We start from the raw sequence: 54,588 nt of genomic DNA, 5'->3' as shown, positions 1-54,588 counted from the left end.
TCCTCGTCGGGATCGACTCGGGATTGACGAACGTCACAGTGACGGCGTTCGACCCGTCGGGCGCTGAACTCGCGAGCGCATCCCGGGACACGCCGGCAGTCGAGACGGTACGCGGACGCGACGAGCAGGACCACGACCGTCTCTGGGACGTCGTCTGCGAGGCGACGGCAGCAGTCGTAGAGTCCGACGCGGTTTCTGCGGACGCCGTCGCGGGCGTCGGCGTCGCCGGGCACGGCCACGGCCTCTACGGTCTCGACGCAGCCGGCGACCCGGTCTGCGGGATCAAGTCGACGGACAGCCGCGCGCTCGACGCGCTCTCGGACGCACAGCACGAGGCGGCCACAGAGCGACTCGGCTGGGAGCCGTTCGGCGCGGACCCGCTCAGCCTCCTCGTTTGGCTCCGCGAGCACGACCCCGAGGCCTACGAGCAACTGGAGACGGTGCTGTTCTCGAAGGACGTATTGACGTATCGGCTCACCGGCGAACGCTCGACCGATCCCTCGGAGGGGAGCGTCTTCTACGGGCCGGACGGTGACTACGACCGAGCGGTGTTCGAGGCGCTCGACATCACCGAGGCGTTCGACGCACTACCGCCGGTCGTCCCGAGCACCGACGCCTGCGGGACGGTAACGGATGCGGCCGCGACGCGGACCGGACTCCCCGCGGGAACGCCGGTCGCGACGGGCCTCCACGACGTCGCCGCGTGCACGCTCGGCGCCGGCATCATCGAGCCCGGCGACGGCCTCGTCATCCTCGGGACATGGGGACAGAGCGTCGCCGTCCTTGACGACCCGACGGACGGGGACGCCGGATTGCCGCGTCGCTACCTCGATGGCTGGCTACGCTACGAGGGCGTGCGCTCCGGTGCGGCCTGCCTCGAGTGGTTCGCCGAGAACTGTGGGAGCGACTGGCGTCGCGAGGCAGAGGAACGCGGCGTCTCGTCGTACGTCGTGTACGAGGAGGTGATCGAGGACGTGCCACCGGCGGCAAACGGGCTCATCTTCCACCCCTACCTCAAGGGAGCGACGGACGCGCCGAACAGCGCGGGCGGGTTCTACGGCCTCCGCCTCGAGCACACGGACGCGCACATGCTCCGCGCCGTCTACGAAGGTATCGCGATGACGCAGGCGCGGGCGCTGGACGCGATCACGACCGATCTCAACGCCATCCGGCTAACCGGCGGCGGCGCGCAGAGCGCGGCGTGGGCGCAGATGGTGGCCGACATCTCAACCCGGCCGGTACGGGTTCCGTCGGAGCGCGAGACGGGCGCGCTCGGCGCGGCGCTCTGCGGCGGACTCGCCGCCGACATTTATTCGACACCGAGCGCGGCGGTCGAGCGCGCGGTCGGCACCGCGGCTCGCCACGAGCCCGACCCGGCGACGGCGTCCCAGTATCGGACGCTCGGCGAGGCGTTCTCGCAGATCGCGGACGCGATGGCGGGGCCGTGGGAAACACTCAAGAGGGTGGGTGAGACGGAATAGCGTGATGAAGTTACTACTTTGTGGTGACCCGCAGCAGCCGAGCGAGTACATGTACGAAGCCCTCGGCCGCCTCGAGTCGCGCGGCGTGAAGTTTGAGCGCATGGACTGGATGGGCGACGCCTCGCCCACGGAGTTCCGGAACGTCACAATGGACATGGAAACCGACGGGCCGGGGAGCTACGACACGGACGCGATCGCCGCGAACCTCGACGACGTCGACGGTCTCGTCGTCCACAAAGCGCCGGTGTCGCGCGAACTCGTCGAGGGTGCGGACCTCTCGATCGTCGCGGCTGCACGCGGCGGCACCGAGAACGTCGATATCGAGGCCTGCCGCGAGAACGACGTGACCGTCCTACACGCGCCGGGGCGGAACCGTGACGCGGTCGCGGACTACGCGGTGTCGATGCTTCTCTCGCGCCTGCGCGAGATCCCGTTCAATCACGCCGACCTCTCCGGCGGCGAGTGGAACCAGGTCTTCGACCCCGACGAACTCCCGCCGGACGTCCGCACAACGACGGTCGGCATCGTCGGCTTCGGCCACATCGGCCGCGGCGTCGCCGACCGCATCGCCAGCTTCGATCCCGACGTGCTCGTTCACGACCCGTACGTCAACGACGACGAGATCCGCGAGCACGGCTCGGAACCCGCCGATCTCGAGCGCCTGCTCGCGGACTCGGACGCCGTCACGCTCCACGTTCGGCTCTCCGAAGAGACCGAGGGAATGCTCGGCCACGACGAGTTTGCGACGATGAACGACGAGGGATTCCTCGTCAACACCGCTCGTGGCGGTCTCGTCGAGACGGACGCGCTCGTCGACGCCGTCCAAGAGGGCGAAATCGACGGCGCCGCCCTCGACGTCTTCGAGGAGGAGCCGATTCCAGACGGCCACCCACTCCTCGATCTCGACGGCGTCGTCCTGACGCCGCACGTCGCCGGCTCGACGCGCGACGCCGTCCTCGGCGGCCCGCGCATCATCGCCTCGCAGCTCGAGGACTATCTCGATGGCGAGACGCCGGCGCACACCGTCGAGTAAAATCTCTCGCGTCCAGCCACCGCATCGTGCCGTAGCGCTCACCGATCGAGGCCGCGACCGTGTCACCCAGATCGACCGGCGAGACAGCGGACACAAGGGAAAGACGAATGCCTCAGCAGTGTCCCCGCACGCGCCGAGGAGCATGCTACCAATCGTCCAGAGGATCGGAAGGTTGCCGATGCCGACACTCGTGTAGGCGGCGCCCGGACAGATCCCAGGAGTGCTGCGCCGGCGACAATACCGAGCGTGAAGACGACACGCCAGTCACGCGACTGGACGTACTTGTAGCGGTTGAGTCGCTCGACGTCGTCACGGCCAATCCTGGTCCCTAATGAAGAAGAAGGATACGCGACCGTCGCCGAGAACGCGATTGAAGAAGCATTCTACACGGACTGCTCGGCAGAGGACGTAACGCTTGCTCGCTCATTACTCAGACCGGAACCGCTTGCATCGTTGGTAACTCCAGTCGACACAAACGAGGAGAAATTCGGTCATGTTCCACGAGTCTACATCGGGTGTCAACAAGACCAAGCAATCTCACCCTGAGACGCAGGAAACGATGCGGGACAGCCTTCCCTGTGAAGACGTTCGGACGCTAAATACGAGCCATTCGATGTTTCTGTCCGCACTTGATGCGCTCGTCACGCACCTCGACGATATCGCATGAGCAGCTTCTAGAAACGCGCATCTCTATCTAACAGCGGTTTCACCTCAATCAGTCTCTAATATATCGAATACCGACAGAACCGATCGGAACCGTGTGTATTGGGACAGCCAGCCTCAACTACGGATTAGGCTGCTCGGGGAGATTGTAGACCGCCTGAACAACCAAGTTCCCTTTAGTCAGCCTCCCGTACAGCGGGTAATGGCAGAGATTCCGGATTCGCTACGCCTACTCTACGAAACAACACTCGAAAAGCAGGGGGACCAGTACACGATTTCCATTCCAGAAGAGCTCGTCGACGGAAGCTCGCTTACGCCAGGAGATATCTACCGAGTGGCGCTGCTTGCCTCAGCAAACGAAGTTCAAGAAAAGACCAGCGGTCAATCTGCATCAAACGGTGATCGTCACCAGAGTCGGAACCAGAATGGGGGCCCCACCAGTAGAAGAAGGCGAGGCCCGGTCGGTGCATCGTGTTTAGTTACGCGAATTCCACCAGACGGCAAAGGCTTGTAGCCACGTTTCGGCGGTCGCTGGATCGACGTGACCAAATATATTGCTAAATGAGGAAGTCCGGCGTTTTATTTCTCTAAAGACACGTTCGACAGTGTTCCGATTTCCATGTCGTTCGGGTCGAAATCGGAGCCCGGCTCGTTGCAATGCAGCCGCTAGATGGTGTGCATGATCGACGAGAAACACGGCGTCTTTGACGTCGTGTTTCTCACGAAGCTCTCGCAGAAACCGTTGCGTCAATGCCGTCGTAGTCGTCGTAAACAGCCGTACATGCAGAAATTCGTTCGTCTTGGGATCGACAGCGGCGTGCAGCCAGAACTGCTGGCCATTGATTCGGATCACCGTCTCGTCGAGCGCGACGTGATCCGGACTTGCGTTGCTAGCGGGCTGTAGATTTGCCTTCTGCACCCAGTCGTGAACAGCTTTCCGCGACCGGTTGACACCGAACTTCTCAAGCTCTGAGATGGTATTCGAAAACGATAATCCGCCAAGATGGAGTCGAATACCGAGCTTCATCAGCCGACGCGGTGTCCGCTCTCGCTCCACAAAGTCTAATTCGATCCAGTCGCTACAACCACTGAGGCGAGCGATTTTCGCCATAGACCAGCTGAAAATCACCTCGCCTCATTCTTCAGCCTTAACTAAACACGACCACCGAATCGTTACAAAGCTTGATGAAGTTGTGGACTCCGAGTGGCGCGATCGGAGTGATTTTCTCGAGCCTTGACCGGCGGCCCGTTTTCTAAACTTCGCATCGGACAGTACCGTCTCGCGTGCATTCGAGACAGTAGTCAGTCGGTTCTCGAAGTCCACCGGATCGAGCATCGTAGCGGTGCCTATACCGCCGATGATTAACGAAGAAATTCGTTGGAATCACCGATCTGTGAATCACGAATCGAGAGTTTTCGCCTCGTCAGCGTAGCTATCCGCCAGTCGAACCGGCTCCGGCAGCTTGTAGCCCGAACTCAGTTCCAGCACGACGTCGGCGGCCATCTCGGGGCCGACGCGGTGGCCGGGACTGACGTACAGCGGATTCACGTACCGACTCGAGGACTCGTACTGCTTGGTCTGGACCGCGTACCCGAGCAGGATGCCGTCGGGGGCGTCGACTCGCGAGTTCGCCTCGATCGGAACTCGCGTTCCGGCCGGCAGGTCCTCGAGGTCGCCCGCGGGGTCGCCACAGAGGAGGCTCTTGGCGACGCCAATTGCGGGCGCGTCGACGAGGACTCCGATGTGGGTCGCGATGCCCGCCTGCCGGAAGTGGATGCGGCCGCTGCCGTCGAACAGGAACAGATCCGGGTCGACCGTGAGCTCCTCGAGCGCGTCCAGAATCGGCGCGCCCTCGCGGAACGCCAGTAGGCCGGGGATGTACGGAATCTCGAGGGGCGTGATGGCGTAAACCCGCTCGATTACCTCGCCGCCACGCATCGCGACGACGGCGCTCAGGGCCCGCTCGGGTTCGTCCTCGAGGAGGAACGCCTGGTCGACGCCGGCGACGATCGGCGGGTCGGCGTCGCTCGCAGTTGCGGCGAGAGGATTCGAGAGAACCGCCGGGTCGAATACGGGTTCGTTTCCAGCGTCGGCCTGATTTGCGGGTGTCGAGCCGATATCGAATTCGTCCTCGAACACCGCACTCTGGGCGATCTCCCGCTGGAGCGACTCCATTTCCTCGGTCGACAGCGAGGCGTCTGGGAGGAGATCCGGCCTCGAGAGTTCTGTCATTGACAACTGGTAGTCGCCGACCGAAAATGAGTGGCAGGGTTCGGGCCGGATCGACCGAAGATTGGGTTAGAACGGTCCGCGTCCGCGGCCCGGCCCGCCGGGACCACCTGGACCACCGGGACCGCCGCCACCGAGCTGTAACTGGTTCGGCGTGCGGATGTTTTTCGTTCGCTTGAGGTACTCGCCGTAGGCGAAGCCGATCACCAGCCCGATGAGGTGTGCCGCGTGGGCGATGCCACCGGCACCAGCCATTCCCCCACCGACTAGCAGGAGACTTATCACGGCGAAACCGCCGGTAAGGACCCACAACGGCATCGGAATGAAGAACATGAAGTACACCTTGAGATCCGGATTTAATATTGTCATCACGCCGAGGATTGCCAGCGCTGCCCCGGATGCCCCGAGGACACCACTCGAACCCGATCCACCCTGAAGAAGTTGGATGAGAACCTGGGCAAGCCCAGCTGCTACCCCGCTACCGATGAACAGCAACCAGAAACTCCGGTCGTTGATGTACCGACTCAGCAACGGCCCGAAGAAGAAAATCACGATGCTGTTGAACACGAGATGCATGATACCGCCGTGGGCGAAGATAGACGTGAACCACGTCCAGACGTATTCGGGGTTCTGGGGCGTGAGTACGAATATCGAATCGTAGATGATCGGGGAAGTGGACGTGGCTACCAGCACGAATTCTGTCGCGATCTGGGCGACGAACGTGAGCCACATCAGTAACAAAACCGTATAGGTCGGGTTTCCGCGGAAGTACCCGAGCACGCCGCTCGAGCCCGTGTTAAACGGCAGCTTCGACGTGATCTTCTCCGTGGTCGAGGCCTCCGCGCTCGAGTTCACGCTGTCGTCGAAGCCGCTGTTGAAGACTCCCTTGGGGTCGTTCCAGTCGTGTAGGCCCGAGCAGTCGTGGTTTTCCGGCAGACGGTGCTCGCCGCAGTGTGTCCCACCGCAGTGGCGACACTCGTACGGCATGTTCTCTTGTTGCCCACACACGTCGCACTTGGCCATTGACCGGGGGTATGGGGGGAACGGCTAAGGGATTTGGGGTTCGGGCTCGATCGCCGTCGTCAATTCGAGGTCGTCCCACCGCGACAGTGACGTACATTTTTGCCGTTCAGGACCCAACGCACGGGTGTGCAAGAGTACGAGCGAAAGCAGCTCCTCGAGCGCGTCGGCCGCGAGGGAGCGACCGTCGGCGCTGATATCCCGGAGACGATCACCGTCCAGGGCGAGGACATCGATCTCCAGACGTTCGTCTTCGAGATCAAGCGCCGCGAGACGATCCCCGCGGGCGAGCGCGATCGGGTCGAGCGAGCCAAGAAGAACCTGCGACGCGAGCGACTCGAGCGCGTCGAACGGATCGAGGAGGACGACATCAGCCGCGAAACCGGCGAGGAACTCGCTCGAAGCATCGTCGGCATCGACAGGGCGCTCAACGCCCTCGAGAACTTGGGACCGACCGACCTCGAGCGAGAACAACAGGCAAAGCAGGCCGCGGATACGAAACGCTGGATGTCGTTCCTGCAGAAGGCACTCGGCCGCGAAGACACCGCGGCGTCGCGGGGAGGCCGGTAGTATGAGCGAACCGAACCAAGAAATCGCGAGCGACGAACGGAGGACCGCACGATGACGACCAACGCCGAACTCGCCGCCCGGTTCGAGGAGTTCGCCGACCTCCTCGAGGCCGACGACGTCGAGTACAAACCCAGGGCGTACCGCCGCGCCGCAGAGAACATTTTGGCCCATCCGTCGCCGATCGCCGACCAACTGGAGGCGGGCAACGAGGCGGCCGTCGAGAACATCGACGGCGTCGGGGACGCCATTTCCTCGAAGATCGTCGAGTACGTCGAGACCGGCGAGATCGAGGAACTCGAGGAACTGCGCGAGGAACTGCCGGTCGACATGGCCGCGCTGACCCGGGTCGAAGGCGTCGGCCCCAAGACGGTCGGCTCGCTCTATCGCGAACTCGAGATTCAAGATCTCGACGACCTCGAGGCCGCCGCCGAGGCGGGAGAGATTCAAGAGGTCAAAGGGTTCGGCCCGAAGACCGAGCAGAACATTCTCGAGAACGTCGAGTTCGCGCGGACGATCGGACAGCGCCAGCTTTTGGGCGAGGCCCGACCGCTGGCCGACGACGTGCTCGAGTACCTCGAGTCGATCGACGCGGTCGAGGAAGCCGAAGTCGCGGGCTCGATTCGCCGGTGGCGAGAGACCATCGGCGATGTCGACGCGCTGGCGGCCGCCGACTCTGGACGGGATGCTATCGACGCGTTCCTCGAGTGGGACTCGATCGACGACGAGATCGAATCGGGGCCGGAGAAAGCGAGCGTCCGGGTCGGCGACGTTCGGGTCGACCTGCGCGTGGTCGTCCCCACAGAGTTCGGCTCGGCGCTGCAGTACTTCACCGGGAGCAAGGACCACAACGTCCGGCTGCGCAACTACGCGATCGAGCGGGACATGAAGCTAAACGAGTACGGCGCGTTCGATATCAGCGATATCGACGACCCTGATGCCGGCCAACGCGTCGGCGAGCGCGTCGCGGGCGAGACCGAAGCGGAGATGTACGAAGCGCTCGACTTGCCCTGGATCCCGCCGGAACTGCGCGAAGACCGCGGCGAAATCGACGCCGCGGCGGCAGGCGAACTTCCGGAGCTCATCACGCGAAGCGACGTCCGCGGCGATCTACACACCCACACGGAGTGGTCCGACGGCAACAACACGATCGAGGAGATGGTCGAGGCCGCCGCCGACCGCGGCTACGACTACTACGCCATCGCCGACCACGCCCTGGGACCCGGCGTCGTCGGCGGCATGGGCCTCTCGGACGCGGAGATCGTAGAGCAGGTCGAGGAGATTCGAGAGGTCGACGCCGCCGCTGACATCGAGGTGCTCGCGGGAATCGAGGCCAACATCGACGCCGACGGAGAAATCGACCTCGGCGACGAGGTAATCGATGCGCTCGACGTTATCGTCGCTTCCCCGCACAGCGCGCTCGATCAGGACTCGGCGGCCGCCGCGAAGCGACTCGAGCGGGCAATCGAAAACCCCGCGATCGACGTGATCGGGCACCCGAGCGGACGACTGCTCAACGAGCGCGAAGGACTGGCCATCGACGCGTCGGCGCTGGGTGCCGCGGCCGCCGCACACGACACCGCACTCGAGGTCAACAGCAATCTGCGACGCCTCGACCTCTGGGGCAGCGCCGTCCAGGCCGCCATAGAGGAGGGCGCGACCATCGCGATCAACACCGACGCACACCAGCCGGCGACCCTCGAGTACGTCCGCTGGGGCGTCCACACCGCCCGACGCGGCTGGGCCGAACCGGACGACGTGATCAACACGTGGGATATAGAGGAGCTTCGAGAGTTCCTGCACTGAGGCTCCTTTCGAGAATACTATAGCAAGCACTTTCGACGGTTCGAGAATCGATCAATAGACGGCGTCGTCTTCGAACCGGCCGTCGTAGGCGATGTGATTTGCGTGAGTCGGCTCTTGGCCGGAGAGAAAGAGCCGATCGATCTTCTCCCAGGTGTTTTCGTACCCGAGGTGGAGGAGTTCTTTCGCCGTCGTCGTCCACCGCTCGAGGCCGGTGGCGTGGACGACGCGCCGTCCGATCCCGTTCTCGAGGGCTTCGAGAACCTCCGCTTCGGTCTCGAACTCGCGGTCGAACGCGGTGTAGGCAGCGCCGACCGTACTCGCGAAGTGCGCGTACGACGACGTAAACGGCGGTATCGAACGCGATTCGGCGATATCCCGCGCACGTCGGTTGTCCCGCGGGAGGTGCTTCGGGTTGTAGACCTCGAGCGCGTCGATGGTCTCCTCGTAGGTCCGAACGTCGTCTTCGCCGAGGCTAACCGTCAGAAATTCGGGATGGGGAATCAACACCGTCGCGTCCTGGCGCTCGAATTCGGCCATCGCCGCCTCGAGGGAGATGAAATCGGGAACGGGATCGGAAAGTCCCAGCGCGAGCACGTGCTTGCGATTGCGCCACGACCCCGTAAACACCTCTCGGGCGGGGATCACGAGCAGATCGTCGCTCGAGAAGACTTCCGCCCGCCGACGGATCTCGGGGAGGCGCGTGAAGTGTGGCGCGTAGACGATGGCGTCGAGACCCGCCGATCTGGCGTTCGCAACGACGTCTCTGTTGAGCACCTTGACGTGGCAATCGACTCGAAACTCGGCTCCGGCAGTCACGTCAGCCAGTTTCGCGACGTTGAAGTTATGAATTCTGATTCGTCAGTCAGAAGGACGTGTCGTGAAGCCGACTGGTCGAAAAGATCTTTAGGTGCCGTTGTCTCACAGTCATCAATGCCCTGGGACTGTGGAATCGATGGCTGCGGGGAAACCTTCGACGACGTCGAACCCGCGATCGTCCATCAGGCGACCGAACACGAGCGCCGCGAGTGCAAAGTCTGTGGAACCATCGTCCCAGACGGCTATCTCTCGATCCGCCACGTCTTCACCGAACACAGCCGCGCCGAGTACGTCAGAGCCTACAGCGCGAGTTCCGAAGACGTCCGCGAACGGGAGGAGCTCCTCGAGGAGATCGAATCCGTCGCGGACATGGAACAGATCGCGACCGAACTCTCGCGGTAGCTACCACCCGAACCACCGCATCCACACCCGGTAACCCGGCGCGAATATCTCGCCACCAGTTCTCGAATCCGTCGTGCTCTTCCCTTTCACGTTGTCGGGTCATACGTCGTCGGGTCACTCGCTTCGCTCAGCGACCACTCCTTGCAAAATATAGTATGAAATGACCTCGGCGCACAGCGCCGAGTGAACCAACCCGCTATCGCTCGTCGGAAACCGCTCACGGCACCTCTTCCGTTCGCGTTGTTCGACGAACTACCGTTCGTCGCTATCAAGCACGCGAATCTGATCGCCCCGTACCGTCACTGGAATCGGAACCGTCGCCTCGTACAGTTCGACGGTCACCTGATCCTTGCCCTCGTCGATGCGTTGCACCTGTGCTTTCTCGCCTTTGAACGGCCCGGCGATGAGTTCGACGATGTCGCCTTCCGCGATCCCCTCGACGTCCGGTTTCGGCGAGAGGAAGTGCTCGACCTCGGAGATGTCCGACTCGCCCGGAACGATGGTTCGGGCGTGCGGAATGTCCTCGAGAACGCGGTTGATTACCGCGCTCCCGTCGGCCTCGACCATCACGTAGGAGGTCAGCGAGTCGGGTGCGAGCGCGGCGTGGATATCCGGCTCTTCGCGGTTGATGATCATGTCTGCGACGGTGCGCTCTTGACTCGCTGTGGTTTTGACTGCGTAGATCGCCATTAGGCGCCACCTGCACTGGTCAGGAACACCATGATCGTACCGATGATGAACCCGACGAGACCGATGAAGATGATTCCAGCGCCGGCGATCTTCGAGACCTGCAGGAACTCGTTCGTCGACGGTGTCTTTGCCATTTTTAACACCCTGACGTACGAGGTGAGATCGTACGGAACGTCCATATATGTGTGTTTAGAGGACGCGCCCTTTTATTTGTCTTTCGTGTCCAATTTCTTTCACCCGGGGTCGATTCGGATCCGTACCCGATCCCAATATGTCTCGCTCAACCGGCACCGACGTTGCAATTGACGGCAGGCTACCCAACCCTCGGGAGACCGAACGACCGCTATGGCAGAAGACGACACCGACCGGCGAGACGAGTACGAAGCGGAACGAGAGGCAGAGATCGAGGACGAACTCGAGCGGATCGACCGCGACCCCGAGGAGGTCGACGATGGGAGCGACGACCTGGGAACGCAGAACGCGCCGCGTTCCGAAAGCGACGAAGATTCGCGCGAGGAGTCCGAAGAGTGAGACACCTCGTCTGAGGGCGACCACCGCCAGTACGCACACCGCGCGAGTTCGATACCACGGCGCGCACTCGTTGTCAGCCACTGGAACTCCGCGACCACTGGAACTCCCCGGCTCACCGAGTTCGAACAATCGGTCGTGCTACGAACCGAGCCACCGCGCGAGTGCTCCTGCGAGAAGCACCAGTCCACCGGCGATAAACGTGCCGGGAACCGGAAGTGCGAACAAAATTGCACCAAACGCGAGGACCGCTGTTGATGGTTTCATCCGGACGTGACTACGAGACCCAGACGGTTACCACTTGGGCCACTCAAACGGGCTGGAGCAGAAAGCTGGGGCCGGAGGATCTGATACTGATCATTCGTCGGACACCCAGATCGACGTGAGAGCTCTTCTACGACACCCTGTCGGAAAGCGATCCACAGACGGATACGCCTCGAGGGAACTCCGCGAACGGGATTCTTTTGCCCCCGGCAGCCGACCGGTGGGGTATGGAGGTCCACGTCGTCGCCGACGACCCGGTTCGAGCCGCTATCGACGCCGCGCTGTCCGATATCGATATCACGACCCGAGACGCCGAGCCGACGGCGCTTTCCGGCGCCCGATTCGCGATCGTCAGCGACGTCGTCGGCTCGGACACGTTCGAGCGGGCGCTTGATGCGACTCGAGCGGGGGAGACCCCCTGGATCGCCGTCGAGATCGGCGGCGTCGGCGGCCACCCGATCGCAGACGTCGACGCGGCCGTGTCGGGGTTCGCGCCGGCGACGGCCTGTTACGACTGTCTCCGCCAGCGCGTCGCCTCGACTCGAGCCAGCGAGGAGTCGCTTGAGCAGCCGAGCGCGGATCGGAGCGCGGCCCGACTCGCCGGGGCGATCGCGGGCCGTGAGTGCGTTCGGACGTTTAGCGGGGACGGGGAATCGATCGTGGGCCGCGTTCGCGAACTCCCTTACGCGAGCCGGCGGTGTCTGCCGGTCCCGACCTGCAAGTGCGGGAGCGACGGACGGGACCGGACGCTCGATCTCGCCGACGAGTCGTCGCTCGAACTCGAGCAGGCGGTCGAGCGAGCCGAACTGGCGATCGACTCCCGGCTGGGGCCGGTCCGCTCGATCGGCGAGGCCGAGTCATTCCCGGCGCCGTACTATCTGGCGACGCTCGCCGATACCGACCCGTTCAGCGACGCGAGCGCCTCGAAGCAATCAGCCGGCGTCGACGACGACTGGAACGCCGCGCTGATGAAGGCAGTCGGCGAAGGTCTCGAGCGCTACTGCGCCGGCGTGTACCGCGACGCCGCGCTCCGATACGCGTCCGTCGACGACCTCGAGAATCCCGTCTCGCCGCTCGAGCTCGTCCGGCCCGAAGACGCGCCGGAATTCGATTCGTCGACGACGTGTCGCTGGGTCGACGGCGTCGACCTCGAGAGCGGCGAGTCCGCACAGCTTCCCGCTGCGGCCGTTCACTTCCCCCAGCCCGGCGATCCCCTCGTCCCGGCGATCACGACCGGACTCGGGCTCGGTTCCTCGACCGCGGACGCCGTTCGATCGGGGCTGACGGAAGTGATAGAGCGCGACGCGACGATGCTCTCGTGGTACTCGACATACGAACCGATCGGTCTCGACGTCGAGGACGAGGCCTACGACCGACTCGAGCGCAGGGCTCGAAGCGAGGGGCTCACCGCGACCGCGCTGTTGGTGACTCAGGACGTGGACGTCCCCGTCGTTGCCGTCGCCGTCTACCGAGAAGATGCTGAACCGGGCGGCGACGATCGCTGGCCCCGGTTCGCAGCCGGCTCTGCGGCGGCGCTCGACGGAACCGCCGCCGCTCGCTCGGCGCTTGCAGAGGCGCTCCAAAACTGGATGGAACTCCGCGGAATCGGGCGGGACGAGGCCGATACCGCGACCGGGCAGATCGGCCACTACGCGTCGTTTCCCGACCCGGTCAGGGAGTTCGTCGACGTCGAACGAACGATCCCCGCAGACCGCGTGGGCCCGGACCCGGCGCCGACCGGATCGGACGCTCTCGAGGAACTCGTCTCCCGGACGAACGCGGCGGGCCTTCGGCCTTACGCGGCGCGAGTGACGACACGAGACGTCGAACGACTCGGGTTCGAGGCGGTTCGGGTCGTGGTTCCCGGCGCACAGCCGCTTTTCACCGACGAGCCGTACTTCGGCGACCGCGCAACCGATGTGCCCGACGAACTCGGTTTCGAACCCGCCCTCGAACGCGAGTTCCACCCCTATCCCTGAGACCTGACACTCTTCTCGAGAGTGGGTCTTCTGTTCAAGATCTGCTCGAAAAATCACACCGCTCGAGTGAAGTCCGATCCGGGATAGCTGCGGTTTCCCGTCTCGTCCGAGTGATTGTCCCGTTCGATCTGCTCATGTACTCACTGGCGAGCCAGTTCGCCAACGCGAACCGACGGCGAATCCGTTCGCTCGTTTTCGGTCAGGAAGACTCGTTACTGTCGGTTTCGTTGCCGTCGGATTCGACGGACTCGTTACCCTCCGTCGACGCGTTGCCGTCGTCCGCGGACGAAGAGATCTGAAGGTCGAGGTCGTCCTCGTAAATCGTGATCGAAACGAGGACCGTCTCGGGGGTAACGGCCCCGACCTCGACCCGATCGTCCCCCTCGTCCTGATCGACGAGGACGGCCTGCAAACTCTGTTCGATCCCCTCGAGCGACGGCGCACTGACGCGTTCACCGGGCGTCACCGAGTAGCTCTGATCGTAGGTTCCTCTGCCGGTACCTCGTTCGCGAGCCTCGAGTTGAATGTACTGGGTCTGATCGGATTCGTTGTAAATCTCTATCGGAATCGGACTTCGTATCTCGCCCTCGAAGTGCTCCCGAATGCCGCCGACGCAGCCAGCTAATCCAACGGTCGCGAATACGCCCGCGGATTGGAGTACAGTACGGCGATTCACACTCGAGACTCGGGACCGGACGGTTGTATGTATTACTTTTTCGAACCCGCCGCCTGACAGTCTCGGCCATCGGGAGGCGGGTCCGATCAGCGCACGATCTAGTTGGTTCCAAAACATAATATACGATGTGTGAGAACCTGTTCGCATGGGAGCTCCCACAACTCGAGGGCAAGCAGAGTACGGAACGGTAGACGACGTCGGAATCGCTCCTGACACGGGATGGAACGCACAGTACATCGACGGCACGTGGCGGTCGCCGGGCGACCGATCGACCATCTCAGTGAACGCGCCGGCGACGCGGGAACCGGTCGGCGAGGTTCCGCAGGGAACGACCGACGATCTCGACGAGGCGTTCCAGATCGCGGAGACGGCACAGTCGGAGTGGGCACAGATGCCACCACAAGAACGCTCCCGAATCGTCTCGACGGCCGCACAGATCCTCGAGGAACACATGGAGGAACTCATCCACCTGATCGCGATAGAGGGTGGCGGCGTCCGCGCGAAGGGCGAGTTCGAAGGCGGAGCGGCCGTCGGCGTCGCATCCCACGCGGCGGGCATGGCGCTTCGGAATCGCGGCGAGCGCTCCGAATCGACGATTCCCGGGAAGGAGAACATCGTCGTCGAGGAACCGGTGGGCGTCGTGGGAGTCATCACGCCGTGGAACTTCCCGACGGTGCTCTCGATGCGCGCGGTCGCGCCGGCGATCGCACTCGGAAACAGCGTCGTCCTGAAGCCCGACGAGCACACGCCCGTCACGGGCGGACTCCTGCTCGCTCGAGTGTTCGAACTGGCCGGACTTCCGGACGGCGTGTTGAACGTCGTCACCGGCTACGGCGAGGATATCGGCGATCACTTCTCGGGCCACGAAGTGCCGGACGTAATCTCGTTTACCGGGTCGACCGAGATCGGCCGCCGCGTGGCGACCAACGCGGTCGAGAACTTCCACTTCCCGGCGCTGGAACTGGGCGGGAACAACGCCCACATCGTCACTGACGACGCCGATCTCGAGGTGGCGATCGAAGCCGGCGCTTTCGGTTCGTTCACCCATCAAGGACAGGTCTGTATCTCGATCAATCGACACCTCGTCCACGAGGACGTCTACGACGACTACGTCGCGGGGTTGGCCGAAGCCGCCGAGCACGTCCCCGTCGGGGACCCGCTCGAGGACGAGTCGATTGTCGGGCCGATCATCAACGAATCGCAGTTCGAGGAGATGACCGACTACCTCGAGAAGACCGTCGACGCGGGCGCGGTCGTCGAAGCCGGCGGCGAGTCCGACTTCCCCTATGTCGAACCGACCGTCCTCTCGAACGTGACGAACGACATGGCGGCGGCCTGTAACGAGCACTTCGGACCGATCGCACCCGTGATTCCGTTCTCGAGCGACGAGGAAGCGATCGAACTGGCCAACGACACGGAGATGGGGCTGTCGGGGTCGGTCCACTGTCGGGATATCACTCGGGCCCGCGCCATTGCAGAGCAAGTCGAGACCGGTATGATCCACATCAACGACCAACCGATCAACGACGATCCGCAGGCGCCGTTCGGCGGCGTCAAATCCTCTGGGATGGGGCGGTACAACGACCGATGGATCGCAGACGAGTTCACCACGACGCGCTGGATCTCCGTCCAGCACGAACCCCGAGAGTACTGAACGCGCTCGAGGCGAGTCACATCTCGATCGGGGGATAGCGACTCGCTCGGAGAGATAGTGACTCGATAAGGGTCGTAGCGACTCGAGCAGGGCGGTATTTTCAAGGCGGAACCGAGCGATATGGAACCAATGGAGAAAGTCGAAATCGACGAGGTCGACAACGAGCCGAATCCGATGGCAGCACAGTCAGTTCGGCGGCCGGTGTCGGACGCCCTCGGAACGACCGATTTCGCCATGAACTACTTCGAACTCGAGCCGGGCGAGTCCTTTTCGGGCGGCTATCACACCCACCATGATCAGGAGGAGGTCTTCTACGTACTCGAGGGGACAGCGACGTTCGAGACGGAAAACGGACCTCTCACCGTCGACGCTGGTGAACTCGTCCGATTCGCCCCCGGCGAGTTTCAGCAGGGGACCAACGAGGGCGACGACCCCCTCGTCGGCTGGGCCCTGGGCGCGCCCGACTCGAGTCACAACTGGGAGGACATCGAATCGGTCGTCTACTGTCGGGCCTGCGACTCCGAAACCAAACATGGCCTCGAAATCACAGACGGGGGCGGCTTCCGGCTCAACTGCTCGAACTGCGACAGTTCGTTTACGATCGCGTAATCGGATCCGCGTCGGCAGCGCCCGCCGTGATCACTCGTCTGCCGGCGAGTAGTTCGGCGCTTCGTCCGTGATCACGACGTCGTGAGCGTGGCTCTCGGCCTGTCCGGCCGCCGAGACGCGGACGAACTCGCTTCGCTCTTTGAACTCGGGGATCGTTTCGCCGCCGACGTAACCCATCCCCGACTGCATCCCGCCGGCGAGCTGGTGGAGTTCGGACTCGAGGGTGCCCTTGTACGGCGTCGCGGCCTCGACGCCTTCGGGGACGTACTCGTCGTCGTCCTGCGGTTCGTCTTTCAGGTACCGGTCGCTGTCGCCGGACTTCATCGCGCCGACCGAACCCATGCCGCGGTACTGCTTGTACTTCTTGCCGTTCATCGTCACGACCCGACCCGGCGCCTCTTCGGTTCCGGCGAAGTACGAACCGAGCATGACCGCGTCAGCGCCCGCTGCGATCGACTTGATGGCGTCTCCGGAGTAGCGGATGCCGCCGTCGGCGATCACCGGCACGTCGTGTCGACTCGCGACGTCCGCGACCTGGGAGACGGCGGTGATCTGGGGCATTCCGGATCCCGAGACGACTCTCGTCGTACAGATCGATCCCGGACCGATGCCGACCTTGATCCCGTCGGCGAAGTCGACGAGATCCTCGGCCGCCTCTCGCGTCCCGACGTTGCCGACGACGACGTCCGCGTCGACGGACTCTTTGATCTCTCGGGCGCCCTCGATGACGTTCAGGTTGTGCGCGTGTGCACAGTCGATAAAGAGAATGTCGACGCCGGCCTCGTCGGCTGCCTCCGCGCGGTCCGTTTCGAACGGGCCGACGGCGACGCCACAGCGGAGTCGACCGTCGTCGTCGCGAACCGCCTCGCCGTACTCGCGGCGCTGGAGGATCCCCTGCATCGTCACCAGGCCGACGAGGAGGTTCTCGTCGTCGACGACCGGGACGCGCTCGATCTTGTGTTCGTACATCAGATCGAAGGCGTCGCGCGCGTCGATGTCTTCCGATGCCGTGATGACCTCGTCGGTCATCGCCTCGGTGACCGCATCGTCCTCGTTGACCTCGAGGTGAGGCCGGATGTCCGTACTCGAGATGATGCCGAGGACTTCCCCGCGCGTGTTGACGACGGGTGCGCCCCCGACGCCTTCCCTGACCATCATCTCGTCGACCTCGCGGACGGTCATCTCCGGATCGGCGGTCACGACCGAGTCGGTCGGGATGATGAGGTCGTCGGCACTTTTGACGCGGTGGATCTCCTCGACCATCTCGTCGACGTTCATGTTCCGGTGGAGGACGCCGAGCCCGCCGTGGCGAGCCATCGCGACCGCCATCTCGCTCTCGGTGACGGTATCCATCGCCGCGGAGATGATCGGAACGGAGACCTCGATAGATTTCGAGACGCGACTCGTCAGATCCGCGTCGTCGGGCTCGACGCGGCTCTCTTTCGGGCGAAGGAGTACGTCGTCGAAAGTCAGGGCTTCCGGTACTCGAAGCTTCGAAGAATACGGCTCGTGTTCGGGAGCGTCGTTCGCCATGTAAACTGTCCGGAATCGGGAGCCAAAAACGTTGCGTGTTGCACTTTCAGCCCGCAGAGCGGCACCGATGATCACGGGAAGAACTGGCGGAGTGATCGACTCGAGGTTCGGTCTCGACCACTCTCGAGCGTTCGTTCGGCACCGACAGAATGTAACGATCGGAAACCGAATGCGGAGTGTCGCCCATTACCGTCGAGAAATGCACACTGTCGACGGACGATCCGCGGAGTATTGGAACCACGTCTCACACAACGTTTATTAATAATGCAGGACTTTCCTACGATATGTTCGCTGTGAGTTCCACCACGGCCCGAACCGGTGATCGGATGCGCGCAGTTTCTATCGCACCGTTTACATTCGGGTTTTCGAACCTCACAGCAGGCCAGAAACGGTCGAACGGCTGGCCCAATGCGTGCCAGTCCGGACGGGACCGTTCGTTACACTCCCATCTGGCCCCGGGTCACGGCCATCGACCCTGATCGATGAGCACGTCACAGCACCCGGTCGCACTCAGCCTCGAGCGATTCGTCAGCGACGACGCCAAACTGCTCGCGCTGGTCATGGCCCTGCCGCTCGTCGACGGCGTGTTCCCGGCGATGATCCTCGCTGGCGCGGTCGACGACCCGATCGGCGCGATTCAGGTCGGGCTCCTGATTTTCGGCGGCAGCGCGACCGTCGCCGTGATCCTCGCGGAGATGGACGGCTCGCCGAGAGAGCAGGCGGCCATCGTCCTAGTCGTCGGCCTGCCGTTGATCGCCCTCGCCGCGGTACAGGCGGCGCTCGCGCCGACGATCGAGAGCGTCGTGAACATCGCCATCTTCGAACGCTTCGCGGCGCTTGTGATCGCGGCCATCGCGGCCCACACCGCGAGTGCCACCGTCGGCGAGTACATCCCGAACCCCGGCATCATCATCGCGCTGGGGCTGCTCGCGAGCCTCGAGCCGAGCGGCGCCGAACTGGCCTTCGAGGCCGACCCCGCGCTGATCGCCAACGGGACCCTCGCGGCCGGCGTCGGCGTCCTGTTCGCCCTCACGGTCGCCGTCGCCGGTCCGTACCTCCGGACCTACATGGACATCGATCGGTTCCGATTCGGCAGCGCCGTCGCGCTCGGACTGCTCCCCCTCTCGCTGCTCGGGATGGCCTTCGGCGAGGCGCCGCTCGCGGCCCTGCTCGTCGCCGCCGTGCTCTCGATCGATCCCCAGTTCGACGGCGAGGCCGCTCGAGAAACCCTCGAGACCGCTCCCCGACCGGACGGCGGCAGCGCCGAAGACCGATCGAACGCGACCGAACCGAAGGTGCCCGACTCGAGCGACTCCGAGGACGACACCTACCCCGGCGACGATTCGACCGACACCGCGGGCCGAGCCCCCTGGCTGTGATCGAATCGTAACGGCTTTAGGGAGGATCGCTCTATGATTGCTCGAGGGGTCGTGGCCAAGCCAGGCATGGCGGCTGACTCCAGAGGCTACGGCGCCCGGGACGACACTCCAGACTGATATACTGATCGGACACCTGATCAGTGTCCGTGTGATGACCCTCTGGAGTTCCGAGGCGCACCGGAGATATCAGTAGATCGGGGGTTCAAATCCCTCCGACCCCATGTGAAATAAAAGAGGGCGTGGATCGATTTACCGCGCCCTCGACACTTCTTATTCAGTAGCGGGTGGTCCGCGTGACGGTCGCATCATGGCCGTCTGTTAGATAATAGACTCGTCAGAACTTTGGAGAGTATGTGACGGATCAGTTCGGGCGAGTCTTCGGCGACGAAAACAACCGAGCCCATCGCTGTGGAAACTGTGATTCCTACCGACGACTGAGCCGGGGGTCCGCCGCCGGTCTCGAGGTTCGGGTTCTTGATCGCGAAAATGGATGTCGATTCGATGAATGCGCGCTCGAGAGCGGCGACTCGCTCGAATGTGGTTTCCCGCCCGCCACGTCTGCGAGAACACGCTATTCGAGGTCTCTGGGCGTGAGGGAGATATCTGTCCGTTCTGTGGTGGCCGGTTACCTCGAGGTGGACAACGGTGAGCGGTAACGCCTCGAGCGGTACTGATCATCCCCGATCCGCGCGGATGCGGTCGAATCCGAACCAGATTCCGATCAGGATGGCTACGAAAAGTACGGCTATTACAGCCATCCCGATGTTATCTGACCATCCGCTAAGTGCTGGAACCACGAATCCGCCGAACCAGCCTACAAGCATTCCTCCGAGTGCGACGGATGCGATTAATAATATCAGAAGACGATCGGTGAGTTCGCTCATACAAAATTTTAGGTCTCTGACAACGATAAGCACGCTGCCTGAATCGGCCCTATTTGGGTCTGGCCGATCACGTCGCCGAGTCGTCGCCGTTCCAGCAGTGGCTCGCCGAGAACGGTGCCGACCTCGAGTTCGACGACAGCGAGAATCCCAAGCGAATGCGGATTGATACGATTCTCTCGCAGTTGAAAGCCGACAGCTTCGAGCACGTCGCGACGATCGCGGCGGAACCCCTCGAGAAGTGGTCGAAGTCGGGCAACGATCCGACGGTTCTCCGTGGCGCGCAGTTGACCTGGAAGACTCCCGGCGGCGGGAGTGAAACCGGATTCGTCGGCGCTGTTGCGGATCGGTGAATCAGCTTCCGTAGTGGCAACGCTGTTTTCGCGGTTGTTTTCTACAAGCCAGATTGAGTAACACGGCTTCCTATACAAATTTGGTTGGGCTCGAGCCCTCGAGGGCGGGCTCGCCACAGCGATCGCACCGGACCGCATGCGGGGTCGTTTCGCGCTGCGCGCGAAAGCCCCCTTGGCGGGTGTCCCCAAGGGGACAGCGCCAAAAAATTACAACGCCCCCACCCCGCTTCCGCACGCAGATCTCGAGTTGATGCAGATGAAACAGGGGTTCGGCACTGTCTAGTTTAACTCCTCAATCGCGATGATGCACGAGGACATGAATTACACATACGCTGTTTCAGGTGCCCACATTGGGCAAATTCTAGAAGATCCTAAAAATAGTCTTATAACGTTCCGATATATTGCTATATCATTTAAATAATATCACTCATAAGGATTTTGGTGGATAGGGTAATAACTTTGGTATATGAGTGTGGATTCGGAAAAGAGTAAGTCAAATTCGAAAACATCGAATTTCACATATGGGTTAGTACTGTATTTGGTGCTCGGTGCCAGTTCACTAGGGATGATTCTATTTACAGAAGCAGAAATTAGTTTGACGTACGTTCTTATTGGGGCCCTTGCAGGGAGCGTATATATTATCATTCACCACTTTCTTAGTTCTCATTCACTTTTTCAGCGGGCGTATGAAATCGTTGTTTTCCTTTCCATTATTGTTCTCGTTACGCAGGACGTCACAGGGAAACTTGCCATGGTGGTAGGAGTTTGTATCGCTACCATTGTAGTCTCATATTGGCTGGATACAGGGACAGATAATATGAAATGAAGGACAGATCTCAGAACGTCAAGGTCCAGAATTATTGGAGATATCAACATCATCTTCTCTTGAGAATCCAATTCACTTCTCCTAACTAACATCAACCACTACGTATCACCTCAGTCTAATGTGTCCGTTTGACACCGTACTGAACACTCAAAACATATTCCATATAGTAGGTGCGTTGGAAATGAATAGAAAGTTAGATTTAGAGATCGTCCGGATCTACCGCTTTAATCCGATACTCGCCATCGTCGACGCGATCGACTGTGATGGTCGCATCTTTAATCTCGCCGTCGGCGTCAACCATCCCATCCCGGCGAAGATCGTCTTTTGGCAGCATAACACCACCTGAACCATCGATATTTCTGAGTTTTCGGATTGCCATATTGGATTCGTAGTAGCCGCCCCCGTGTTAAAGGGAGGTGGTCACGGGGGTTACCACACCCTGTTATACCCCTTTTTCGGGTGATATTATCCCCGGTACCCATGTCTGTCAGCCGCGGGCGCGCGATAAGCGCGTTCGCGTACCCCTACCCGCGTCCGGGAGGGACTGAGAAGGCATGGTTTCAGACGAGGACATATCCGACGACGGCGAGGGAGAGAGGTTCAGAGACTGGTCTAATGTTCGCGACGAGAGGGAGTCATGATCGCGACGGCGATCGCCCTGGTGGGATCCGCGCTCGCGACGGCCGCGATCGTCGACACACGAAGGGCCGACGCATGATCGAACGCGATCCCGACGACCCCACTCTTACCTTAAATTTGCCTTATTCATTCAGTTATTTATCCCCTCTAGAGAAGTCTCTTCCAACAGAAATGAAGGTTACTGCAGCGCTGGAGTGCTGAGAAGCAAGAAAACCGGTGCTGTCTCAAGTCGACAAAAGACGATCCTCCCACAAATCGAATTATCACTCGAACAGTCGCTACCGACGAGGATCAGTAATATCGGCCAATCACTCTTCTGACGGTGCTAAATAGTAGCCGCTGAATGTCTATCGAAGACGTTCTCGAAATTATTCGATCACCACAGACTCGCCACAAACGGGGCAAACGGATCCATTATTTGTATTCTCAATTTCAGACTGTGCGCCCGTCCATCCGCAAGTTGGACACTGGATTGGATCGGATCCAGACACAGGACACTAGAAGCATTTGTCGCCGGATCAAAAAACGTAGTGACTGGATCGGACAGCTGTCAGACTACTATCGGGGGAGTCAGCATACTCATTAGTTCGTTGTCCGATCATATTCTGGGTGAATGCGTAACGTCACAGCGCGAAAAACACAGATAACTAACTTGTTGGAGATATTAGAAGATATCGAGCGACCACAATACGAGACAGTATGCAGGGAGTGCCTCGAGCCCACCGACTCGTCGCAGTTCCTCGCGACCCCGTCCAATCCGAGGTGCCTGACGATCGAGATCCACGAGTCAATCTCGAGCCCGCTGCTGGCCGAAATCACAGGGACATGAGCACGATAGCGAGCAGTGCGAACCCGATACCCGCCACTTTTCGAGCCGTGAGCGATTCCTCGAGGAAGACGATACCGATGACGGAACTCAGGGCGATAAAGAGCCCGTAGATGGGGACGACGACGCTGACGGGGCCGAGCTCGAGCGCGCGATAGTACGCCAGGAGACCGACCGCTAGCGTGATCCCCCACCCGGCGATATAGGGCGTCTTCGGATGGTTCAGGTACGGCCGGACCGGAATTTCCCTGTAGACTAACACGCCGCCGACGAACACGAGCATGACGAAGTTCGAGAGGAAGACGGCCATCGTGCTCGGGATCGACTCCATCGCGATTTTCATCACCGGCGCGACCAGGCTGTACGCGACGAACGCGACGAGCGAGAGAGCGAGATAGCGACGGACCACTACCGCTCACCCGCGCTCAGGTAGATCGCGACGATCGCACAGGCGATGCCAGCACCGCGAGTTACCGAGAGCGTCTCGTCGAGAAAGACGATGCCCAGCACGGAGCTCCCGACGATGAACATGCCGTAAATCGGTACGACGACGCTGACGGGACCGGCCTCGAGCGCTGACGTGTACGCGAGAATGCCGATCGTGAGAAACAGTCCGCCGACGTAAATATACGCGGCGTCCGGTGAGACCGCGTAGGACGGGTCGGCGGCGTCCGTCAGGAACAACACGACCGTCGCGATCACGAGAAACACGATCGTCGCGAGAAAGAGCCCCACCCCTGCCGGCACTTCTCGCGTCGCGATACTCGTGAGCGGGGCGACGGCCGAGTACGCCAGAACGGCGAGGACGACCCACAGCAGATACTCCATATGGTCAGTGGTTTCGGGGCGTGTATATCTGTTATTGCCATCCCGTTCGGCTGCCGGTTCGTCGCGAGACCGCCCTCGGCTGGCGCCGATCTCGTAGCTCGATTGCAACCTGTGTGTCCTCGAGCGCGCCGCGGCGGGTACGTCACTCCAGTGCTCACGCGATGTCAGGTTCGTGAGCGTAAAACCAACGTTTTATCAGTAATTCCCGTCGTTTATACGGTAATGAGCTCGAACGTATTTCTCGTGTCGGACGATTCTGAACCATTTGAGCGGACTGTTCTCTCGGAAGTCGATCTGAACGACTATCCCGACCGACCCGAGGAGCTAGCCGAGGTGGAGTCGGCTCGATTCTGGGGCGTCGAAGCGGGCTCGAGCGCGGAGACGTACTTCGAGAAGATGGACGAAGGCGATCTCCTACTGTTCTATCGCGAGGGCGAATACGTCGGAACCGGACGCATCGGAACGACGTTCGCGGACGACGACGAGTGGGCGAGCGCGACCGTCTGGGACGATAGCCCCCGCACGCTGATCTACACGATCGACGACTTCACGGCGACGTCGGTGCCGAAAGCGGCCGTGAATACGATCTTCGAGTACTCCGACGGCTACAACCCGAACGGTCTGATCCGGGTTGCGGAGAGTCGAGTCGACAACACCCTCGAGGCGATCGAACTCGCCGTCCAGCAGTACGACTAGGGGCGGTCGACTTTGCACCGACCGACGCTCTCGGCGACGCCCCTGGCATCATCGGATTTATTCGACTCCCGTTCGCACGTCGATCAATGACTGTCGTCCTCGCCGGGGTCGGCGCCGATACCACGAACCTCGGCGCGCTCGGAGCGCTTACCGAAGACGGACGCTTCGATTACGTGCCGATTCCCGAAAAAACGCGCCACACGAGCGAATCCGAAACGCTCGGGTCGTGGCCCCTCCGCACTCGAGACGGCGTCGCGGCCGATCTCGCGAGTACGATCTCGCCGCGGCCGATCGCCGACGAGGAGACGCGTCTCTCCGGGGCCGACCTCGCCGAGTGGCCGCTCCACCGCGATCCGAACTTCGACGCGCTGACCTACGGCGAACACCGGAACGGCTACGTCTCCCGTCTGCGCGCCCTCGAACCCGGCGACGTCGTCGGATTTTACGCCGGGCTCCGCCGACCGGACGGCGACCGGGCACACCGGTACCTTCTTGGCTACTTCACGGTCGATGCGGTCGACGTCCTCGAGCCGGACGCGTCCGCCGACCGGCGGCGAGCCGTCCTCGAGGCCCACTCGGAAAACGCCCACGCGAAGCGGGCGCGTGACGGGCTTGCCTACCACCCGGACAAGACGATCGCACTGGTCAACGGCCGCGAACCCGGCGGCTTGTTCGATCGACAGCCGATTCGACTCAGCGAGTACTACGTCAAATCCGGCAACGAGCGGGCACAGTACTACCTCCGCGAGACGGTCGCCGACGCGTTCTCGGTCACGGCCGGCGGCGAGAACATGATGTACAAGCCGGCCTACCGCTGTTCGATCTCCGGCGAGTCGTTCCGCGAGCTCGTTGGAGTCCCGGGTGAACGCTCGAGCGAACACGGCCACATCGCGGATCTCGGGTGAGTCGACGCGTCGCAGCCCTCGCGTCACCCAGTTTCCACCGATCGAAAGCCGGTCCGTGGATCCGGCGACGTGACGATCGATCGGTTTCATGATGAAAGCCGACGAACGGACGAGACAGTGACCGACGATACGGATTCAGACGACGGAACGAATCGGCGACACGACCGCGTCCGTGTCCACGCCACGCCCGGATCGGGGAACTCGCTCTCTCACTGGACGAGCGCTCGGAACCCGCTGCAGGTCGCGATCAATTACCTCGTGATCTGGCTCGTTCGTATCTCACCGAGCCTGCGGCTCAAGCGCTGGCTGATGCGCCGAATCGGCGTGCGCGTCGGCGACGGCGTCTCGTGGGGGCTCGAGGCGACGCCCGACGTCTTCTGGCCCGAGCTAATTACCGTCGAGGATCGGGCTATCGTCGGCTACGACGCGACGATCCTGTGTCACGAGTTCCTCCAGGACAAGTATCGAACCGGCGAGGTCGTGGTGGGCGAGCGGGCGATGATCGGTGCGGGAGCGATCGTCTTGCCCGGCGTCGAAATCGGCGCCGACGCGCGCGTGGCGGCGAACTCGCTCGTCACTCGAGACGTGGCTCCCGGGGAGACGGTCGCGGGCGTTCCCGCCCGGCCGATGGGGGGCGACTCGAGCGACGACGCCGAGTAAGAGCGATCGAAGCGCCTGCTCGAGCGTGTACGGATCGCTGGTCGAGTGAGAAGAGCGTAAACCGGGAAAACTACAGCGACGACCACGACGTCCGGGCGCGGTTCCAGGACGTGATGTCGGCCATCCAGCGGGCGGCGATGAGTTTCTTGAGGTTCTTCGCGGGGAAGCCGCCGAACGTGTCGAACGGCAGCATCTTGACGTCGTGGGCGACCGCCTTGTCGCCGACCGAAATGACGGTTCCTTTGTCGTCGTACTCCCACGTTTTCAGCGGTCGGTTCTCGATCGCTCGAGGGATGTTCTCGCCGACGACCTCCGCGGCTTGCCAGGCGGCCTGGGCCGTCGGTGGCGCGGGCTGGTCGCCCTGGTCGATGATGGCCGAGTCGCCGATCGCGAAGACGCGCTCGTCGGAGGTCTGGAAGTTCGCCTCGGTGGTGACGCGGTTGTGCTCGTTCTCGAGGTCGGCGTCGTCGAGCGCGTCGCGGCCGGTGATGCCACCGGTCCAGACGAAGGTATCGAACTCGAGGGGCTCGCCCTCGTCGAAGTGGATGACGCCGTCTTCGGCTTCGGTGATCGGGTCGTCGGTGTGGATCTCGACGCCCGCGTCCTCGAGGAGGTCGCGCAGGGCCTGCTGGATCTCCGGATCGTTGCCGGGGAAGATCTCCTCGAGCGCCTCGACGAGGTGGATGTCGATCGGGGCGCGATGGATGTCACGGAACTCGGCGATTTCGCCCGCCGTCTGGATTCCCGACAGTCCCGCACCGCCGACGACGATCTGTGCGGGTTCGCCGCGAGTCGCTTCCTCGCTGGCGGTCTTGATCGATTCGTGGATCTCGAGTGCGTCGTCGAGGCTCTTGAGGGTCAGCGAGTGGTCTTCGAGGCCCGGAATACCGTAGTAAGCGGTCTGGCTGCCGAGGCCGACCATCAGGTAGTCGTACTCGACCTCCTCGCCCTCCGCGAGCGAGACGAGTCGGTCGTCGGTGTCGATGCCGGTGACTTCGTCCTGAATGAACTGCGTCGATCGATCGGCGATCTCGCCGACCGGAATCGTGATGTCGGATCGGACGTTCGGGTCGCGAATCACGCGGTGGGCTTCGTGGAGAACGAGATGGTAGTTGACGTCGGCGATCCACGTGAGCGAGGCGTCGGCATCGAGCTCCGACTGGAGTTTCTTGACGGCGCCGGCGCCGGCGTAGCCAGCACCGAGTACGACTACATTGTCTGTCATACCCAGTAATGGTGCGTACACCGATACAAAGGTGTTGAAACACACACTACCGTGTTTAGTGTTAACGTACGAGGCTCCCGAATGACCGTCTGCCCCGGATTTGTGGTCGTAGAATGCTCGCTCGAGCCTCGATAGCGCCAGACACACGCCGACGGAAGATCAGAGTATCCGTTTGCCGAACGCGCTCGCGGTCAGTTCGGCGGCCAGCGTCGCCGTTTCGTTCGCCTCGTCGAGGATCGGATTCACCTCGACGACGTCCATCGACCGGAGGACGCCCGTTTCGGCGTGACGGGTCGAGACGGCCTCGAGCGCCGAGTGCGCTTCGCGGTACGTGACCCCGCCGCGGACGGGCGTGCCGACGCCGGGCGCGGTTTTTGGATCGAGCCAGTCTAAGTCGAGGCTCACGTGGATGCCGTCGGTCCCGGTCGTCGCGACGTCGAGAGCCTCCTCGACGACGGTCGTGATCCCGCGAGAGTCGATGTCGGACATGGTAAACGACGTGATGTCGCTCTCCCGAATGCGTTCGCGCTCCCGGTCGTCGATGCTCCGAAGGCCGACGTACGCGATCGACTCCTCGCGAACGCGGGGCGCGCGGGCCCAGTCCATCTCACCGAAGATGCCGCGCCCGAGCGCCGCGCCGAGTGGCATCCCGTGAACGTTTCCGCTCGGCGACGTTTCGGGGGTGTTGAGGTCCGCGTGGGCGTCGAACCAGACGACGCCCAGATCGGCGTCACGAGCCGAGCCGTTCATCGAGCCGATTGCAATCGAGTGGTCGCCACCGAGGACGAGCGGAAAGACGCCCTCCCGAATCGTCTCGTCGACTTCGCGCGCGAGCCGTCTCGAGACGTCTTCGACCTCCCGCAGGAACTTCGCGTCACCGCGGTTCGGCTGGTTGGCTTCCGGATCCCGTTCCTCCGCGCGGGGCATCTGCAGGTCCCCGGCGTCGGTCACCGCGAGGCCGGCACTCTCGAGTCGCTCGGCGACGCCGGCGTACCTGATCGCCGACGGGCCCATGTCGACGCCGCGACGGTTCGCCCCGTAGTCCATCGGCGCACCGATAATGCGAACTGTCCGGTCCATACTCGAGCGTGTACTGCCAGTCGTTTGGCGGTGTCGATCGACGGAGAACGGCTGTCGACAGGTTTAGGGTTAGACGCCTCTAAACCTGAGACATGATGCTGAGCGACGTGATGGAAGACTACCTCAAAGCCATCTACCAGCTTCAGCGCGATCAGGACGATCGCATCAAAACGTCCGAGATCGCGTCCGAACTCGACGTCACGTCGCCGACGGTGACGAGCATGCTCGAGAAACTCGAGGAGCGCGGCCTCGTCGATCGCGAGAAGTATCGCGGCGTCACCCTGACAGCCGAAGGCCAGACGGTCGCACTCGAGGTCGTTCGCCACCACAGGCTCCTCGAGTCGTACCTGACCGAACACCTCGATTACGACTGGTCTGAGGTCCACGCTGAGGCGGACCGACTCGAACACCACATCAGCGAGGCCTTCGAGCGCCGGGTCGCGGCCGCACTCGACGAACCCGACGTGGATCCCCACGGCTCTCCGATACCGGGTGCCGACCTCGAGCCGCCGGCGGCGCCCGAGGGAGCCGCCGTCTCCGAGTTCGAACGGGGCGACGCAGTCGTCGTCGAGGAAGTCGCGGACCGCGACCCTGACATCCTCTCGTATCTCGCGGATCGCGGCGTCGAACCCGGCGTCGAACTCGAGATCCTCGAAGTCGCTCCCTTCGGAATGGTGACCGCACGCGCCGAGGGTCACGACGAGACGGTGTCGCTTCCGGAAGGCGTCGCTCACCACGTTCGCGTCGCTCCCCTTCCCGGGATCGAGCCGTAGCGTCCGCCGTCGACTCCTCCCAACGAAAGGAAACGCCTTACTACTCACGGAAACCACGACGAAATGGAGACGAACGCCCGGCTCACCCGCCGGGTTTAAGGAAATCAATTACGTAGGATTCCATATGTCATCAATCGAACTCACTCCGAGCCAGAAGAAAATACTTCGTGCCCTGACAAATTTACACAACGAGACCGACGACGCGATCAAGGGGGAAGACATCGCAGAACAGGTCGACCGCAATCCGGGCACGATCCGCAATCAGATGCAGAGTCTCAAAGCGCTCCAGCTCGTCGAGGGCGTACCCGGTCCGAAGGGGGGATACAAGCCGACCGCCGCGGCCTACGAAGCCCTCGAGATCCAGCAGATGGACGATCCGGCGTCGGTTCCGCTCGAGCACGAAGGCGAACCGGTCACCGACATCATCATCGAAGAGATCGACCTCTCGAGCGTTCACCACCCCGAACTCTGCCGTGCGGAGATTCACGTTCAGGGCGCGATCGGCGACATCAACGAGGACGATTCGGTCGTCGTCGGGCCGACGCCGCTCTCGAAACTCCTCATCGAGGGAACCGTCGACGGCAAGGACGATACGAACAACATCCTGATCCTTCGCATCGACGAGATGGTCGCACCGTCAGAAGAAGCAGCCCACTAACAGGACACGGAGCAGACCACGGTTTCGGGACTCGAGTCGCACCATCTGACGCTGTCTCTCCTCGAGTTGCTCTTCGAATCGCGATTCGATTGCAAAAACACCGAGAGCGATCGGTCGTCGTCTATTCTTCTGATTCGTCCGACTCGCTCGCGTCACCCGCGGCGACCGCCGGAATGACGTCGACGCTCGCGACCGCGTCGGCCTCGTCGACGTCCATGATGGTCACGCCCATCGTGTTGCGCCCGACCGTCGAGATCTCGCCCGCGCGAGTCCGCATGATCTGGCCGCGTTCGCTCATCGCGACGAGGTGATCGTCTTCGGTAACCGCCTTGACCGCGGTGACGGGCCCGTTTCGCTCGTCGGTCTTGATGTCGATCAGGCCCTTGCCGTACCGCGATTGTTTGCTGTACTCCGAGAGCAGGGTCCGTTTTCCGTACCCGTTCTGGGTGACGGTCAACAGCGAACGGTCGTCGTCCTGATCCATCGCGACCAGACCGGCCACCGCGTCGCGGTCGTCGCCGTCGCCCTGGAGTTTGATCCCGTTGACACCCCGAGCGTTGCGTCCCATCTCGCGCACCTCGTTCTCGTCGAAGCGAATGGTCATCCCGTGTTCGGTCGCGATCACGAGATCGGTCGTGCCGTCCGTCACCTCGACGTCGACGAGTTCGTCGCCGTCCTCGAGGCTCGCCGCGATGATTCCCGTCGTCAGGATGTTGTCGAAGTCCTCGCCCGCGGTCCGTTTGACGTAGCCGTTTTTCGTGACCATCGTCACGCACTCGTCGTCCGCGAAGGAGTCGGTGTCGACGACCGCCGTGATTTCCTCGCCGTCGTCGAGATCGAGGATGTTGACGGCCGATTTGCCGCGCGCGGTTCGACCCATCTCGGGAATCTCGTAGGTTTTCAGCTGATAGACCTGCCCGTGGTTCGTAAAGCAAAGCAGGTAGTCGTGGGTGTTCGCCTGGAACACCGCCGACACCCTGTCGCCTTCTTTGATATCTGCGCCGATGATCCCCTTTCCGCCTCGGCCCTGGGGATCGAACGTGTCGATCGGCATCCGTTTGACGTAGTCGTCCTCGGTCATGACGACGACGACGTCCTCCTCCGGAATGAGATCCTCGTGGGTGACGGTCCCCTGATCCTCGATGATCGAGGTTCGGCGCTCGTCGTCGTACTCGTCTTTGATCTCCCGAAGTTCGTCCTTGATGACGGTCAACAGCTTCTCCTCGCTCTCGAGGATCGCGGTCAGGCGGTCGATTTCGGCCTGGACCTCCTCGTACTCGTCTTCGATCTCCGCGGCTTCCATCGACGTGAGGCTGCCCAGTTGCATCCGAACGATGTGTTCTGCCTGCGCCTCGGAGAAGTCGAACTCCGTCGCGAGCCCGGATCTGGCCGCCGAGCGGTCCTCGGAGTTGCGGATGAGTTCGACGACGTCCTCGACGTTCTCGAGGGCTTTCAATCGCCCCTCGAGAATGTGGGCACGATCCTCGGCCTCTTCGAGGTCGTACTCGCTGCGCCGACGCACGACTTCCCTGCGATGAGAGACGTACTCCTCTAGGGTCTCTTTGAGCGAGAGGACCCGCGGCTGGCCGTCGACCAGCGCGAGATTGATGACGCCGAACGTTCGCTCGAGGTGATTCTCGAGCAGTTTGTTCTTGACGACGTCGCTGTTCGCGCCGCGTTTGAGGTCGACGACGACGCGGACGCCGTTCCGGTCGGACTCGTCCCGAAGGTCAGAGATCCCCTCGATTTCGCCTTCGTTTACGTCTTCTGCGATCCGCTCGACGATTCGAGCCTTGTTCGCCTGGTAGGGCAGTTCCGTGATGACGATGCGTTCCCGGTCCGATTTCCACTCCTCGACCTCGAACTCGGCCCGAACTCGGATGCGACCGCGGCCGGTCGCGTAGGCCGAGTAGATCGCGTCGCGGCCGACGATGTTCGCGCCGGTCGGAAAGTCGGGGCCCTTGACGTGTTCCATCAGGTCCTCGACGGTCGAATCCGGGTTGTCGATGAGTTCGATCGTCGCGTCGATCACCTCGCCGAGGTTGTGCGGCGGAATGTTCGTCGACATCCCGACCGCGATCCCCGACGAGCCGTTGACCAGCAGGTTCGGGAACGAGGAGGGTAACACCGTCGGTTCCTCGAGTCGGTCGTCGTAGTTCGACTGGAAGTCGACGGTGTCCTTGCCGATGTCCTCGAGTAGCTCCTCGGAGAGTGCGGACATCCGCGCCTCGGTGTATCGTGGCGCTGCGGCCGGATCCCCGTCCATCGATCCGAAGTTCCCCTGCCCGTCGACGAGGGGATAGCGCATCGAGAAGTCCTGTGCCATCCGGACGAGCGTGTCGTAGATCGCGCTGTCACCGTGGGGGTGATAGTCACCCATCGTCTCCCCGACGATCGAGGACGACTTTCGGTGGCTCGAGCCGCTGGTGACGCCCAGTTCGTGCATCGCATAGAGGATGCGCCGATGGACGGGTTTGAGCCCGTCGCGGGCGTCGGGGAGGGCACGACCCGCGATGACGCTCATCGCGTAGTCGATGTAGCTTTGCTCCATCTCGTCTTCGATGCGGACGGTTTCGACCGACCGGGCCTCTACGTCCGTGGGTTCGGGTACGTCTGAGCTCATGTGTCTTGCCTACTCGCTAAATGTCGATCCACTCTGCCTCGGGGGCGTTGTCCTTGATGAACTGTTTTCGCGGCTCGACGGCATCGCCCATCAGCACCGAGAACATCTTGTCCGCCGCCGCGGCGTCCTCGACGGTGATCTGTTTGAGGATGCGGTTTTCGGGGTTCATCGTCGTCTCCCAGAGCTGTTCGGGGTTCATCTCGCCGAGGCCCTTGAACCGCTGGACCTGCGTCGGGTTACCGTCGCACTTCTCGGCGACGATCTCGTCGCGTTCGGCGTCGGTCATCGCGTCGTAGGTCTCGCCGCGATAGCGAATCCGGTACAGCGGCGGTTGGGTCGCGTAGACGTACCCGCCCTCGAGCAGCGGACGCATGTGCCGGTAGATAAACGTCAACAGGAGCGTTCGAATGTGCGCCCCGTCGACGTCCGCGTCCGTCGCCATGATGATCTTCTTGTATCGGATGTCCTCGACGTCGAACTCGTCGCCGATTCCCGCCCCGATCGCGGTGATCAGGTTCCGGATCTCGTCGTTCTCGAGGATCCGATCGAGCCGGTGTTTCTCGACGTTCAGGATCTTCCCTTTGATCGGGAGCACCGCCTGAAACTCGGGGTTTCGGGCCTGTTTCGCGCTGCCGCCCGCGGAGTCGCCCTCCGCGATGAACAGTTCGGCGTCGTCGGGGTCTTTGGTCTGACAGTCCGCGAGTTTCCCCGGCAGCGAGGTCGAATCGAGCGCGGACTTTCGTCGCGTCAGTTCCTCGGCTTTCTGGGCCGCCATCCGGGCCTTGGCCGCCTCGACCGCCTTCATGATGACGGCCTGGGCGGTGTCGGGGTTCTCCTCGAAGTAGATCCCGAGGCCCTCGTGCATGGCGCTCTCGACGATTCCGCGCACTTCGCTGTTGCCGAGTTTCGTCTTGGTCTGACCCTCGAACTGGGGATCGGGGTGTTTGACCGAGATGACCGCGGTCAGTCCCTCGCGGATGTCCTCGCCTTTGAGGTTGTCCTCGAGATCCGAGAGGAGGTCGTTCTCGTTGGCGTAGTCGTTGACCACGCGCGTGAGCGCGGTCTTGAATCCCGTGAGGTGGGTGCCGCCCTCGCGCGTGTTGATGTTGTTCGCGAACGCGTGGATCGACCCCTGGAGTTCCTCGGTCGCCTGCATCGCGACCTCGACCTGGATGTTCTCGTCCTCGTCCTCGAAGTAGATGATCTCCTCGTGCATCTCCGAGCGAGTCTCGTTCAGATACTCGACGAACTCGCGGATGCCGCCCTCGTACTCGTAGGTTTCGGCGACGGCCTCGCCCTCGTCGGTCCGCTCGCGTTCGTCGCGGAGGGTGATTCGAACGCCCGAGTTGAGGAAGGCGAGTTCGCGAAGCCGGTTCGAGAGCGTCGAGAACGCGAACTGGTCGGTCTCGAAGATCTCGTCGTCGGGCCAGAACCTGATCTCGGTGCCCGTATCCTCGCCCGCCTCGAGGTCGCGAACCCGTTCCATATCGCCCTGGGGTTGGCCGCGCTCGAACGCGTGGCGGAAGACGCCACCGTCGCGCTTGACTTCGACCTCGAACCGACTCGAGAGGGCGTTCACCACGGAGACGCCGACGCCGTGGAGGCCGCCGGAGACCTGGTAGGACTTGTTGTCGAACTTGCCGCCGGCGTGGAGGACGGTGAGGATCACCTCGAGGGCCGGGCGGTCGTACTCTTCGTGGGTGTCGACGGGGATCCCACGGCCGTCGTCGGTCACGGTAACGGACCCGTCGTCGTGGATCGAGACGGTGATGTCGTCACAGTGGCCTGCCAGCGCCTCGTCGATGGAGTTGTCCACCACTTCGTAGACGAGGTGATGGAGTCCTCGAGAATCGGTAGAACCGATGTACATCGCCGGGCGCTTTCTGACGGCCTCCAGGCCTTCTAAGACCTGAATCTGGCCGGCGCCGTACTCGCTTTCCTGAGACATGAAAACCTGTTTTCGGATAGTGGGTGGGAGGTTAAAAAGGTCACGTACGCGCGCTCGCGCGAGTAGAAAAAAGAAAGAAAGTGACAGAATGCGGATGTGTGAAGGGGTCCGTTCTGTCACTCGAGACAACACGTCTAGCGACCGTTTGTCTCGTATCCGGCCGAATCGGCCCGTACGCCCGCTTCGAACTCACGCTCGTCGGACGTGTTCGCAGTCTCCCGCGGACACCGTCTGCTCGCCGTCGTCCGTTTCGACGATCAACGCGCCGGCGTCGTCGATGTCGACTGCCGTCCCGACGACTTCGCCGTCGGCGCGGTCGACCCGCACGTGCGCTCCGATCGTCAGCGCGTGTTCCCGCCAGGAGTCGACGACCGACTCGAGGGCGTTTCGCTGCGCGTCGAACTCCTCTAGCAGTCGCTGGACGAAGACGCGCCGGTCGACGTCGCCGACTTCCTCGCGCACGCTGGTCGCCTCGGGCGGAAGTGCGGCCGCGTCGACGTTCGCGTTCACCCCGATCCCGACGACGAGCCAGGTGACGCGGTCGGTTTCGCCTTCCATCTCCGTGAGGATCCCCGCGAGTTTCCGATACGGACGAGCGCTTTCGTCGTCCTCAAGCGGGACGACCACGTCGTTGGGCCACTTGATCCGGGCGTCGACGCCGGCCTCGCGGGCGGCCCGGGTCGTCGCGACCGCGGCGGCCAGCGTGTACAACGGCGCTCGCGTCGGGGGCACGTTCGGTCGACAGACGAGGCTCGCCCAGACGCCACCGCTGGGTGCGCTCCAGGCCCGCTCGAGTCGGCCCCGCCCCCCGGTCTGTTCGTCCGCGAGAACGACCACGTCGGACGCACCGTCGGTCGCGAGTTCGCGCGCGCGGTCGTTCGTGCTGCCGATCGAATCGTGATACTCGACGGCAAACGGCGCCTCGAGGCCGTACTCGACGGCCAGTGCGTTGTACTCGGTCGGCCCGCCGAGCGCGTAGCCGTCTGATCCGCTCTCGATTTCGAACCCGGCCTCGCGCAGTTCGTCGACGTGCTTCCAGACCGCTGCTCGAGAGATATCGAGCGACTCGGCGAGGGCGGGGCCGCCGACGGGGCCCGCGGACAGGGCCTCGAGGACCGCGCGTTTCGTCTCGTTCATGCTATAGAACGTGAGGTACGAACACTTCAACTCGCCGGAAAGGGCGTTCGAACCCGGCGTCTCGCGATCTCACGTTAGCGTACCAACAGCATAGAAAAATCCGTACGAGTTCTTCGGCCCGTTTTTCGCGCGATGCGTTATTCCGGGCCTCGGCGTCGTACGTGGCTCCCGGGGGCTTCTACGGCCACGAGTCGGACGCGCCACCCCCTATCGGCTGTGGGCTCGGCTCGAACGGCGCTGCGGGTCGCCGGATCCATACGTCCGTTCGCGCCGTCGTGTGCCTCACCGGATGCCTTCAGTGATGGCCGTTCCGTCTGTGGTTTGTTTCGCCGGGAGCAGGGCGTTCGCCCCACGCGAGAGAGGGGGCTGAGATCGCTTAATTCTTTCTCTCTGACGTGAATCGGGGGCGAACGGTTCGATCGACACACCGCGAGCGAGGGTCCGTCTCACTCGGCAGGATCACAGGATATCCCGAAACCGCGTCCGACTGGCGCGCTGGCGCGTTTAACAGCCGTATAATAATCCCCCCGGGCTGCCTTCGCCGTCGTATGCCAGGAATCACCGTCGCCGACGAGCCGATCGATCGCGGGGCCGTCGACGACGCGCTCGGCTCAGTCTGTTTTACCGATCGATACGACAGCCACTACGTGATCGACGACGAGGGGATCGTCGCCCACTCGGGGTACGACGAGTATCCGATCGAGGTCTTCGATACCGACGCGTACACGATCGTTCTCGAGGGACACCTATACGGGACGGACGACGTCGAAACGACAGTGACCGAGGCGGCAGAACTCGTCGCGGGAGCCCGGACCGAGGAACTCTCGGAGTGGGTCGGCGAACGGGACGGTGACTTCCTGCTAGTGGTCGTCGATCAGGACGACGGCGAGACCTGGGCGATAAACGACGCGTTCGGGCGACTGCCGACCTACCGCGCGACCGTCGGTGGGACGACGATACTCACCCGCGAACTCAAGGTCGTTCGCGAACTGGCCGGCCAGATCGGGGACGGGCTCGAGCCGGATTCGCTCGCGCTCGGCCAGATGCTGCTGTTTGGCTATCCGCTCGGGACGCGGACGCTTTTCGAGGGCGTCGAGCAACTGCCGCCGGGGTCGGTGCTCGAACTCGAGTCGGACACCGCCGACTCGATACACGAGTTCCAGTTCGACGAGCACGCGAACGAGCATCGATCCGTCGAAGAGAACGCCCGGCGGCTCCGCGACCGGTTCGTCGACGCCTGCCAGAACCGAGCGAGCGTCACGGGCGAGACCGTCGTCTCCCTGAGCGGCGGCCTCGATTCTCGAGCGGTCATCGCCGGCTACACGCACGCCGACGGCGAACTGCTCGCGGCGACGTCTGCGCGGACGAACGGCGGAAACGCGGCCGAAGTCGACGTCGCGCGACAGGTCGCGAACGCACTCGAGGTCCCGTGGCAGTCCTACGTCGCGGACAGGACCGACCGCCACCGAGAACTGCTTCTCGAGATGAGCCAGGGGATGAACAACCTCGGGATGTCGCTCGGCCTCAACTTCGCCGAACAGGTCGCCGCCGACCACCCCGATGCAACCTTCGTAACCGGCGACGGCGGCGACAAGGCCATCCCGGATCTCACTCCGTCGAAAGACGTCGACTCGATGGACGAACTCGTCGAACTCGTCGTCGACGGTCAGCAGGTCTTCTCGCTCGAGGAGGTCACGGACATCGTCGACGTCGACCCGGCGCGGCTGGTCAGCTCGGTCAGGAGCCGACTGCTTTCGTACCCCGAATCGACCCTCGAGGGCCGATACGTCCACTTCCTCGTCCGAGAGCGGGGGATCAACTGGCTCAACCACGGCGAGGACCGCACGCGGTACTACACCTGGTCGACGACGCCGTTCTACGCGCTCCCGTTCTTCGAGGAGGCGATGGCGTGTCCGCCGGCCCAAAAGGACGGCACGAAGCTCTACCGAGAGTTTCTGGCCCAGCTTTCGCCCGCCACTCTCGAAATCGACTACGTCGACTTCGGCGCGCCGATCGACTCGCTCACCTACAGGGTCAAACGCTTCGGCTACGACTGGCTCTCCGAACACCCCGGCCTCAAAGATCGGGTCTTCGGACTGCTCGGACAGGGCGAAAGCGGTGCGGACAGTCCCCCGATGGCCCTCGCGGAAGCGACGAGCGACCCCTCCGACTTTCGGGAGCACTTCTCGAGCGAGGCGGTCCAGCGGGTGACGTGGTCGGGCGGGCGCTACACCGCCACCCAGCAGTATTTCCTGTTGACGCTCATCGCTGCGGTTCGAGGGACTGACGGCTCGAGCGAGGCGGACTCCGAATCGGTCGACGGTGAGGCAGAAAAACTGTCCGTCTCACAATAGTACGACGAGGACTCGTATTTTGAGACCACTCGAGTGTTCCGAACCGCGGACAGACTCACTTCGATCGTTTTTCCTGCCTTGTGCTCACCTCGTTCGCACAAGACCTACGGGTTCGTCGCCTCATTTCGGGCATGCTTCTTAACGATATCACTCGTCTTTGACTCGTGAGATCTGTGAGAAGCATGCCCGGGGAGGGCTCCGAACCCTCGATCTCCGCATGTCCCAGGTCCGAGGCTCGGCAGAGTCCTCGAGGGACACGGAGGCTTCCAAGGCGAAACCGCACCGAATCTCTGAACCCTATGAGTGCGGCGCTATGTCCAGCTAAGCCACCCGGGCTCGTTCTCCCGTAGTGCGGTCCCTTTCTTTAACCTTCTCATTCGCGTCGTGCGTGCGCTCGGCCCGCACGGCAGACCCGTCCTACCCACGGATTTATCACAGGTCATTGCGAACAGCGGACATATGAGCGTTCCCGGCATCGTACAGTCTACTCTCGGTACCGAAGAGATCGTCGCGCGCGTCTCGCTCGGCGGGGACGACGAGCTCTTCATCACGCCGACGGACTCGATTATCTATCGTGCTGACGGACTGCTGAGCGACGAATCGGTCGAGGAGTTCCCCCACGACGCCGACCGATTGACGATTTCGGATGGCCGACGAAAGACGCGGTTCACGCTCGAGTACGCCCTCGATGGCACTCGAGAGTTCACGGTTCCGTCGGGATCGACGGACGACGTGCTCACGCCGCTCGTCGCCGGCGTGTTGAACGGCAACGGCATCTCCGACGCCGGCGAGGAAGTGATCCGGGCCTACCGGTTCAGCGAGCTCACGCTGATCGTCACCAGCGACCGACTCGTCAAACACATCGGCGAGGCGGTGTGGGACGAGGACTTCGAGCAGTATCACTTCGACGACGTGACCAACCTCTCGTTCGAGGACGGCAGCGTCGCCACCCAGATCGTCCTCGAAGTCGAGGGACGACCGAAGCGGATCAAAGCGCCCAACGACGAGGCGGCCGACCTGCGAGAGCGCCTCGAGCGCGCACTGTTTGCCTATCACGGCGTCGATTCGCTGGCCCACCTAAACGACGCGGTCGGTCACGAGACGGAACCAGAACCGAGCGAGGATCCCGCAACGGCCTTCGGCGAGGGGGTCGATCCGCTCGACGCGAATCCGCCGGCACCCGAGGACCTAGACCAGCAATCTGCAGGGGAGTCGTCCGACGGGCCAAACCCGACTCAGGCCTCGAGCGCCGATTCGGACGCGGTGACGGGCGCCGGTTCGACCGCCGTCTCGAGTACCGAGTCGAATCCGAATACGCGCGCCGATTCGAGCCCGGCCGCGAGCGCTGAGACGACGACTGAAATGGACGCCGGATCGAACCAGCGTTCGGCCGTCGAAACCGCTCCCGACGGGGAAACCGATCCGCAACAGGTCGACCCGCTCGCGTCGGGTTCGTCCCGAGACGAATCGTCGGACCAGCACCTCGAGCCCGAGACCGCCGATCGATCGTCGGGCCCCGAAACGGACGAAACCGAAGACGTATCGGACGATGGGGGGCCAGACGCGGCCGATGACGGCGCCGAATCGACGTCCACTTCGTTCGGTGAGAGCGGCTTTACGGCCGCGACGGCTGGCACCGATCCGGAACTGCTCGAGCGACTCGACGAACTCGAGGAGACAGTCGCGAGACAGACGGCGATGCTCGAAAAGCAACAACAGACCATCGAACAGCTCATCGCCGAGCTTCGACAGGGACGGTAGCGCTACTACCCAGCCGAGGCGAGACGACTTTCTCCGACCGAGTACTCATTCACGACCGGTGACTTTTCTGATACACGAGGAGCCGAAGGGCCCGATCTCCCCGGCCTCGAGGTCGAGGAAGTGACCCGTCGAGAGGCCGGACCCGCAGCGCTGACATTCGAAATCGCCCTCTTTCGTAATCACGTCTTCGCCGAAACGCACATACTGTCGACTCTTCGGGCGGATGATGCCGTCGTCGCGTTCGATTATCCCTCGCAATTCCGCCTCGTCGAGGATCGTTCTGGTCACGGTCGGATCGGCGGTCACGATCTCGAGCCGGTCGACGGCGTCGGCGAGCGGCAGCGACTCGTGTTCGAGTCGCTCGAGTATGGCCAGTCCCCGTTCGACGCGGTCGTCCATCGATGAGTGCTGGCCTGCGGAGGCGAATAAGCGTTGTGTCCCCGGCCGCGAGACACAAAACCTTCGGTAATCGAGTCGAAACGTCGGTCGATGACGCGACTCCCGCGGCGTGCGATCGCAGGCGCACTCCTCGTGAGCGCGATCGCCACGGCGGGAGCGCTGGTCTCGCCGGGCGGAGCGAGCGCCCTTCTCGAGTCGATCGTCGGTGATCCCGTTCGATTCACCCTCGTCCTCGCGGGGCTGTATCTCGTCCGACCGCTGTTCGCCTGGCCGACGACGGCGCTTTCGTTCGTGGTCGGCTACGGCCTCGGCGTGACACTCGGTGTGCCGATCGCACTCGTCGGCGTCGTCGTCACCGTGACGCCGGTTTTCTTCGCGGTTCGGTGGGCCGTCTCCGACCCGGCGACGGAGTCGTTGGAGACGTTGCCGTTCGGCGAGACTATCGACCGGGCCGGAAGCGCCATCGGTCGGTACTATCGAACGGCGGGGCCGATCCGCGGGGTGATCGCCTCGAGACTCGCGCCGATCCCGTCGGACGTCGCGACCTGCGCCGCCGCCGGGAGCGGCGTCTCGTATCCCCAGTTCGTCGTCGGAACGGTGGTCGGCGAACTCCCGTGGACGGTCGCGGCGGTCGTCGTCGGATCGTCGGCCGCGACCGTCAGTACGGGTGGACTCGGGCAACTGGGCGTAGTCGTTACCGCGTGCTGTCTTCTCGCAGTCGTCGTCTTACTCGCAGGGCCTGCCGCCCGCGCGTTCGGAACCGAATCCGCGGAGCAGAGCCGTCGTGAGGAGGGGACGAGCCCGTCGTCTGAGTCGCGGTAGCGGGCGAGATCGAATCGACGGTCGTCGAAACAGTAAACGACAATACCATGTATCACGACCCACAGTATCGACGTATGACCGCAGTCGGTATCGACGCCGTCGAAATCTGGACCGGTAACCTCAAACTCGATTTACCCGGCGTGTTCGCACCCGAGAAGGGCGAAGACCCCGAGAAATACACCAAAGGGCTCGGACTGAACGCCAGTTCGTTCCCCGACAGCTACGAGGACATCGTCACGATGGGTGCCAACGCGGCTCACCGGCTGATGGAGCGAAAGAGACTCGAGCCCGACGACATCGGTCGGATCGACGTCGCGACCGAGAGCGCCTTCGACAACTCCAAGCCGGTCTCGACGTACATCGCCGGCTGTCTCGAGTCGGTCTTCGACGGCGACTTCCACCACGCGAACAAAGGCGAGCGGAAGTTCGCCTGTATCGCGGGCACCCAGAGTCTCGACGACGCGTACAACTGGATCCGCGCGGGTCGCAATCGCGGCCGCGGGGCGCTCGTGATCGCAACCGACACGGCGCTGTACGCTCGAGACGACCCCGGCGAGGCGACTCAGGGGGCGGGCGCGGTCGCGCTGTATATCACCGAAGACCCGGATCTGGTCACGCTGTCGACCGAGCAGGGGTACGGCTCGGCCGACGAGACGGACTTTCTCAAGCCCAACCAGCAGTTCCCAAGCGTCGACGGCAAGCGCTCGGTGCAGGTGTACCTCGCCCGCATGCGCGAAGCGCTGGTCGATTACCAGAGCGTCGCGGGCGAACTCCACCTCGACGACGTTCGGTTCGTGCCGTTCCACACGCCGTTCCCCGGCATGGTTCGCAAGGCCGCGATGTTGGCCTACCGCCACATCATCCGCGATACGGCAGTCGAAGACGAACTCGCCGAGGAAATCGGTCGGCAACCCCGCTCCGAGGCGTTCGAAACCGACGATGAGTTCCGCGACGCGCTTCGGGAGTACATGGACGGCCTCAAAGAGACCGACCGCTACCAAGAGTGGTACGCCGAGACGATCGACCCGACGCTGACGATCGCTCGAGAGGTTGGCAACTGGTACACGGGCTCGGTCCACGTCGCCCGGATCAGCGCGCTCAAATACGCTCTCGAACAGGGCGAAGACATCGCCGGACAGACGCTCGCGGTCGGCTCCTACGGCAGCGGTGCGCAGGCCGAAATCCACACGGAGGTCGTACAGGACGGGTGGAAAGAGGAAATCGAAGCGCTCAATCTCGACGAGCAGCTCGCGGATCGATACGAGTTGACCTGGGACGATTACGAGGAGATCCACGACGCACACAACCACGACATGGACGTGGATATCGAGTCGATGACCGCCCCTGACGGCGAGTTCGTCTTCGGCGGGTGGGGGCGGATGGGCGAACGGGAGTACGAGTACGTCGAGTAATCGACGGCTCCCCCGAGTAAGCCCGGTCGGTAGTCAGGCGCGGTCGACTAAACTACGGCTCGAGGGAACGACTGGACTCCCGGTTCGGGCCGGGCGGCGTCGAGTGACGATGTGTTTTGTCTCGGTCGACGAGACGGGGCCGAAAGCGGAACACGGTTTTTGTGCCTCGGTGACCTTTCTCACCCATGAACGGATTACAGGTATCTGGGAGTCCGTACGCGCCACACACGGACGAAACCCTCGAGGCGATGCTCGACGCGGTCGAGGCCGACACGGTCGAAGCGATCTTCGACGTTCCCGAGTCGGTTCGGTACGACGGCGAGTACGGAATCGAGGCCCGAACGGAACGGGAGACGCGCCGACTGGTCCGGTCGATACTCGAGCGCAACGACGACCTGACGGAACTGCTGGGACGGGGCCACTACGGCTACTACGTCCCGTCGGTCGTCGATCACCTGGCCGATCGCTCCGAGTTTCTGACCTCCTACACGCAGTACCAGCCCGAGATCTCACAGGGGTTCTTGCAGGCGCTGTTCGAGTACCAGTCGCTGCTCGTCGAACTGACGGGTCTCGAGGTCGCGAACTGCTCGATGTACGACGCCGCGAGCGCGCTCGGTGAAGCGGCGACGCTCGCGAACCGGGTCCGGCCGACCTCGGGCCACCGCGTGCTCGTCCCCGAACTCCTGAGCGAGGGGCGACGGAGCACTCTCGAGAACTACGTCGCCGGCACCGACCTCGAAGTCGAAACCTACGCGTGTGCGGACGGAACCGTCGACCTCGATGCACTCGAGCGGGCGGTCGACGAGGAGACCGTCATGGTCTACGCGGAAAACCCGACGATTCGGGGAACGATCGAAGAACGGCTCGAGGAGATCGGGACGGTCGCCAGTGACGCGGATGCACTGTTCGTCCTCGGAACCGATCCGATCGCGCTTTCGCTGCTTCAGAAACCGGTGGACGTCGGCGCGGACGTCGTCGTCGGCGACGCGAGCGTGCTCGGACTGCCCGCGAGTTACGGGATGGGCCTCGGCCTGTTCGCGACCCGCGAGTCACACCGCAGACAGGTTCCGGGTCGGCTCGTCGGTGCGAGCGAGGACGCGACGGGGAGACGCGCCTTCACGCTCACGCTCCAGACGCGAGAGCAGCACATTCGCCGCGAGCGCGCGACCAGCAACATCTGTACGAATCAGGCGTGGGTCGCGCTCCGGACGGCGATCCACGCGGCGGCACTCGGGCCCGACGGGATGATCGAACTCGCGAAACGCGGCGTCACTCGAGCCGAATCGCTCGCCGCGGAGGTCGACGCGCTCGTCGGCGCCAAAGCGCCCGTCCACGACCGGCGGCACTTCCGCGAGTTCGTCGCCCACGTCGATCAGCCGGCGAAAGCAATCGCCGACGACCTCGAGCGAGACGGCTTCGCGGTCCACGTCGTCGGCGAACACGAACTACAGATTTGCGTCGCCGGGACCACGGACGGCGAACTCGAGGCGTTCGTCGACGCCCTCGAGGGGGTGCTCTGATGAGCGACGACAGCGCCGGGGAGCCGCTCGGACGCGTCGATCCGAGCGGCCGCTCGCGGTACGACCAGGCTCGATACGTTCGAAACGGCGTCTACGAGCCCTTACTCGTCGAGAAAGATCGAACGCGCGTCGAGATCGGTGACTCGCCGCTCCCCGAGGACCTGACCAGAGACGACCTCGAACTCCCCGACCCGTCCGAACCGGAACTCGTTCGTCACTACACGCGTCTCTCCCAGATGATCTACGGGATCGACAGCGGCCCGTACCCGCTGGGATCCTGCACGATGAAGTACAACCCGAAGTTCACCGAAGACGTCGCGGCTCTCCCGAGCGCGCTCGTCCATCCGGACCGCTCGGTCGAGTCGATTCAGGGGACCCTCGAGGTACTGGGCCAACTGCAGGAATACCTCGGTCGTATCGGGGGTATGGACGCCGTGACCCTCCAGCCGCCAGCGGGAGCAGCCGGCGAGTTCGTCGGCATCCGCGTCGCCGCGGCCTACCACGAGCACAACGACGAGGGCCACCGCAGCGAGGTGATCGTCCCCGAGAGCGCCCACGGGACGAACTTCGCGACCGCCGCACTCGGCGGCTACGATGTGGTCTCCCTGCCGAGCGACGAGAGCGGACGGGTCGACCTCGAGGCGCTCGAGGCCGCACTGTCGGAGGACACGGCGGCGCTGATGCTGACCAACCCGAACACGTTGGGGGTGTTCGAACGCGATATCGAACGCATCGCCGAGATGGTCCACGACGCGGGCGGCTTGCTCTACTACGACGGCGCGAACCTGAACGCCCTGCTCGGTCGTGCCCGCCCCGGCGATATGGGCTTCGACGTGATGCACTACAACGTCCACAAGACGTTCGCGACGCCACACGGCGGCGGCGGACCGGGTGCCGGGCCGGTCGGCGTCGTCTCCGAACTCGCACCCTTCCTCCCCGAACCGCGAGTTCGCGAGGCAGACGGCGGCTACGAACTGTTCGCCCCCGACCACTCGATCGGCCACGTCCACGGTTATCAGGGCAACTGGCTCGTGCTCGTGAAAGCGTTCGCGTACATCGCCAGACTCGGAGACGACGGCCTTGCCGACTCGAGCGCGAAGGCCGTCCTCAACGCGAACTACCTCGCGAGCCAGATCGAGTACGACGTACCCTATGGCCCGTTCCACCACGAGTTCGTCGCCAGCGCCGGCGAGCAAGACGCCGCCGACGTCGCCAAGCGAATGCTCGACTACGGCGTCCACCCGCCGACGACCAAGTGGCCCGAAATAGTCCCCGAGGCGCTCATGACAGAACCCACCGAAATCGAAAGCAAAGAGACGCTCGATCAGCTCGCGGCCGCGTTCAACGCCGTCGCCGAGGACGGAGACGAGGTCCTCGAGTCCGCACCCGAGCGGACGACTGCCCGCCGAATCGATCAGACGAGTGCCGCCCGAAATCCGCGGCTGTCCTGGCACGCACTCGAGGATGAGTAGCGTCGCGCTCTCGGATCGTTGGGCCGCGTCGAGAAATCGAGAGACAGAAAAAGCGTCGTCCGATCGAGGTAGCGGTTATTCGCCGCCGCCGAACATCTGGCGCATCATCGGGTGCATCTCCATCATCTGCTCTTCGGCGATCTCCTCGTACAGTTTGTACGTAATGGAGACCGCGAGCAGGAGGCCGGTCCCGTCGACCCCGCCGATGGTGCCGAGCATGTTCGCCCAGACAGCGAGCAGCCCGACGAGCGCACCGCCGATGACGGTCACTTGCGGGATATACCGCTCCATGACCTTCTCGATGACACCGACGTTCTGGCGGAAGCCGGGAATCTGCATCCCCGAGTTCTGGATCTGTTGGGCCGTCGCGTCCGGGCCCATGTCAGTCGTTTCGACCCAGAAGACCGCGAAGATCGCACCGCCGACGACCATGAACGTGAGGTCGATACTGACCCGGATCATGACCATCCACCAGGCCTGGTCGACCGCCGCGGTCCACCACATCCAGTCCTGAGGCGAGTAGATCGGTGACATGTAGTAGAAGAACCCAGAGACAGGCGTTCCACCACTGTAGACGCCGAGTATGCTCGGCATCCCGATCTGCGTTTCGACGATCTGGCCGATGAACTGGATGTTCGCCTGCAGCGCGCGAACGAGGATCATCGGCAGGACGCTCGCGTAGATGAGCTTCACCGGGAAGCGACCGCGAGCGCCTTTCACTCGAGAGTGACTCAACGGGATCTCGACGCGCACCGATTCGGCGTAGACGACGATCGCGAAGATCAGGATCGTCGTAAATAGTGCGAGGAGCTGTCCCTGGTTGAGCAGTATCGTGTTCAGTCCGTCGCTACTGAAGACCGAACCGACGGCGATATCGCCGGTGATGATGCGATACCAGTCGAAGAAGAACCCGCCGGCCTGGGGCTGGATGAATCCGGCGACCAGCCGCTGGCTGACGCCGGCGATGATGAACAGCCCGATACCGCTTCCGATCCCCCACTTGCTGACGACCTCGTCCATGTAGAGGACGAGGATCCCGCCAGCGAAGATCTGGGCGAACATCAGCAGTTTGATCTCTGTCGCCGAGAACGCGAAGCCGCCGAGTTGCAGCGACTGCTGGGCTGGGAGGATGCCGCCGGCGAACACCATCGGGAGCGCCGTCAGCGCGGTCATCGCGACGACGAGGACCTTCTGGAGTCCCTGATAGAGGACCTGATCCCGTGGGTCGTCCGTGTCAAGGCCGAGCAGATTCGCACCGCCGAGCAACTGCATGACGATGCTGGCCGTGACGATCGGGCCGATACCGACCTGGAGCAGCGAGCCCTGAGCACCGGCGATGACCGAGCGGAACTGACCGTAGATGTCCTGTCCGCTCGCGGCACCGAGCAAGTTGATGTTCGTCAAGAAAAAATACAACACGAGGATACCCGCCGTCCACGCGAGCTTGCGCTTGAAGGGAACGTGTCCCTCCGGACGACGTACTGTCGGCATCCGCGTCAAAACCGGTTCGGCGGCTTCCTTCCATCCCATATGTTATTCCTCGTCTGATTCGTCGGCGTCGGCTTCGGCGTCCGCAGCTTCCTCCGCGCGCTCGGAGAGAACCGGCTCTCCGCCCGCGTCCTTGAGTTTTTCTCGAGCGGCATCGGTAAAGGCATCGGCCGTGATCGTAAGCGTGTTCCGGACCTGACCGGTGCCCAGGACTTTCACGACGTCCGCCTCGTGACCGTCTTCGACGACGTCGCGGGCGTCGATCTCGTAGCCGTCGCCGGATTCGTCGGCGAGGTCGTCCGCGACGTAGAGCGCGACGTCTTCGTCGAGCTTCTGGACGTCGATTTCGACGACATCGTCGCGAATACCCTGCGGTCGTTTGAAGCCGTGTTTGTGCTTCGGTTCGTAGTTGTGGAACTCGTGTTTTGAGCGCCCGGCACGACCGCGTCCGCCCCGATGGCCGGCCCCTCGACGATTCTTGTGGGAGCCGCCACTGTGCGTTCGCGAGCCGCGTTGGCGTCGTTTTTTACTCGTCATGGTTATCGCATCGATTCTAGGAGGTCGTTAATCTCCTGGGTTGTATGTTTTCCGAGTTGGCCACCCTCGGCGGCGGCGTGTTTGAGGCCGTCGTGACCGCCTCGTGGCGGGTGCAATCGAAGCGTCGGCGAGAGACCTTCCTCGCGAAGCGTCGTCTCTTCGGCCAGCAGCGCTTCGGCCAGTTCGCTAAACTCGCTGTACTCCGTGTTCTCCTCGAGCCACTCCTCGTCGACGTCGGACTGACGTCCCTCCAGCGGTTCCGCTCGGTTCGCGAGCAGCGTTGCGAGGACGTCCTGATCCGGTTCGCCGTGGGCGACGAAGTCGTTGACCTTCGTCACCATTCCCCGGTACGCGTCGGTATCCGGGATCAGCGTCGCATGGTTGACGTTGTGGATGTTGAGCATCGAGAGCGTGTCGTCGACTTCGGTCTCTCGATTCACCTCGCCGCGAAGCTGTACGACGGCTTTCATCCGTCGATCACCTCGGGCTGGCGCGCCTGCGAGGCGTTCTCGAGCGCGTTGTAGGTCGCCTTCGCGAGGTTGACCGTCGTTCGGGTGTTACCGTGGCTTTTCGTCCATGCGTTTTCGATGCCCGCGAGCTCGAGGACGGCGTTGACGGTGTCACTCGCCGCAAGTCCCAGGCCTTCCGGCGCGGGGATGAGTTCGACCTCGACGGAGCCGGCTTTGCCGGTCGTCTGGTGGGTCAGCGAGTGTGGCCGGTCGGACCGGTCCTCCCAGGATCCCGAACCGCGTGGGACCTTGATCATGTTGAGCTTCGCGATACCGATCGCCTTCTGGATGGCAGAGCCGACCTGATCGTCTCGTCCCTCGGCGTACCCGATGAATCCATCGCGGTTGCCGACGACACAGACACAGCGGAACTTCACCCGCCGTCCGGAGTCGGTCATGCGCTGGACCATGTTGATGTCGAGAACCTCGTCGTCCAGTCCGGGGAGGAGCTGGTCGACGATTTCGGGTTCCTTCAGGGGAAGCCCCGTGTTGAGGGCGTCTTCCATCGTGTCGATGTCGCCCTCCTGGACCTTCCGGCCGAGACGGGTGACCGGCTGCCAGCCGTCGTCGTAGTCGTTTCCACTCATTCTAGGATCGCCTCTCGTACGTCATCGAAGTGTTCGGGTAGTTCGGTCGCATCGAACTCGCCGCTGTAGAGCGGTTCGTCGAGGCTCTCAGCGTACTCGGCGATGTGCTCGCCGCGAGTTCGCTCCCAGTCCGCGAGGACGCTATCGTTGTGGGGTATCTCGATACCGGCGTCGATCGCACCCTCTTGAACGGCAAAGGCCTTGTTGCCGGGCGTCGCCGTGTTCAGACCGATGTCGAGGACCGCCTCCTCGAGATCGGATTCGACTGCGCGTTTGCCGGCCAGCAGGCCGGTCAGGTACGCCGCCGGAATGTTCCCCGTCGGTGCTTCCCAGCCATACTCGGCTAGGTCGCTCGAGTGTGCACTCGCGATCGTTTCGTCGCCCTGGGGTCCGGGGGAGATCAGCTGCGCCGTAGTGTGCTTGTTGCTCTTGCGAGCAACGAGGCGGGGCTTGCCCGATTTCAGCAGGCGCAACCTCTGGTGGTAATCCGTCCGGACCTCGCGGCGACGACGCATCGGTACTTTGTATCGTGGTCCTGTCGCCATTATTGGTCACCGTAGTTGTCGTCGATGTAGTTCAACAGGTACCGAACGCTTCGGAACTCGCCACCGCCCGCTTTCTTGTAGAGCTGACGGTACTGCGTCGGCGTCAGTTCGCCTTTATCGCGAAGTTCGCGGAGCTTTCGGCGCTGTGCGCGAATCTGTTTGGTCCACTCGTCTTTCTCGTTCTGGCGTGCGCCCTTCTTGCCGCGGCGCTTGCCCGGGCCGTTCTGGTGGCCATACGCGCGTTTCGCGTTGCGCTCACGGGCCTGTCCGCGGGAGTTCCCGCTCGCTTCCTCGGCCTGGATAACGCCCTGATCGACGAGGTCGCGGATCTCGTCACGCGTGATCGCCTCGGCGATGTCGGACTGGGCCTCGGGATCGAGCCAGACACGATTCTCGCCGACGTCGAGGACGTCGGACGCCAGTCGTTTCTGTGCGGAAAGATCAGTCATTGTTCGTCCTCCACTTCGACTTCCACGTAGGTCGGGTTCAACACGCGAACGCCGTCGTCTTCGGCGAGTTCCTCGATTCGCTCGCGTTTGCGAGCGCCGACCGAGGAGGCGATCCGAACCGCCTGGGTATCGCCGTCGACACCCTCGAGGTCGTCCGTGTTCTCGACGTAGACCTCTTCGAAGCCGCTCGGGTGTTTGCCTCGAACGGCTTTCGGCGTTCGGTAGCCGGCCTGAACCTTCGGCCCCTTTCCTTTGACGCCTTTGCGCTGCTTCGAGAGCTGACCGCGCGGGCGTCGCCAGGATTCGGGCGTCCGCTTTTTCATGTGGTAGTCCTGCCGGTTGAACTGCGGTTTGCCTTCAGCGCTGCGTTGGCTCAGCAAACGCTGTTCGTTCTCCGAGAGCTCCGGCGTCTTCTCGACGAGACCGCGTGGTTGCAGTTCCGTCTCGACGTCTTCGTCGACCTCCGCCTCGGCGTCTTCATCTTCGATCTCGGCTTCGGTCTCCTCGGAAACCTCGAGGTCGCCGACGTCGGCCTTGATACGCGCGGCGAGCGCGTTGCCGATGCCGTCGATCTCGGCGAGGTCGTCCTGTGACGCCTCTTTGACGTCCGTGACGGACTCGTATCCGTCATCGCGAAGCGCGTCGGCTTTGCTCGCGCCGACGCCGCTGATGCTCTCGAGATCTTCGGGCTCGTCGCCCGCGTCGACCGCTTCCGAGGTGGCCTGTTCGTCAGTGTCATCTGCGTGTTCGTCGTCTGCCATCTATCAGGCACCTCCGGTTGCCGGCTTTTCGGTGATGTAGACCCCGTCTTGGAAGACGCGGGTGTCCTTTCCTTTGACCTTCGTCAGCTGTTCGATGTCAGCCGCGGTCTGTCCGACGTCCTCTTTGTTAGGACCGACGAGGGTGAGTTGCTCACCGTCGACGGAGACGTCGGTGTCACCGTGGATAGTCGTTCGTCGCTCTGCCTTCTCGCCAAGGAAGTTCTCGATGACGACCTCGCTGCCTTCCGCGCGGACCTGCATCGGGAAGTGAGAGTAGAAGACTTCCATCTTGTACTCCCAGCCCGCGGTCACGCCGTGAAAGGCGTTCTCGATGTGGCTCTCGAAGGTGCCAACGGTCGCGTTCGTTTTCGCGTCCTCGTTGTCACTTTCGATGACCACGGTGTCGTCTTCGACCTCGACGGTCACGTCGGGATACCAGAGACGCCGCGTGATGGTGCCTTCCGGACCCTCGACGGTCACGTCGAGATGGTCGACCTCGGCAGTTACTTCGTCGGGAATTTCCAGTTCAACTCGCATTGTTAGTAGACGTATGCGATCACCTGCCCTCCAATCCCCTTCTCGCGCGCCTCGTAGTGGCTCATGATGCCACTGCTCGTCGTGACGACGAGCGTCCCGAAGTCTCGAGCCGGGAGGAACCGTTTCTCCCATTTCTCGAATTCATCGGCACCGACGGCGTAGCGGGGTTTGACGGGCCCACATTCGTTGATCGCTCCTTTCAGTTCGACTTCGAACGTTCCGGCCTTTCCGTCATCGACGAGATCGAATCCGTCGATGTACCCGCGGTCGTAAAAGACCTCGAGCACGCTGCCGATTTCGTTCGAGGCGGGCTGTACCTCGTGGCTCAGGTGCCCGACATCCTCCGCGTTGTCGAGCCCCGAAAGCGCGTTGCTGAGCGGATTATTCCCTGTCATCTGTACTTCTTGAATCCCATGTCGCGGGCGATTTCGCGGAAGCACTGCCGGCAGAGGTTGATGTCGTACTTGCCGACGAGCCCCTGCTTTCGACCGCAGCGCTGGCAGGCCTCGATCTGGCCCGTGCGCTTTTCGGCGTGTTCGCCCGTTCGATCGTTTTCACTTTCACTCATCTGTGGACTCCTCCACGTCGACGTCGAAACTGGCCTCGAGGTACGCGATCGCGTCCTCGGGCGTCAGTCGATGTCGCGATGGAATCTGTTGGGTCGCTTTGTCGCGTTTCGAGACGCGGTATCCCGGTCGGACCAGGTTGACAGTCACGTCAAGCCCGTAGATCCCGATGCTCGGGTCGTACTCCTGACTCGGGAAGTCGGTGTGTTCCTCGACACCGAAACTGAAGTTCCCCGTGTCGTCGAACTGGTTCGCCGAGAGGTCGGCGAGAGCCAGGGCCGTCTCGAGGAATTCGGTCGCGTCGTCGTCGCGGAGCGTGACTTTGGTACCGATCGGCTCTCCCTCGCGGATTCCGAACTCGGGTTCGGTCCGTTTGGCCTGCGTTCGAACGCTCTGCTGGCCGGTGACTTCCTCGATGATGTCTTCGGCTTTCCCGAGGTCGCGGCCACCGCGGCCGACACCCATGTGGACGACGACCTTCTCGACGCGCGGTTGGCGCATCTCGTGGAACTCGGCGTCGCTCGCTTCGCTCATTCGTCATCACCCGTGAACTTCTCGTCGATAACGAAGACGTACTCCTCGACGGTCTCGAACAGCTCGTCGTCGGTCTCGACGGTCACGATGTTGGATCCGCTCCCCCTCGTGACTTCGATGTTCTCGATCGTTCCGATCTTGCCGGCGTGGTTGCCGCGAACGGCCGTCACGAGTTCGCCCTCCTCGTACGGGAAGTGGGCGACGATCGATTTGTCGTCGTTGTCGATGACCAGCGAGTCTTTCGCGCTGTACTCGTCGTCGACGATGACGTTCGTTCCGTCGTGCAGCGTCAACTGGGTGTCCCCACCCGTGACCTGTTGTTTGTTTTCGATCTTGCCGAGGCGGCTATCGGCCGCGTCGGCGTCGATCGGGGTCAGCGCGAGCCGACCGCCCTCGTCGGGGAAGATTCGATAGTACTCCTCGAGGTCCGGGAACGCGACGATGTCGAACATGCCGATCGGGCGCTGTTCGTCGTTGATCGCGTCGCCGTTGACGAGGATCGAGTCCTCCGAGAGCGCGTAGCGCGCTTCTTTCTTCGAGTCGACGTAGCCGAGAACGTCCCGCAGGAGAACGACCAGCGGAACGCCAGCTTCACCGTGCGGGCCGGCGCCGGCCTTGACGGTGAACGTCTCGGTCTTGCGTTCGACGGGCCAAGATTTCGGTACCGAGAGTCGTTTCTGATGCTTGCTCATGCAGTCTCACCTTCCAGGCGCGCCTCGCGTCGGTCGTCCTCGAGATCGAGTTCGGTGATGCGAACGTTCGAGGACTCGAGCGGCCGCGGCACTTCCTCGCCGTCTGCCGTCTCGATCGTCACGTCCTCGACGTGGATCACCTGCTCGGTAAGGTCGACACGCAGCACTTCACCCTCCTCTCCGGCGTGATCGCCGCGCATGACTTCGACCGTGTCGCCCGCGTTGACGCGGGTGCGACGCGTGTCGTACTCGTCGCGGAGATCGTCCGAAAGGGTGGCGTGAAGCTGCTTCTGTCGCTGGTGAAGCGGGGCACGCGCAGTTTCGTTTCGCTGTTTGTGTGGTTGTTCGCTCATTGTCTATACGATCATCGTTGCCGTGCTGGCGATTGCTCCGAAGCGCTCTGCGACCTCGCGGGCGATCGGGCCCTTGATTTCCGTGCCGCGGGGCTCTTCGTTCTCGTCGATGATGACCGCCGCGTTGTCCTCGAACTTCAGCCGCGTGCCGTCGGGCCGGCGGATCGACTTCCGCTGGCGTACGACGACGGCCTCGAGGACCTGTCGGCGCATCTCGGGAGTACCCTTCGTGACCGAGACGGTCACTTTGTCACCGATGCCCGCCTTCGGCTGGCGGCTCTTGGTGCCGTGGTAGCCCGAAACGCTGATAATCTTGAGTTCCCGCGCGCCGGTGTTGTCGGCACACGTGACCAGCGACCCCTTCTTGAGTCCCTGGGTGACGTCGGCTTTCATCGCCTCCATCACTGATCACCGTCGGTTTCGTCTTCGTCCGCGTCCGCGGCGACGTCCTCGGCCGAGAGTTCCCGTTCCGGTTCGCTCTGACGGGTCAGCTCGGCGAGGTCCTCGGCGGTCGCTTCTTCGGTTACTTCGACGACCACGTGCGATTTCGTCTTCGACAGTGGTCGGGTCTCTGCGATCTTGACCGTGTCACCGACCGAGAGCGGCTCGAGCACGCCCGGCACGTGTGCCGGAATGCGCGAGCGACGTTTCATCTGACGGTCGTACTTCGGAACCGTCACGTCGTACTCTCGCTCGACGACTACGGACTTGTCCATGTCCGTCGAGACGACTGTTCCCTCGAGGATCTGTCCTCGAACGGAAAGCTCGCCGTAGAACGGACACTTCTCGTAGTCGTACTCCTCCGGGTTTTCTGGTTCCGGAGGCGTTGTTACGTCTAGTCCTATTGCCATGGTGAGTCACCTGACGTTTCTGTTCGTCGGGCGGGTCGTGAGAGCAGCCGCGATCCATCGACCGTAACGTAGGCTACGTCCTCGCCAGCGGCGTGCCAGTCGGCACGACAGCCGTCGGTAGGAGCGCCGGCTCGGTCCTCGCCGGAAGACGAGGGTTGAGTGTCGGCCAGTTTGGACGCAGTCCCCGAGGACTTCTCGTCCCCGGCGGCTTCATCTGTGATCGCGAACTCGAATACCGTGCCCGATTTCGGCACCATCACCACCCGAGACGTTCCGTCTTCACGATCGACCGTCGAACAGTCTCGCCAGCGTTCCGCCTCGGGCGGAACGCAGACCTCAATCGAGAGCGTCTTCATCGTCTCGACGACGACGCGGCCCTCGAGGCCCTCCTGTCCCTCGTCGTCGCTCTCGACGACGCGGACCGGAAGTCCGTTGAGTTCGTGTCGCGGGAGTGTCTCTGGTGTGAGTGCCATCGTTCTTTCGTTATTCGTCTGTGTCAGCCGCGGTTTCGCTGCCACCGCTCGAAGACGCGTTGTCCTCGAGGTCGCCTTCTTCCTGCTGGATCGTCTTGATCCGCGCGATGGTGCGGCTCAGTTCGCCGATGCGACCCGGGTTCTCCGGCGCACCGCCGGCCGCGAGAACGGACTTCTGGTTGAGCAACTCGGTCTCGAGTTCCTCGAGTTCCGCCGCTCGCTCCGCGGCCGTCATGTCACGGATCTCCGCGACGTGGAGGATCGCCATCAGGAATCACCCTCCTCGGCATCCTCGTCGTCCGCCGCTTCCATCTCGTCTAGAAGCTCCTCGGCTTCGGCTTCGACGTCTTCCTCGAGTTCGTCGAGGTCCTCCTCGACGTCCTCGGCGGAATCGTCGGCCTCCGCGTCGGGCTCCTCGGATTCGACTTCTTCTTCGATGACCTCCTCGACGACTTCTTCGTCGAGGTCGGACTCGTCCGTGTCGGCTTCTGGCGCAGCATCCTCGTCCTCGTCAGCTTCCGTAGCCTCGTCCGCTTCGGGCTCGCCCTCGAGCAGCTCTTCGACGCCTTCGTTCGCTT

At 63.0% G+C, this 54,588-nt stretch carries 58 protein-coding genes, 2 tRNA genes and 5 pseudogenes (2 of these 65 cut by a window edge); 26 read left to right on the top strand and 39 right to left on the bottom strand.

The window, feature by feature from the left end; translation table 11 throughout:
• A protein-coding gene (locus BM348_RS05690) for an FGGY-family carbohydrate kinase (RefSeq protein ID WP_092902806.1) crosses the window boundary here: on the top strand, positions 1-1,481 show its 3' portion. The gene continues 19 nt to the left of window position 1, outside the view; 1,481 of the gene's 1,500 nt are visible here — the last part of the coding sequence; its start codon lies beyond the left edge, outside the window; its stop codon occupies positions 1,479-1,481.
• A 4-nt stretch (positions 1,482-1,485) separates the two neighbouring features.
• Positions 1,486-2,514, top strand: a complete 1,029-nt coding sequence (locus BM348_RS05685; RefSeq protein ID WP_092903639.1) for a 2-hydroxyacid dehydrogenase — start codon at positions 1,486-1,488, stop codon at positions 2,512-2,514.
• Positions 2,515-2,643: 129 nt separating this feature from the next.
• Here the strand turns inward: BM348_RS05685 and BM348_RS22365 are convergent.
• Together BM348_RS22365 and BM348_RS22360 are read right to left on the bottom strand one after the other, a co-directional pair.
• A pseudogene (locus BM348_RS22365) lies at positions 2,644-2,730 on the bottom strand (YeeE/YedE family protein); the annotation flags it as partial.
• A gap of 2 nt (positions 2,731-2,732) precedes the next feature.
• Positions 2,733-2,807, bottom strand: a pseudogene (locus tag BM348_RS22360) (YeeE/YedE family protein); the annotation flags it as partial.
• A gap of 200 nt (positions 2,808-3,007) precedes the next feature.
• On the opposite strand from BM348_RS22360, the gene BM348_RS21170 reads away from it, so the two are divergent.
• The gene (locus tag BM348_RS21170) at positions 3,008-3,181 is read left to right on the top strand and encodes a hypothetical protein (protein ID WP_175507113.1); all 174 of its coding nucleotides are present in this window, start codon (positions 3,008-3,010) and stop codon (positions 3,179-3,181) included.
• Positions 3,182-3,652: 471 nt separating this feature from the next.
• Here BM348_RS21170 and BM348_RS05670 read toward each other — a convergent pair whose 3' ends face one another.
• On the bottom strand, positions 3,653-4,288 hold the full coding sequence (locus tag BM348_RS05670; RefSeq protein ID WP_092902804.1) for an IS6 family transposase: 636 nt from the start codon (positions 4,286-4,288) through the stop codon (positions 3,653-3,655).
• Between the two features lie 55 nt (positions 4,289-4,343).
• Here BM348_RS05670 and BM348_RS22355 point away from each other — a divergent pair.
• Positions 4,344-4,543, top strand: a pseudogene (locus tag BM348_RS22355) (type II toxin-antitoxin system RelE family toxin); the annotation flags it as partial.
• A gap of 33 nt (positions 4,544-4,576) precedes the next feature.
• On the opposite strand, the gene BM348_RS05660 reads toward BM348_RS22355, so the two are convergent.
• Both BM348_RS05660 and BM348_RS05655 read right to left on the bottom strand, forming a co-directional pair.
• Entirely contained in the window at positions 4,577-5,410 is an 834-nt protein-coding gene (locus BM348_RS05660) for an endonuclease V (protein ID WP_092902802.1), read from the bottom strand.
• Positions 5,411-5,476: 66 nt separating this feature from the next.
• Entirely contained in the window at positions 5,477-6,430 is a 954-nt protein-coding gene (locus BM348_RS05655; RefSeq protein ID WP_092902800.1) for a rhomboid family intramembrane serine protease, read from the bottom strand.
• Positions 6,431-6,556: 126 nt separating this feature from the next.
• Here BM348_RS05655 and BM348_RS05650 point away from each other — a divergent pair, with 126 nt between their 5' ends.
• Together BM348_RS05650 and polX are read left to right on the top strand one after the other, a co-directional pair.
• Positions 6,557-6,997 (top strand): DUF5788 family protein, encoded by a 441-nt coding sequence (locus BM348_RS05650; protein WP_092902798.1) that lies wholly within the window; start codon positions 6,557-6,559, stop codon positions 6,995-6,997.
• A gap of 51 nt (positions 6,998-7,048) precedes the next feature.
• Complete coding sequence (gene polX, locus BM348_RS05645) at positions 7,049-8,800, top strand: DNA polymerase/3'-5' exonuclease PolX (RefSeq protein ID WP_092902795.1); 1,752 nt, start codon at positions 7,049-7,051, stop codon at positions 8,798-8,800.
• Positions 8,801-8,851: 51 nt separating this feature from the next.
• Here polX and BM348_RS05640 read toward each other — a convergent pair whose 3' ends face one another.
• Complete coding sequence (locus tag BM348_RS05640; RefSeq protein ID WP_175507128.1) at positions 8,852-9,625, bottom strand: PHP domain-containing protein; 774 nt, start codon at positions 9,623-9,625, stop codon at positions 8,852-8,854.
• A 105-nt stretch (positions 9,626-9,730) separates the two neighbouring features.
• Between BM348_RS05640 and BM348_RS05635 the strand changes: the two genes are divergently transcribed.
• Positions 9,731-10,018: a DUF7565 family protein gene (locus BM348_RS05635; RefSeq protein WP_092902791.1), complete on the top strand. Its 288-nt coding sequence runs from the start codon at positions 9,731-9,733 to the stop codon at positions 10,016-10,018.
• Between the two features lie 252 nt (positions 10,019-10,270).
• Here BM348_RS05635 and BM348_RS05630 read toward each other — a convergent pair whose 3' ends face one another.
• Together BM348_RS05630 and BM348_RS05625 are read right to left on the bottom strand one after the other, a co-directional pair.
• Positions 10,271-10,708 (bottom strand): transcription elongation factor Spt5, encoded by a 438-nt coding sequence (locus BM348_RS05630; RefSeq protein WP_050051144.1) that lies wholly within the window; start codon positions 10,706-10,708, stop codon positions 10,271-10,273.
• Positions 10,708-10,887, bottom strand: a complete 180-nt coding sequence (locus BM348_RS05625; protein WP_050051145.1) for a protein translocase SEC61 complex subunit gamma — start codon at positions 10,885-10,887, stop codon at positions 10,708-10,710. Before BM348_RS05625 ends, BM348_RS05630 begins: the two co-directional genes overlap by 1 nt.
• 166 nt (positions 10,888-11,053) lie before the next feature.
• Between BM348_RS05625 and BM348_RS05620 the strand changes: the two genes are divergently transcribed.
• Together BM348_RS05620 and BM348_RS05615 are read left to right on the top strand one after the other, a co-directional pair.
• Positions 11,054-11,239, top strand: coding sequence for a hypothetical protein (locus tag BM348_RS05620; protein WP_092902789.1), 186 nt, complete (start codon positions 11,054-11,056; stop codon positions 11,237-11,239).
• A gap of 488 nt (positions 11,240-11,727) precedes the next feature.
• Positions 11,728-13,479 (top strand): YcaO-like family protein, encoded by a 1,752-nt coding sequence (locus tag BM348_RS05615; RefSeq protein WP_092902787.1) that lies wholly within the window; start codon positions 11,728-11,730, stop codon positions 13,477-13,479.
• A 199-nt stretch (positions 13,480-13,678) separates the two neighbouring features.
• Here BM348_RS05615 and BM348_RS05610 read toward each other — a convergent pair whose 3' ends face one another.
• Entirely contained in the window at positions 13,679-14,155 is a 477-nt protein-coding gene (locus tag BM348_RS05610) for a hypothetical protein (protein WP_245779395.1), read from the bottom strand.
• 145 nt (positions 14,156-14,300) lie between these two features.
• Here BM348_RS05610 and BM348_RS05605 point away from each other — a divergent pair, with 145 nt between their 5' ends.
• Together BM348_RS05605 and BM348_RS05600 are read left to right on the top strand one after the other, a co-directional pair.
• Positions 14,301-15,809 carry an aldehyde dehydrogenase family protein gene (locus BM348_RS05605; RefSeq protein WP_092902785.1) on the top strand — a complete coding sequence of 503 codons (1,509 nt, stop codon included), beginning with the start codon at positions 14,301-14,303 and terminating at the stop codon, positions 15,807-15,809.
• Positions 15,810-15,938: 129 nt separating this feature from the next.
• Complete coding sequence (locus tag BM348_RS05600) at positions 15,939-16,418, top strand: cupin domain-containing protein (RefSeq protein WP_092902783.1); 480 nt, start codon at positions 15,939-15,941, stop codon at positions 16,416-16,418.
• A gap of 30 nt (positions 16,419-16,448) precedes the next feature.
• Here BM348_RS05600 and guaB read toward each other — a convergent pair whose 3' ends face one another.
• The gene (gene guaB / locus BM348_RS05595) at positions 16,449-17,951 is read right to left on the bottom strand and encodes an IMP dehydrogenase (protein ID WP_092902781.1); all 1,503 of its coding nucleotides are present in this window, start codon (positions 17,949-17,951) and stop codon (positions 16,449-16,451) included.
• Between the two features lie 482 nt (positions 17,952-18,433).
• On the opposite strand from guaB, the gene BM348_RS05590 reads away from it, so the two are divergent.
• The 3 genes and pseudogenes from BM348_RS05590 to BM348_RS21780 form a co-directional block, all read left to right on the top strand.
• Entirely contained in the window at positions 18,434-19,330 is an 897-nt protein-coding gene (locus BM348_RS05590) for a DUF5794 domain-containing protein (protein WP_092902779.1), read from the top strand.
• 45 nt (positions 19,331-19,375) lie between these two features.
• Positions 19,376-19,551, top strand: a tRNA-Trp gene (locus BM348_RS21165).
• Positions 19,552-19,614: 63 nt separating this feature from the next.
• A pseudogene (locus BM348_RS21780) lies at positions 19,615-19,815 on the top strand (DUF7563 family protein); the annotation flags it as partial.
• 189 nt (positions 19,816-20,004) lie between these two features.
• Here the strand turns inward: BM348_RS21780 and BM348_RS05580 are convergent.
• Positions 20,005-20,214, bottom strand: a complete 210-nt coding sequence (locus BM348_RS05580; RefSeq protein ID WP_092902777.1) for a hypothetical protein — start codon at positions 20,212-20,214, stop codon at positions 20,005-20,007.
• 53 nt (positions 20,215-20,267) lie between these two features.
• Here BM348_RS05580 and BM348_RS05575 point away from each other — a divergent pair.
• A pseudogene (locus tag BM348_RS05575) lies at positions 20,268-20,564 on the top strand (DNA-binding protein); the annotation flags it as partial.
• Positions 20,565-21,589: 1,025 nt separating this feature from the next.
• Here the strand turns inward: BM348_RS05575 and BM348_RS05565 are convergent.
• From BM348_RS05565 to BM348_RS05550, 3 genes are all read right to left on the bottom strand, one after another.
• Positions 21,590-21,769, bottom strand: a complete 180-nt coding sequence (locus tag BM348_RS05565) for a hypothetical protein (RefSeq protein WP_092902773.1) — start codon at positions 21,767-21,769, stop codon at positions 21,590-21,592.
• Positions 21,770-22,844: 1,075 nt separating this feature from the next.
• Positions 22,845-23,264: an EamA family transporter gene (locus tag BM348_RS05555; RefSeq protein WP_092902769.1), complete on the bottom strand. Its 420-nt coding sequence runs from the start codon at positions 23,262-23,264 to the stop codon at positions 22,845-22,847.
• Complete coding sequence (locus tag BM348_RS05550; protein WP_092902767.1) at positions 23,264-23,683, bottom strand: EamA family transporter; 420 nt, start codon at positions 23,681-23,683, stop codon at positions 23,264-23,266. Before BM348_RS05550 ends, BM348_RS05555 begins: the two co-directional genes overlap by 1 nt.
• Positions 23,684-23,905: 222 nt before the next feature.
• Here BM348_RS05550 and BM348_RS05545 point away from each other — a divergent pair, with 222 nt between their 5' ends.
• The 3 genes from BM348_RS05545 (at position 23,906) to BM348_RS05535 (ending at position 25,944) form a co-directional block, all read left to right on the top strand.
• Positions 23,906-24,379 (top strand): hypothetical protein, encoded by a 474-nt coding sequence (locus BM348_RS05545; RefSeq protein ID WP_092902765.1) that lies wholly within the window; start codon positions 23,906-23,908, stop codon positions 24,377-24,379.
• A gap of 86 nt (positions 24,380-24,465) precedes the next feature.
• Complete coding sequence (locus tag BM348_RS05540) at positions 24,466-25,284, top strand: Nmad3 family putative nucleotide modification protein (RefSeq protein ID WP_092902763.1); 819 nt, start codon at positions 24,466-24,468, stop codon at positions 25,282-25,284.
• Between the two features lie 117 nt (positions 25,285-25,401).
• On the top strand, positions 25,402-25,944 hold the full coding sequence (locus BM348_RS05535) for an acyltransferase (RefSeq protein WP_092903635.1): 543 nt from the start codon (positions 25,402-25,404) through the stop codon (positions 25,942-25,944).
• Positions 25,945-26,014: 70 nt separating this feature from the next.
• Here BM348_RS05535 and BM348_RS05530 read toward each other — a convergent pair whose 3' ends face one another.
• The gene (locus BM348_RS05530; protein WP_092902761.1) at positions 26,015-27,169 is read right to left on the bottom strand and encodes an NAD(P)/FAD-dependent oxidoreductase; all 1,155 of its coding nucleotides are present in this window, start codon (positions 27,167-27,169) and stop codon (positions 26,015-26,017) included.
• Between the two features lie 159 nt (positions 27,170-27,328).
• Positions 27,329-28,249: an arginase gene (gene rocF, locus BM348_RS05525; protein WP_092902759.1), complete on the bottom strand. Its 921-nt coding sequence runs from the start codon at positions 28,247-28,249 to the stop codon at positions 27,329-27,331.
• Between the two features lie 92 nt (positions 28,250-28,341).
• Here rocF and BM348_RS05520 point away from each other — a divergent pair, with 92 nt between their 5' ends.
• Together BM348_RS05520 and BM348_RS05515 are read left to right on the top strand one after the other, a co-directional pair.
• A complete protein-coding gene (locus BM348_RS05520) occupies positions 28,342-29,022 on the top strand; it encodes a metal-dependent transcriptional regulator (RefSeq protein WP_092902757.1) in 681 nt (226 codons plus the stop codon).
• Positions 29,023-29,146: 124 nt separating this feature from the next.
• A complete protein-coding gene (locus tag BM348_RS05515; protein ID WP_092902755.1) occupies positions 29,147-29,680 on the top strand; it encodes an Rrf2 family transcriptional regulator in 534 nt (177 codons plus the stop codon).
• 121 nt (positions 29,681-29,801) lie between these two features.
• Here the strand turns inward: BM348_RS05515 and gyrA are convergent, their stop codons facing one another.
• The 3 genes from gyrA to BM348_RS05500 form a co-directional block, all read right to left on the bottom strand.
• Positions 29,802-32,303, bottom strand: a complete 2,502-nt coding sequence (gene gyrA, locus BM348_RS05510) for a DNA gyrase subunit A (RefSeq protein ID WP_092902753.1) — start codon at positions 32,301-32,303, stop codon at positions 29,802-29,804.
• A gap of 16 nt (positions 32,304-32,319) precedes the next feature.
• Positions 32,320-34,251, bottom strand: a complete 1,932-nt coding sequence (gyrB, locus tag BM348_RS05505; RefSeq protein ID WP_092902751.1) for a DNA topoisomerase (ATP-hydrolyzing) subunit B — start codon at positions 34,249-34,251, stop codon at positions 32,320-32,322.
• A 189-nt stretch (positions 34,252-34,440) separates the two neighbouring features.
• On the bottom strand, positions 34,441-35,388 hold the full coding sequence (locus BM348_RS05500) for a biotin--[acetyl-CoA-carboxylase] ligase (protein WP_092902748.1): 948 nt from the start codon (positions 35,386-35,388) through the stop codon (positions 34,441-34,443).
• Between the two features lie 548 nt (positions 35,389-35,936).
• Here BM348_RS05500 and BM348_RS05495 point away from each other — a divergent pair.
• On the top strand, positions 35,937-37,742 hold the full coding sequence (locus BM348_RS05495; RefSeq protein ID WP_092902746.1) for an asparagine synthase-related protein: 1,806 nt from the start codon (positions 35,937-35,939) through the stop codon (positions 37,740-37,742).
• A gap of 183 nt (positions 37,743-37,925) precedes the next feature.
• Here the strand turns inward: BM348_RS05495 and BM348_RS21160 are convergent.
• Positions 37,926-38,078 (bottom strand) — tRNA-Met (locus BM348_RS21160).
• A gap of 123 nt (positions 38,079-38,201) precedes the next feature.
• Between BM348_RS21160 and BM348_RS05490 the strand changes: the two genes are divergently transcribed.
• A complete protein-coding gene (locus BM348_RS05490; RefSeq protein ID WP_092902744.1) occupies positions 38,202-39,503 on the top strand; it encodes a DUF7115 domain-containing protein in 1,302 nt (433 codons plus the stop codon).
• Positions 39,504-39,548: 45 nt separating this feature from the next.
• Here the strand turns inward: BM348_RS05490 and BM348_RS05485 are convergent, their stop codons facing one another.
• Positions 39,549-39,902: a DUF5830 family protein gene (locus BM348_RS05485; protein ID WP_092902742.1), complete on the bottom strand. Its 354-nt coding sequence runs from the start codon at positions 39,900-39,902 to the stop codon at positions 39,549-39,551.
• A 90-nt stretch (positions 39,903-39,992) separates the two neighbouring features.
• Here BM348_RS05485 and BM348_RS05480 point away from each other — a divergent pair, with 90 nt between their 5' ends.
• The 4 genes from BM348_RS05480 (at position 39,993) to gcvPB (ending at position 45,128) form a co-directional block, all read left to right on the top strand.
• Entirely contained in the window at positions 39,993-40,724 is a 732-nt protein-coding gene (locus BM348_RS05480; protein WP_092902740.1) for a TVP38/TMEM64 family protein, read from the top strand.
• 74 nt (positions 40,725-40,798) lie between these two features.
• Entirely contained in the window at positions 40,799-42,136 is a 1,338-nt protein-coding gene (gene hmgB, locus BM348_RS05475; protein ID WP_092902738.1) for a hydroxymethylglutaryl-CoA synthase, read from the top strand.
• Between the two features lie 185 nt (positions 42,137-42,321).
• Complete coding sequence (gene gcvPA, locus BM348_RS05470) at positions 42,322-43,656, top strand: aminomethyl-transferring glycine dehydrogenase subunit GcvPA (protein WP_092902736.1); 1,335 nt, start codon at positions 42,322-42,324, stop codon at positions 43,654-43,656.
• Entirely contained in the window at positions 43,656-45,128 is a 1,473-nt protein-coding gene (gene gcvPB, locus BM348_RS05465) for an aminomethyl-transferring glycine dehydrogenase subunit GcvPB (RefSeq protein WP_092902734.1), read from the top strand. The genes gcvPA and gcvPB overlap by 1 nt, the downstream gene beginning before the upstream one ends.
• A 75-nt stretch (positions 45,129-45,203) precedes the next feature.
• Here the strand turns inward: gcvPB and secY are convergent, their stop codons facing one another.
• The 18 genes in view from secY to BM348_RS05375 are tightly spaced (at most 10 nt apart) and all read right to left on the bottom strand, a layout consistent with a single transcriptional unit that may run on beyond the window.
• Positions 45,204-46,658 carry a preprotein translocase subunit SecY gene (secY, locus tag BM348_RS05460; RefSeq protein WP_092902732.1) on the bottom strand — a complete coding sequence of 485 codons (1,455 nt, stop codon included), beginning with the start codon at positions 46,656-46,658 and terminating at the stop codon, positions 45,204-45,206.
• A gap of 3 nt (positions 46,659-46,661) precedes the next feature.
• Positions 46,662-47,153 (bottom strand): uL15m family ribosomal protein, encoded by a 492-nt coding sequence (locus BM348_RS05455; protein ID WP_092902730.1) that lies wholly within the window; start codon positions 47,151-47,153, stop codon positions 46,662-46,664.
• 2 nt (positions 47,154-47,155) lie between these two features.
• Positions 47,156-47,623, bottom strand: a complete 468-nt coding sequence (locus BM348_RS05450; RefSeq protein ID WP_092902728.1) for a 50S ribosomal protein L30 — start codon at positions 47,621-47,623, stop codon at positions 47,156-47,158.
• Positions 47,620-48,249: a 30S ribosomal protein S5 gene (locus BM348_RS05445; RefSeq protein ID WP_092902726.1), complete on the bottom strand. Its 630-nt coding sequence runs from the start codon at positions 48,247-48,249 to the stop codon at positions 47,620-47,622. The genes BM348_RS05450 and BM348_RS05445 overlap by 4 nt, the downstream gene beginning before the upstream one ends.
• Positions 48,246-48,794 carry a 50S ribosomal protein L18 gene (locus tag BM348_RS05440; RefSeq protein WP_092902724.1) on the bottom strand — a complete coding sequence of 183 codons (549 nt, stop codon included), beginning with the start codon at positions 48,792-48,794 and terminating at the stop codon, positions 48,246-48,248. Before BM348_RS05440 ends, BM348_RS05445 begins: the two co-directional genes overlap by 4 nt.
• Positions 48,794-49,243 (bottom strand): 50S ribosomal protein L19e, encoded by a 450-nt coding sequence (locus BM348_RS05435; protein WP_092902722.1) that lies wholly within the window; start codon positions 49,241-49,243, stop codon positions 48,794-48,796. Before BM348_RS05435 ends, BM348_RS05440 begins: the two co-directional genes overlap by 1 nt.
• Positions 49,240-50,004, bottom strand: a complete 765-nt coding sequence (locus BM348_RS05430) for a 50S ribosomal protein L32e (protein WP_092902720.1) — start codon at positions 50,002-50,004, stop codon at positions 49,240-49,242. Before BM348_RS05430 ends, BM348_RS05435 begins: the two co-directional genes overlap by 4 nt.
• A 3-nt stretch (positions 50,005-50,007) precedes the next feature.
• Positions 50,008-50,541 (bottom strand): 50S ribosomal protein L6, encoded by a 534-nt coding sequence (locus BM348_RS05425; protein WP_092902718.1) that lies wholly within the window; start codon positions 50,539-50,541, stop codon positions 50,008-50,010.
• A 2-nt stretch (positions 50,542-50,543) separates the two neighbouring features.
• The gene (locus BM348_RS05420) at positions 50,544-50,936 is read right to left on the bottom strand and encodes a 30S ribosomal protein S8 (protein ID WP_049953238.1); all 393 of its coding nucleotides are present in this window, start codon (positions 50,934-50,936) and stop codon (positions 50,544-50,546) included.
• Positions 50,933-51,109 carry a 30S ribosomal protein S14 gene (locus BM348_RS05415; RefSeq protein WP_050050016.1) on the bottom strand — a complete coding sequence of 59 codons (177 nt, stop codon included), beginning with the start codon at positions 51,107-51,109 and terminating at the stop codon, positions 50,933-50,935. Before BM348_RS05415 ends, BM348_RS05420 begins: the two co-directional genes overlap by 4 nt.
• On the bottom strand, positions 51,102-51,641 hold the full coding sequence (locus tag BM348_RS05410) for a 50S ribosomal protein L5 (RefSeq protein WP_092902716.1): 540 nt from the start codon (positions 51,639-51,641) through the stop codon (positions 51,102-51,104). Before BM348_RS05410 ends, BM348_RS05415 begins: the two co-directional genes overlap by 8 nt.
• Positions 51,638-52,333 (bottom strand): 30S ribosomal protein S4e, encoded by a 696-nt coding sequence (locus tag BM348_RS05405; protein ID WP_092902714.1) that lies wholly within the window; start codon positions 52,331-52,333, stop codon positions 51,638-51,640. The genes BM348_RS05410 and BM348_RS05405 overlap by 4 nt, the downstream gene beginning before the upstream one ends.
• Positions 52,330-52,686 (bottom strand): 50S ribosomal protein L24, encoded by a 357-nt coding sequence (gene rplX, locus BM348_RS05400; protein WP_092902712.1) that lies wholly within the window; start codon positions 52,684-52,686, stop codon positions 52,330-52,332. The genes BM348_RS05405 and rplX overlap by 4 nt, the downstream gene beginning before the upstream one ends.
• Before the next feature lie 3 nt (positions 52,687-52,689).
• The gene (locus BM348_RS05395) at positions 52,690-53,088 is read right to left on the bottom strand and encodes a 50S ribosomal protein L14 (protein WP_049953233.1); all 399 of its coding nucleotides are present in this window, start codon (positions 53,086-53,088) and stop codon (positions 52,690-52,692) included.
• Positions 53,088-53,537, bottom strand: coding sequence for a 30S ribosomal protein S17 (locus tag BM348_RS05390; RefSeq protein ID WP_092902710.1), 450 nt, complete (start codon positions 53,535-53,537; stop codon positions 53,088-53,090). The genes BM348_RS05395 and BM348_RS05390 overlap by 1 nt, the downstream gene beginning before the upstream one ends.
• On the bottom strand, positions 53,528-54,010 hold the full coding sequence (locus BM348_RS05385) for a ribonuclease P protein component 1 (RefSeq protein WP_092902708.1): 483 nt from the start codon (positions 54,008-54,010) through the stop codon (positions 53,528-53,530). Before BM348_RS05385 ends, BM348_RS05390 begins: the two co-directional genes overlap by 10 nt.
• Positions 54,011-54,020: 10 nt before the next feature.
• The gene (rpmC, locus tag BM348_RS05380) at positions 54,021-54,278 is read right to left on the bottom strand and encodes a 50S ribosomal protein L29 (protein WP_092902706.1); all 258 of its coding nucleotides are present in this window, start codon (positions 54,276-54,278) and stop codon (positions 54,021-54,023) included.
• Positions 54,278-54,588, bottom strand: the 3' end of a protein-coding gene (locus BM348_RS05375; protein WP_092902704.1) for a 30S ribosomal protein S3. It continues 628 nt past the right edge of the window; 311 of the gene's 939 nt are visible here — the last part of the coding sequence; its start codon lies beyond the right edge, outside the window — the gene reads right to left on this strand; its stop codon occupies positions 54,278-54,280. Before BM348_RS05375 ends, rpmC begins: the two co-directional genes overlap by 1 nt.

Source organism: Halostagnicola kamekurae (genome assembly GCF_900116205.1).
GTDB classification, from domain to species: Archaea; Halobacteriota; Halobacteria; order Halobacteriales; family Natrialbaceae; genus Halostagnicola; species Halostagnicola kamekurae.
Note: the sequence above shows the minus strand (reverse complement) of the source record. Positions and strands in the feature narration are given on the sequence as shown.

Bases quoted from the DNA above. Each gene is read 5' to 3' on its own strand.
- BM348_RS05540 (WP_092902763.1), top strand. From the start codon at position 24,466: ATGACTGTCGTCCTCGCCGGGGTCGGCGCCGATACCACGAACCTCGGC.
- BM348_RS05450 (WP_092902728.1), bottom strand. From the start codon at position 47,623: ATGAAAGCCGTCGTACAGCTTCGCGGCGAGGTGAATCGAGAGACCGAA.
- BM348_RS05440 (WP_092902724.1), bottom strand. From the start codon at position 48,794: ATGGCGACAGGACCACGATACAAAGTACCGATGCGTCGTCGCCGCGAG.
- BM348_RS21170 (WP_175507113.1), top strand. From the start codon at position 3,008: ATGTTCCACGAGTCTACATCGGGTGTCAACAAGACCAAGCAATCTCAC.
- BM348_RS05545 (WP_092902765.1), top strand. From the start codon at position 23,906: ATGAGCTCGAACGTATTTCTCGTGTCGGACGATTCTGAACCATTTGAG.
- BM348_RS05420 (WP_049953238.1), bottom strand. From the start codon at position 50,936: ATGACAGGGAATAATCCGCTCAGCAACGCGCTTTCGGGGCTCGACAAC.
- BM348_RS05590 (WP_092902779.1), top strand. From the start codon at position 18,434: ATGAGCACGTCACAGCACCCGGTCGCACTCAGCCTCGAGCGATTCGTC.
- BM348_RS05615 (WP_092902787.1), top strand. From the start codon at position 11,728: ATGGAGGTCCACGTCGTCGCCGACGACCCGGTTCGAGCCGCTATCGAC.
- BM348_RS05480 (WP_092902740.1), top strand. From the start codon at position 39,993: ATGACGCGACTCCCGCGGCGTGCGATCGCAGGCGCACTCCTCGTGAGC.
- hmgB (WP_092902738.1), top strand. From the start codon at position 40,799: ATGACCGCAGTCGGTATCGACGCCGTCGAAATCTGGACCGGTAACCTC.
- BM348_RS05495 (WP_092902746.1), top strand. From the start codon at position 35,937: ATGCCAGGAATCACCGTCGCCGACGAGCCGATCGATCGCGGGGCCGTC.
- BM348_RS05685 (WP_092903639.1), top strand. From the start codon at position 1,486: ATGAAGTTACTACTTTGTGGTGACCCGCAGCAGCCGAGCGAGTACATG.
- BM348_RS05630 (WP_050051144.1), bottom strand. From the start codon at position 10,708: ATGGCGATCTACGCAGTCAAAACCACAGCGAGTCAAGAGCGCACCGTC.
- BM348_RS05390 (WP_092902710.1), bottom strand. From the start codon at position 53,537: ATGGCAATAGGACTAGACGTAACAACGCCTCCGGAACCAGAAAACCCG.
- rpmC (WP_092902706.1), bottom strand. From the start codon at position 54,278: ATGGCGATCCTCCACGTCGCGGAGATCCGTGACATGACGGCCGCGGAG.
- BM348_RS05500 (WP_092902748.1), bottom strand. From the start codon at position 35,388: ATGAACGAGACGAAACGCGCGGTCCTCGAGGCCCTGTCCGCGGGCCCC.
- guaB (WP_092902781.1), bottom strand. From the start codon at position 17,951: ATGGCGAACGACGCTCCCGAACACGAGCCGTATTCTTCGAAGCTTCGA.
- BM348_RS05620 (WP_092902789.1), top strand. From the start codon at position 11,054: ATGGCAGAAGACGACACCGACCGGCGAGACGAGTACGAAGCGGAACGA.
- BM348_RS05520 (WP_092902757.1), top strand. From the start codon at position 28,342: ATGATGCTGAGCGACGTGATGGAAGACTACCTCAAAGCCATCTACCAG.
- rplX (WP_092902712.1), bottom strand. From the start codon at position 52,686: ATGAGCGAACAACCACACAAACAGCGAAACGAAACTGCGCGTGCCCCG.
- BM348_RS05600 (WP_092902783.1), top strand. From the start codon at position 15,939: ATGGAGAAAGTCGAAATCGACGAGGTCGACAACGAGCCGAATCCGATG.
- BM348_RS05415 (WP_050050016.1), bottom strand. From the start codon at position 51,109: ATGAGTGAAAGTGAAAACGATCGAACGGGCGAACACGCCGAAAAGCGC.
- BM348_RS05405 (WP_092902714.1), bottom strand. From the start codon at position 52,333: ATGAGCAAGCATCAGAAACGACTCTCGGTACCGAAATCTTGGCCCGTC.
- BM348_RS05605 (WP_092902785.1), top strand. From the start codon at position 14,301: ATGGGAGCTCCCACAACTCGAGGGCAAGCAGAGTACGGAACGGTAGAC.
- BM348_RS05425 (WP_092902718.1), bottom strand. From the start codon at position 50,541: ATGCGAGTTGAACTGGAAATTCCCGACGAAGTAACTGCCGAGGTCGAC.
- BM348_RS05385 (WP_092902708.1), bottom strand. From the start codon at position 54,010: ATGGCACTCACACCAGAGACACTCCCGCGACACGAACTCAACGGACTT.
- BM348_RS05455 (WP_092902730.1), bottom strand. From the start codon at position 47,153: ATGACGAGTAAAAAACGACGCCAACGCGGCTCGCGAACGCACAGTGGC.
- gcvPA (WP_092902736.1), top strand. From the start codon at position 42,322: ATGAACGGATTACAGGTATCTGGGAGTCCGTACGCGCCACACACGGAC.
- polX (WP_092902795.1), top strand. From the start codon at position 7,049: ATGACGACCAACGCCGAACTCGCCGCCCGGTTCGAGGAGTTCGCCGAC.
- BM348_RS05660 (WP_092902802.1), bottom strand. From the start codon at position 5,410: ATGACAGAACTCTCGAGGCCGGATCTCCTCCCAGACGCCTCGCTGTCG.
- BM348_RS05655 (WP_092902800.1), bottom strand. From the start codon at position 6,430: ATGGCCAAGTGCGACGTGTGTGGGCAACAAGAGAACATGCCGTACGAG.
- BM348_RS05625 (WP_050051145.1), bottom strand. From the start codon at position 10,887: ATGGACGTTCCGTACGATCTCACCTCGTACGTCAGGGTGTTAAAAATG.
- BM348_RS05410 (WP_092902716.1), bottom strand. From the start codon at position 51,641: ATGAGCGAAGCGAGCGACGCCGAGTTCCACGAGATGCGCCAACCGCGC.
- BM348_RS05485 (WP_092902742.1), bottom strand. From the start codon at position 39,902: ATGGACGACCGCGTCGAACGGGGACTGGCCATACTCGAGCGACTCGAA.
- BM348_RS05580 (WP_092902777.1), bottom strand. From the start codon at position 20,214: ATGAGCGAACTCACCGATCGTCTTCTGATATTATTAATCGCATCCGTC.
- BM348_RS05515 (WP_092902755.1), top strand. From the start codon at position 29,147: ATGTCATCAATCGAACTCACTCCGAGCCAGAAGAAAATACTTCGTGCC.
- gyrB (WP_092902751.1), bottom strand. From the start codon at position 34,251: ATGTCTCAGGAAAGCGAGTACGGCGCCGGCCAGATTCAGGTCTTAGAA.
- BM348_RS05530 (WP_092902761.1), bottom strand. From the start codon at position 27,169: ATGACAGACAATGTAGTCGTACTCGGTGCTGGCTACGCCGGCGCCGGC.
- rocF (WP_092902759.1), bottom strand. From the start codon at position 28,249: ATGGACCGGACAGTTCGCATTATCGGTGCGCCGATGGACTACGGGGCG.
- BM348_RS05565 (WP_092902773.1), bottom strand. From the start codon at position 21,769: ATGGCAATCCGAAAACTCAGAAATATCGATGGTTCAGGTGGTGTTATG.
- secY (WP_092902732.1), bottom strand. From the start codon at position 46,658: ATGGGATGGAAGGAAGCCGCCGAACCGGTTTTGACGCGGATGCCGACA.
- BM348_RS05490 (WP_092902744.1), top strand. From the start codon at position 38,202: ATGAGCGTTCCCGGCATCGTACAGTCTACTCTCGGTACCGAAGAGATC.
- gyrA (WP_092902753.1), bottom strand. From the start codon at position 32,303: ATGAGCTCAGACGTACCCGAACCCACGGACGTAGAGGCCCGGTCGGTC.
- BM348_RS05670 (WP_092902804.1), bottom strand. From the start codon at position 4,288: ATGGCGAAAATCGCTCGCCTCAGTGGTTGTAGCGACTGGATCGAATTA.
- BM348_RS05430 (WP_092902720.1), bottom strand. From the start codon at position 50,004: ATGGCAGACGACGAACACGCAGATGACACTGACGAACAGGCCACCTCG.
- BM348_RS05550 (WP_092902767.1), bottom strand. From the start codon at position 23,683: ATGGAGTATCTGCTGTGGGTCGTCCTCGCCGTTCTGGCGTACTCGGCC.
- BM348_RS05435 (WP_092902722.1), bottom strand. From the start codon at position 49,243: ATGACTGATCTTTCCGCACAGAAACGACTGGCGTCCGACGTCCTCGAC.
- gcvPB (WP_092902734.1), top strand. From the start codon at position 43,656: ATGAGCGACGACAGCGCCGGGGAGCCGCTCGGACGCGTCGATCCGAGC.
- BM348_RS05445 (WP_092902726.1), bottom strand. From the start codon at position 48,249: ATGAGTGGAAACGACTACGACGACGGCTGGCAGCCGGTCACCCGTCTC.
- BM348_RS05395 (WP_049953233.1), bottom strand. From the start codon at position 53,088: ATGGAGGCGATGAAAGCCGACGTCACCCAGGGACTCAAGAAGGGGTCG.
- BM348_RS05635 (WP_092902791.1), top strand. From the start codon at position 9,731: ATGCCCTGGGACTGTGGAATCGATGGCTGCGGGGAAACCTTCGACGAC.